Source organism: Aliivibrio sp. EL58, assembly GCF_900312675.1.
Classification (GTDB): domain Bacteria; phylum Pseudomonadota; class Gammaproteobacteria; order Enterobacterales; family Vibrionaceae; genus Aliivibrio.
On record NZ_OMPC01000008.1, the window covers coordinates 57,672 to 115,342 of the forward strand.

At 40.0% G+C, this 57,671-nt stretch carries 51 protein-coding genes, 1 tRNA gene and 1 other RNA gene (2 of these 53 cut by a window edge); 23 read left to right on the forward strand and 30 right to left on the reverse strand.

What is annotated here, in order from left to right; genetic code table 11:
* An RNA gene (gene rnpB, locus ED622_RS09640) (RNase P RNA component class A) lies at positions 1-118 on the reverse strand; it reaches 289 nt to the left of the window's first position.
* A 56-nt stretch (positions 119-174) separates the two neighbouring features.
* Entirely contained in the window at positions 175-1,038 is an 864-nt protein-coding gene (gene rsmI, locus ED622_RS09645) for a 16S rRNA (cytidine(1402)-2'-O)-methyltransferase (RefSeq protein ID WP_162922497.1), read from the reverse strand.
* A gap of 136 nt (positions 1,039-1,174) precedes the next feature.
* Between rsmI and ED622_RS09650 the strand changes: the two genes are divergently transcribed.
* The 4 genes from ED622_RS09650 to ED622_RS09665 are packed head-to-tail and all read left to right on the forward strand — an operon-like array spanning position 1,175 to position 4,524.
* The gene (locus ED622_RS09650) at positions 1,175-2,986 is read left to right on the forward strand and encodes a penicillin-binding protein activator (protein ID WP_122033678.1); all 1,812 of its coding nucleotides are present in this window, start codon (positions 1,175-1,177) and stop codon (positions 2,984-2,986) included.
* Positions 2,967-3,338, forward strand: a complete 372-nt coding sequence (locus tag ED622_RS09655) for a YraN family protein (RefSeq protein ID WP_122033679.1) — start codon at positions 2,967-2,969, stop codon at positions 3,336-3,338. The genes ED622_RS09650 and ED622_RS09655 overlap by 20 nt, the downstream gene beginning before the upstream one ends.
* Positions 3,339-3,341: 3 nt before the next feature.
* Positions 3,342-3,932: a phosphoheptose isomerase gene (locus ED622_RS09660; RefSeq protein ID WP_122033680.1), complete on the forward strand. Its 591-nt coding sequence runs from the start codon at positions 3,342-3,344 to the stop codon at positions 3,930-3,932.
* A 4-nt stretch (positions 3,933-3,936) separates the two neighbouring features.
* Positions 3,937-4,524 carry a BON domain-containing protein gene (locus ED622_RS09665; protein WP_122033681.1) on the forward strand — a complete coding sequence of 196 codons (588 nt, stop codon included), beginning with the start codon at positions 3,937-3,939 and terminating at the stop codon, positions 4,522-4,524.
* A gap of 84 nt (positions 4,525-4,608) precedes the next feature.
* On the opposite strand, the gene sspB is transcribed toward ED622_RS09665, so the two are convergent.
* The 8 genes from sspB to zapE form a co-directional block, all read right to left on the reverse strand.
* Positions 4,609-5,067 (reverse strand): ClpXP protease specificity-enhancing factor, encoded by a 459-nt coding sequence (sspB, locus tag ED622_RS09670; protein WP_122033682.1) that lies wholly within the window; start codon positions 5,065-5,067, stop codon positions 4,609-4,611.
* Positions 5,067-5,702, reverse strand: a complete 636-nt coding sequence (gene sspA / locus ED622_RS09675; RefSeq protein ID WP_122033683.1) for a stringent starvation protein SspA — start codon at positions 5,700-5,702, stop codon at positions 5,067-5,069. The genes sspB and sspA overlap by 1 nt, the downstream gene beginning before the upstream one ends.
* 144 nt (positions 5,703-5,846) lie before the next feature.
* Positions 5,847-6,584 carry a cytochrome c1 gene (locus ED622_RS09680; protein ID WP_122033684.1) on the reverse strand — a complete coding sequence of 246 codons (738 nt, stop codon included), beginning with the start codon at positions 6,582-6,584 and terminating at the stop codon, positions 5,847-5,849.
* Positions 6,581-7,849, reverse strand: a complete 1,269-nt coding sequence (locus tag ED622_RS09685) for a cytochrome bc complex cytochrome b subunit (protein WP_122033685.1) — start codon at positions 7,847-7,849, stop codon at positions 6,581-6,583. The genes ED622_RS09680 and ED622_RS09685 overlap by 4 nt, the downstream gene beginning before the upstream one ends.
* Complete coding sequence (gene petA / locus ED622_RS09690; RefSeq protein WP_122033850.1) at positions 7,849-8,442, reverse strand: ubiquinol-cytochrome c reductase iron-sulfur subunit; 594 nt, start codon at positions 8,440-8,442, stop codon at positions 7,849-7,851. The genes ED622_RS09685 and petA overlap by 1 nt, the downstream gene beginning before the upstream one ends.
* A gap of 396 nt (positions 8,443-8,838) precedes the next feature.
* Positions 8,839-9,231, reverse strand: coding sequence for a 30S ribosomal protein S9 (gene rpsI, locus ED622_RS09695; protein WP_122033686.1), 393 nt, complete (start codon positions 9,229-9,231; stop codon positions 8,839-8,841).
* Positions 9,232-9,246: 15 nt separating this feature from the next.
* A complete protein-coding gene (gene rplM, locus ED622_RS09700; RefSeq protein WP_122033687.1) occupies positions 9,247-9,675 on the reverse strand; it encodes a 50S ribosomal protein L13 in 429 nt (142 codons plus the stop codon).
* A 278-nt stretch (positions 9,676-9,953) separates the two neighbouring features.
* On the reverse strand, positions 9,954-11,060 hold the full coding sequence (gene zapE, locus ED622_RS09705) for a cell division protein ZapE (RefSeq protein ID WP_162922498.1): 1,107 nt from the start codon (positions 11,058-11,060) through the stop codon (positions 9,954-9,956).
* A 125-nt stretch (positions 11,061-11,185) separates the two neighbouring features.
* Between zapE and zapG the strand changes: the two genes are divergently transcribed.
* Positions 11,186-11,641, forward strand: a complete 456-nt coding sequence (gene zapG / locus ED622_RS09710; protein WP_122033689.1) for a Z-ring associated protein ZapG — start codon at positions 11,186-11,188, stop codon at positions 11,639-11,641.
* Between the two features lie 125 nt (positions 11,642-11,766).
* Positions 11,767-12,834: an outer membrane-stress sensor serine endopeptidase DegS gene (gene degS, locus ED622_RS09715; protein ID WP_122033690.1), complete on the forward strand. Its 1,068-nt coding sequence runs from the start codon at positions 11,767-11,769 to the stop codon at positions 12,832-12,834.
* A 110-nt stretch (positions 12,835-12,944) separates the two neighbouring features.
* Here the strand turns inward: degS and parC are convergent, their stop codons facing one another.
* The 6 genes from parC to nudF form a co-directional block, all read right to left on the reverse strand.
* The gene (gene parC / locus ED622_RS09720; protein WP_122033691.1) at positions 12,945-15,224 is read right to left on the reverse strand and encodes a DNA topoisomerase IV subunit A; all 2,280 of its coding nucleotides are present in this window, start codon (positions 15,222-15,224) and stop codon (positions 12,945-12,947) included.
* A gap of 3 nt (positions 15,225-15,227) precedes the next feature.
* Positions 15,228-17,108, reverse strand: coding sequence for a DNA topoisomerase IV subunit B (gene parE, locus ED622_RS09725; protein ID WP_122033692.1), 1,881 nt, complete (start codon positions 17,106-17,108; stop codon positions 15,228-15,230).
* A 143-nt stretch (positions 17,109-17,251) separates the two neighbouring features.
* Entirely contained in the window at positions 17,252-17,836 is a 585-nt protein-coding gene (gene yqiA / locus ED622_RS09730) for an esterase YqiA (protein ID WP_122033693.1), read from the reverse strand.
* Positions 17,837-18,661, reverse strand: coding sequence for a 3',5'-cyclic-AMP phosphodiesterase (cpdA, locus tag ED622_RS09735; RefSeq protein WP_122033694.1), 825 nt, complete (start codon positions 18,659-18,661; stop codon positions 17,837-17,839).
* A 15-nt stretch (positions 18,662-18,676) separates the two neighbouring features.
* Positions 18,677-19,108, reverse strand: coding sequence for a DUF1249 family protein (locus ED622_RS09740; RefSeq protein ID WP_162922499.1), 432 nt, complete (start codon positions 19,106-19,108; stop codon positions 18,677-18,679).
* A gap of 1 nt (position 19,109) precedes the next feature.
* Complete coding sequence (gene nudF / locus ED622_RS09745; protein WP_122033696.1) at positions 19,110-19,748, reverse strand: ADP-ribose diphosphatase; 639 nt, start codon at positions 19,746-19,748, stop codon at positions 19,110-19,112.
* Positions 19,749-19,979: 231 nt separating this feature from the next.
* On the opposite strand from nudF, the gene tolC reads away from it, so the two are divergent.
* Positions 19,980-21,296, forward strand: a complete 1,317-nt coding sequence (gene tolC / locus ED622_RS09750) for an outer membrane channel protein TolC (protein WP_122033697.1) — start codon at positions 19,980-19,982, stop codon at positions 21,294-21,296.
* A gap of 99 nt (positions 21,297-21,395) precedes the next feature.
* Here tolC and hldE read toward each other — a convergent pair whose 3' ends face one another.
* The 3 genes from hldE to ED622_RS09765 all read right to left on the reverse strand — a co-directional run bounded on the left by hldE (position 21,396) and on the right by ED622_RS09765 (position 27,564).
* On the reverse strand, positions 21,396-22,826 hold the full coding sequence (gene hldE / locus ED622_RS09755; RefSeq protein WP_122033698.1) for a bifunctional D-glycero-beta-D-manno-heptose-7-phosphate kinase/D-glycero-beta-D-manno-heptose 1-phosphate adenylyltransferase HldE: 1,431 nt from the start codon (positions 22,824-22,826) through the stop codon (positions 21,396-21,398).
* Between the two features lie 139 nt (positions 22,827-22,965).
* Positions 22,966-25,827 carry a bifunctional [glutamate--ammonia ligase]-adenylyl-L-tyrosine phosphorylase/[glutamate--ammonia-ligase] adenylyltransferase gene (gene glnE, locus ED622_RS09760; RefSeq protein ID WP_122033699.1) on the reverse strand — a complete coding sequence of 954 codons (2,862 nt, stop codon included), beginning with the start codon at positions 25,825-25,827 and terminating at the stop codon, positions 22,966-22,968.
* Between the two features lie 135 nt (positions 25,828-25,962).
* Positions 25,963-27,564, reverse strand: coding sequence for a methyl-accepting chemotaxis protein (locus tag ED622_RS09765; protein ID WP_122033700.1), 1,602 nt, complete (start codon positions 27,562-27,564; stop codon positions 25,963-25,965).
* A 113-nt stretch (positions 27,565-27,677) separates the two neighbouring features.
* Here ED622_RS09765 and ED622_RS09770 point away from each other — a divergent pair, with 113 nt between their 5' ends.
* Positions 27,678-28,439 carry a potassium channel family protein gene (locus tag ED622_RS09770; RefSeq protein WP_122033701.1) on the forward strand — a complete coding sequence of 254 codons (762 nt, stop codon included), beginning with the start codon at positions 27,678-27,680 and terminating at the stop codon, positions 28,437-28,439.
* A 74-nt stretch (positions 28,440-28,513) separates the two neighbouring features.
* Here the strand turns inward: ED622_RS09770 and ED622_RS09775 are convergent, their stop codons facing one another.
* Positions 28,514-30,031, reverse strand: a complete 1,518-nt coding sequence (locus tag ED622_RS09775; RefSeq protein WP_122033702.1) for an inorganic triphosphatase — start codon at positions 30,029-30,031, stop codon at positions 28,514-28,516.
* A gap of 186 nt (positions 30,032-30,217) precedes the next feature.
* On the opposite strand from ED622_RS09775, the gene ED622_RS09780 reads away from it, so the two are divergent.
* From ED622_RS09780 to ED622_RS09790, 3 genes are all read left to right on the forward strand, one after another.
* The gene (locus tag ED622_RS09780) at positions 30,218-30,898 is read left to right on the forward strand and encodes a TIGR00153 family protein (RefSeq protein WP_065594162.1); all 681 of its coding nucleotides are present in this window, start codon (positions 30,218-30,220) and stop codon (positions 30,896-30,898) included.
* A gap of 27 nt (positions 30,899-30,925) precedes the next feature.
* Positions 30,926-32,212 carry an inorganic phosphate transporter gene (locus tag ED622_RS09785; RefSeq protein WP_122033703.1) on the forward strand — a complete coding sequence of 429 codons (1,287 nt, stop codon included), beginning with the start codon at positions 30,926-30,928 and terminating at the stop codon, positions 32,210-32,212.
* Between the two features lie 172 nt (positions 32,213-32,384).
* The gene (locus ED622_RS09790; protein ID WP_122033704.1) at positions 32,385-32,996 is read left to right on the forward strand and encodes a TIGR04211 family SH3 domain-containing protein; all 612 of its coding nucleotides are present in this window, start codon (positions 32,385-32,387) and stop codon (positions 32,994-32,996) included.
* A gap of 138 nt (positions 32,997-33,134) precedes the next feature.
* Here the strand turns inward: ED622_RS09790 and ED622_RS09795 are convergent, their stop codons facing one another.
* Complete coding sequence (locus ED622_RS09795; protein ID WP_122033705.1) at positions 33,135-33,818, reverse strand: general secretion pathway protein GspB; 684 nt, start codon at positions 33,816-33,818, stop codon at positions 33,135-33,137.
* Entirely contained in the window at positions 33,819-35,369 is a 1,551-nt protein-coding gene (locus ED622_RS09800) for an AAA family ATPase (protein WP_122033706.1), read from the reverse strand.
* Positions 35,370-35,508: 139 nt separating this feature from the next.
* Between ED622_RS09800 and ED622_RS09805 the strand changes: the two genes are divergently transcribed.
* Positions 35,509-36,732, forward strand: a complete 1,224-nt coding sequence (locus tag ED622_RS09805) for a multifunctional CCA addition/repair protein (protein WP_122033707.1) — start codon at positions 35,509-35,511, stop codon at positions 36,730-36,732.
* Positions 36,733-36,924: 192 nt separating this feature from the next.
* On the opposite strand, the gene ED622_RS09810 is transcribed toward ED622_RS09805, so the two are convergent.
* From ED622_RS09810 to folB, 3 genes are read right to left on the reverse strand one after another with little or no spacing between them, the layout of a single operon-like run.
* Positions 36,925-37,728 carry an undecaprenyl-diphosphate phosphatase gene (locus ED622_RS09810; protein WP_122033708.1) on the reverse strand — a complete coding sequence of 268 codons (804 nt, stop codon included), beginning with the start codon at positions 37,726-37,728 and terminating at the stop codon, positions 36,925-36,927.
* Between the two features lie 9 nt (positions 37,729-37,737).
* Positions 37,738-38,226, reverse strand: a complete 489-nt coding sequence (folK, locus tag ED622_RS09815; protein ID WP_122033709.1) for a 2-amino-4-hydroxy-6-hydroxymethyldihydropteridine diphosphokinase — start codon at positions 38,224-38,226, stop codon at positions 37,738-37,740.
* Positions 38,223-38,576, reverse strand: coding sequence for a bifunctional dihydroneopterin aldolase/7,8-dihydroneopterin epimerase (gene folB, locus ED622_RS09820; protein ID WP_122033710.1), 354 nt, complete (start codon positions 38,574-38,576; stop codon positions 38,223-38,225). Before folB ends, folK begins: the two co-directional genes overlap by 4 nt.
* A gap of 145 nt (positions 38,577-38,721) precedes the next feature.
* Between folB and plsY the strand changes: the two genes are divergently transcribed.
* Positions 38,722-39,318 carry a glycerol-3-phosphate 1-O-acyltransferase PlsY gene (plsY, locus tag ED622_RS09825; protein ID WP_122033711.1) on the forward strand — a complete coding sequence of 199 codons (597 nt, stop codon included), beginning with the start codon at positions 38,722-38,724 and terminating at the stop codon, positions 39,316-39,318.
* A gap of 60 nt (positions 39,319-39,378) precedes the next feature.
* Here plsY and tsaD read toward each other — a convergent pair whose 3' ends face one another.
* The gene (gene tsaD, locus ED622_RS09830; RefSeq protein WP_045101147.1) at positions 39,379-40,398 is read right to left on the reverse strand and encodes a tRNA (adenosine(37)-N6)-threonylcarbamoyltransferase complex transferase subunit TsaD; all 1,020 of its coding nucleotides are present in this window, start codon (positions 40,396-40,398) and stop codon (positions 39,379-39,381) included.
* 227 nt (positions 40,399-40,625) lie between these two features.
* Between tsaD and rpsU the strand changes: the two genes are divergently transcribed.
* The 10 genes from rpsU to ED622_RS09885 all read left to right on the forward strand — a co-directional run bounded on the left by rpsU (position 40,626) and on the right by ED622_RS09885 (position 51,165).
* A complete protein-coding gene (rpsU, locus tag ED622_RS09835) occupies positions 40,626-40,841 on the forward strand; it encodes a 30S ribosomal protein S21 (RefSeq protein ID WP_005421025.1) in 216 nt (71 codons plus the stop codon).
* Positions 40,842-40,867: 26 nt separating this feature from the next.
* On the forward strand, positions 40,868-41,311 hold the full coding sequence (locus ED622_RS09840; RefSeq protein WP_122033712.1) for a GatB/YqeY domain-containing protein: 444 nt from the start codon (positions 40,868-40,870) through the stop codon (positions 41,309-41,311).
* A gap of 77 nt (positions 41,312-41,388) precedes the next feature.
* Entirely contained in the window at positions 41,389-43,149 is a 1,761-nt protein-coding gene (gene dnaG, locus ED622_RS09845) for a DNA primase (protein WP_122033713.1), read from the forward strand.
* A gap of 98 nt (positions 43,150-43,247) precedes the next feature.
* Entirely contained in the window at positions 43,248-45,089 is a 1,842-nt protein-coding gene (gene rpoD, locus ED622_RS09850; RefSeq protein ID WP_254052620.1) for an RNA polymerase sigma factor RpoD, read from the forward strand.
* Between the two features lie 152 nt (positions 45,090-45,241).
* A tRNA-Ile gene (locus tag ED622_RS09855) sits at positions 45,242-45,317 on the forward strand.
* 382 nt (positions 45,318-45,699) lie between these two features.
* Positions 45,700-46,299, forward strand: coding sequence for a porin family protein (locus ED622_RS09865; RefSeq protein WP_122033716.1), 600 nt, complete (start codon positions 45,700-45,702; stop codon positions 46,297-46,299).
* Positions 46,300-46,445: 146 nt separating this feature from the next.
* Entirely contained in the window at positions 46,446-47,993 is a 1,548-nt protein-coding gene (locus ED622_RS09870) for a long-chain fatty acid--CoA ligase (protein ID WP_122033717.1), read from the forward strand.
* A gap of 89 nt (positions 47,994-48,082) precedes the next feature.
* Positions 48,083-48,484, forward strand: a complete 402-nt coding sequence (locus ED622_RS09875; protein WP_122033718.1) for a hypothetical protein — start codon at positions 48,083-48,085, stop codon at positions 48,482-48,484.
* Positions 48,485-48,872: 388 nt separating this feature from the next.
* A complete protein-coding gene (pykF, locus tag ED622_RS09880) occupies positions 48,873-50,285 on the forward strand; it encodes a pyruvate kinase PykF (RefSeq protein ID WP_122033719.1) in 1,413 nt (470 codons plus the stop codon).
* A 217-nt stretch (positions 50,286-50,502) separates the two neighbouring features.
* Entirely contained in the window at positions 50,503-51,165 is a 663-nt protein-coding gene (locus ED622_RS09885) for a GntR family transcriptional regulator (RefSeq protein WP_122033720.1), read from the forward strand.
* A 347-nt stretch (positions 51,166-51,512) separates the two neighbouring features.
* Here the strand turns inward: ED622_RS09885 and ED622_RS09895 are convergent, their stop codons facing one another.
* The 4 genes from ED622_RS09895 to ED622_RS09910 all read right to left on the reverse strand — a co-directional run.
* The gene (locus ED622_RS09895; RefSeq protein ID WP_122033722.1) at positions 51,513-53,408 is read right to left on the reverse strand and encodes a sensor domain-containing diguanylate cyclase; all 1,896 of its coding nucleotides are present in this window, start codon (positions 53,406-53,408) and stop codon (positions 51,513-51,515) included.
* A 117-nt stretch (positions 53,409-53,525) separates the two neighbouring features.
* On the reverse strand, positions 53,526-54,020 hold the full coding sequence (ilvN, locus tag ED622_RS09900) for an acetolactate synthase small subunit (protein ID WP_122033723.1): 495 nt from the start codon (positions 54,018-54,020) through the stop codon (positions 53,526-53,528).
* Positions 54,020-55,741: an acetolactate synthase 3 large subunit gene (locus tag ED622_RS09905; protein WP_122033724.1), complete on the reverse strand. Its 1,722-nt coding sequence runs from the start codon at positions 55,739-55,741 to the stop codon at positions 54,020-54,022. Before ED622_RS09905 ends, ilvN begins: the two co-directional genes overlap by 1 nt.
* Positions 55,742-56,165: 424 nt before the next feature.
* A protein-coding gene (locus ED622_RS09910; RefSeq protein ID WP_122033725.1) for a long-chain fatty acid--CoA ligase crosses the window boundary here: on the reverse strand, positions 56,166-57,671 show its 3' portion. The gene runs 342 nt beyond the window's last position; only the last 1,506 of its 1,848 coding nucleotides appear in the window; the start codon falls outside the window, past its right edge; the stop codon is at positions 56,166-56,168.

Here is a 57,671-nt window from a genome sequence, read left to right on the forward strand (position 1 = left end):
CGTGGGCTTGCGCCCCCCAGGCGTTACCTGGCACCCTGCTCTATGGAGCCCGGACTTTCCTCCCCTCCATCAGTCTCCCGAAGGACATCAATGAAGCAGCGATTACCGAGTCAGCTCCTGAAGCGAATGATATAAGAGTCAGTAATAAGTTACCACCCCTTTTTCTCAATTCTCTTAATCTAAATGCTCTAAACCCCATTTATATAGGGCATTTTTCTTCACGCCATGAATTTCAGCCGCCATTGCTGCTGCTTTTTTAAGCGGAAGCTCTTTTACAAGGATAGAAACTGAACGAGTTGCTTCAAATGGCAATTCATCTTTCGCTTCACTTCTAAAGCCATGGATCAATAAAACCATCTCTCCACGCTTACGATTTGAGTCCTCTTTTATCCATTCAATCAGCTCACCAAGCGGTGCACCATAAATGGTTTCATAGGTTTTAGTTAATTCACGAGCAAGAACAACTTGTCGCTCAGCACCAAGAACCGTTAGCATGTCGTCTAATGAATCCATAATTCGGTGTGGTGATTCATAAAAAATACACGTACGTTCTGCTTGTGCAATTTCTTCAAATTTATCACGACGCCCTTTGCTTTTTGGCGGCAGAAAACCTTCGAAGCTAAAACGGTCTGAAGGCAGGCCCGCTGCTGATAACGCAGTAATTACCGCACAAGCACCAGGTAATGGCACAACATTGACGTTCGCTTGACGACAACGATTCACTAAATGATACCCTGGATCACTAATTAACGGCGTTCCAGCATCTGAGACAAGCGCAATAGATTTGCCTTGTTGTAATTTACTGATCAACAAGTCTGCTTTATGCTGTTCGTTATGATCATGTAACGCAAATGTTTGACTAGAAATACCAAAGTGAGACAATAACTTGCCTGTATGTCGAGTATCTTCAGCAGCAATTAAGTCAACGGATTTTAACACTTCTAAAGCGCGTTGCGTTATGTCACCTAAATTACCGATTGGGGTAGGTACAATGTACAAAGTTGCAGTCTCTACCACAGATAAATTGTGATCTGTCATTTGTTTACTATCTCTTCTGCGATTAATATAGGGAATATAGATAGACACCACTATAATCAAAATAATATTTTAGCTGTTCGGGTGATTAGCATCCATAGTAAAAACAGCCCTTTTAAGTAGGACCAGTATATTACCCATGGCAAATATGACCCTTAGAAAGAACAGTGTAACACGCCTGATAGCTCCTGTAGCCTTAGCACTAACATTGGCAGCATGTTCGAGCTCACCAAAAGCGCCTGATCATCTTGATATTACACAATCACCATCAGAAACCAGCAGTGCTTATATTTTAAAAGCAGACCAACAACAAGGTACGCTTCAGGCTGATTTTCTGATCATGGCATTAAAAGCTGCCGTGCAAGAACAGAATATAGATTTAGCAAATAAGCTATTAACACGCTTAGCGAGCATGCAACTCTCTCCAGCTCAAACCGCTGAAATGCAGCTAAGCCACGCAAACATGCTAAAAACACAGAGTAAGTATGAAGAAGCTCTTCAAGTACTCAACTTTCAAACATGGTGGAAGCTAGAAGACAGTCAGTGGATTCAATACCATAAACTACGTCATGAGCTTTACTTATTCAGTGGCGACAATCTTAACTCTGCTCGTGAGTTAATAGAATTAGACACCTTCACGCCTAACGATCAAAAAGAACAGCTTTGGGCTCAAGTGTGGACCAATGTCTCATCGCTAAATAGTACCAACCTGCAAGACGTTAAGTTAGATGAGAGTGAAACAAACTTACATGGCTGGGTACAACTGGCGACTTATTTAGATACGTTAAAACACTCTCCTGCTCGTCTTCAAGAGACATTGAATGAGTGGCTACAAGCAAATCCAAGCCATCCTGCAGTGATTTATACACCTCAAGCAATCCTTGATATTCTTGCGCTAGAAATTGTACGCCCTGATAATGTCGCACTGCTACTGCCGCTTACGGGTCGATTTGGGCCGCAAGCAATACGTGTTCGAGATGGCTTTATTAATGCCATGATGGAAGATAAAGAGCGTGGCGAATTTACCAAATTTAAAGTCATTGATACTGAAGCGACACCAATGACTGAAATTATCGCCACATTAAACCAAGAAGATATTCAATTTGTTGTTGGGCCACTTCTACGCAGTAAAATTGAAGAATTTCAATCATTAAATGAATCTGAAATTCCTCAGTTAGCACTGAATATCCCAAGTGTTATTGATACTGACAAGAACAGCTGTTATTTCACTCTTTCACCAGAACAAGAAGCTGAACAAGCGGCTATCCACCTATTTAAACTAGGTCATAAGCACCCACTATTCTTAGCACCGCAAGGCACTATGGGCGAACGTCTTAGCCAAGCATTTAGTGACAAATGGTATCAATTAACAGCCAAGAAACCATCGATCAGCTACTTTGGTAAAAAATCACAATTACAACAGAAAGTGAACAGTGTGTTTGGCCTTGAAAGCAGCCAAGCCCGTATTTATCAAATGAATGCCCTGACGAAAATAGAGCTAGAATCTCAACCTCGTAGCCGTCGTGATATTGATTCTGTTTACATGGTTGCAAGAAGCAGTGAATTAGTACTATTAAAACCTTTCATTGATGTCGCAATTAACCCAGGAATTACCGTACCAAAATTGTACGCAAGTTCACGCAGTAATAGTGGTAGCCAAACTAAATTGGTAGAAATTCATGGCATTGAATTCAGTGATATTCCACTATTAATCAATGAAGATAATAAGTTTAAAGCACAATATGATGAGCTTTGGCCAAAAAGCAGTAATGGCGAAACTCGACTTCACGCATTAGGGATGGATGCTTACCAATTGATTGCCGAATTACCACAAATGAAAGCCTTAGATGATTATCATATGGAAGGTAAGACCGGCGAGTTGAGTATTAACCAAGAATGCGTTATTCAACGACAAATGAGTTGGTCTATTCATGGAGAAAAAGCAGAATAAGCGAGCAAAAGGTGAATATTATGAGTTGATGGCTCAAGGCTATTTAGAGCAACATCAACTCATATTCATTGATCGTAACTTCCATTCAAAGACAGGTGAACTCGATCTCATCATGCGAGATCGAGATAGCTTTGTTTTTGTCGAAGTAAAATATCGCGCCACTTCAAATTACGGTTCCGCGCAAGAAATGGTAACATGGCAGAAACAGCGCAAATTACAGCGAACCGCTCTCTTTTGGCTCATGAAAAATGGGCTCTCTGTTGAACATACATCTTTTAGATTTGATGTAGTTGCTATCCACTCCCAAGGTAAGGAAATCAACTGGATCAAAAATGCAATTGTTGAAGGGTAAACAATGCTAGAACATATTAAAGAAAGCTTTACTGAAAGTATCCAAATCCAGATAGCAGCAGCTGAAGCGCTTCCTGACCACATTATGCACGCCTCTCAAGCGATGGTTTCTACCTTATTAAAAGGAAATAAAATCTTATCCTGCGGTAATGGTGGTTCTGCATCTAACGCTCAACAATTTGCATCTTGCCTATTAAATCGTTTTGAGACAGAACGCCCTAGCTTGCCAGCCATGGCTTTAACGGCTGACACTTCAACTTTGACAGCGATTGCTAATGACTATAATTATGATGAGATTTTCTCTAAACAGGTGAGAGCTCTAGGTCAACCAGGGGATATTCTACTTGCCATCTCCACCAGTGGTAATAGCCAAGATATCTTAAAGGCGATGGAAGCTGCAGTAAGTAGAGACATGACTATCATTGCTTTAACAGGTATGGATGGTGGCGTTATGGCTGGTCTATTAGGTGAGTCTGATGTTGAAATTAGAATTCCATCTCACCGTGTTGCCCGAATTCAAGAGGTTCATCTTTTAACCTTACACTGTATTTGTGATCTTGTTGATCAAGTACTGTTCCCACAACATTCAGAGTAATACGATGAAATTAGTAAAACTAAGTGCTCTTTTACTTTCCGCCGTTTTATTGCAAGGCTGTGCTGGTTTATTCATTGCTGGTGCGGCAACTACCGCTTCTGTTGTGACAGATAACCGTTCAATGAAAGAGCAGCTATCTGATAAGAATCTATCTTTAGAAGCGACAGGCCTAGTCAATAAAGCCCCTTATCAATATAACATGCGCGTAAGTGCTGTTACTTACAATGGTAAAATATTACTAATGGGGCAAGCAAAAGATGCACAACTCAATCAAAAATTTGAGCAACAAATTAAAAACATGAATGGTGTAAATACCGTTTATAATCAAATTCGAGTTCGTCCTTTATTAACCTTTACTCAGATTAATAACGATAGCTGGATCACCACAAAAGTGAAGTCTTCACTACTCGCTAAATCAGAATTGAATGGGATAAAGATCAGTGTATTCACTGAAGCACAAGAAGTCTTCCTTGTTGGTTTTGTCACAGAAGAGCAAGGTAATATTGCCGCAGAAGTCGCACGCAATATTAAAGGCGTTAAAGAAGTGATTAAGGCCTTTGAATACGGCCAAGGTGGCGATGTAGAAAAATAACCTTATTTCTATGATTTCTATTCAAAAAAAAAGCCTGCAATGATATGCAGGCTTTTTTATTATGCTGGATGTAAATAGTATAAACTACTTAACTACTCGTAAACTTGGTCGACCTGTTGGTCGTGGTGGCTCAGGCTTATCATCTGATGATGTTTCATCTTCAGATACAGAAGAAAGTGTCTCTTCAAAAATCCCTTCGTCCGTAGTCAACTCATAAGCCTCTTCTGGTTCAAACATAGTTCCAGCGCCGTTTTCACGCGCATAGATAGCTTGAATCGCATATAGAGGAAGAATAAGCGAATGTGGGCGACCACCAAAACGGGCATTAAATGTTACCGCTTCATTACCCATTTCTAAATTACCAACAGAATGTGGTGCCACGTTTAAAACGATTTGACCATCTTGAACAAAGTCTTCAGGTACTCGAACACCATTCATAGTTGCATCAACAACAAGATGGGGTGTTAGCTCGTTATCAACGATCCATTCATAAAATGCTCGTAATAAATATGGGCGACGCGGCATCATTGAACTAATATCCATTAGTTTGTTAGACGCAGTTCACGTTCAGCTTCTGTTAGCGAAGCTAGGAATGAATCACGTTCAAATACACGAGTCATATAAATTTTAAGTTCTTTAGCACCTGGGCCTGATAATTCAATTCCCATTGATGGCAAACGCCATAGCAGCGGAGCTAAATAACAGTCAACTAGGCTAAACTCATCACTCATGAAGTAAGTGTATTCAGCAAAAATTGGACCTAACATTAGTAAGTCATTACGCAGTTTTGCACGAGCAGCTTCAGATTCTTCAAAAGAACCAGACTCAACAATTTTTGCTAATGAGTACCAGTTAGTTTCAACGCGGTGCATCATTAGACGACTATTACCACGAGCGACTGGGTAAACAGGCATCAATGGAGGATGAGGAAAACGCTCATCTAAATATTCCATAATGATGTTTGAATTGTATAGAGCAAGCTCACGGTCAACTAGCGTTGGTACAGTTTTGTAAGGGTTTAATTCTACAAGTTCTGCAGGCAAGTTAGATGGTTCAACCAATTCAACTTCAACACTTACACCCTTCTCAGCAAGTACAATGCGTACTTGATGACTGTACATGTCAGAAGCGTCTGAAAAAAGCGTCATTACTGAGCGTTTGTTGGCAGCAACAGCCATTGAGCCCTCCGGTATTTATCTAGGAGCAAAAAGCACCATATTGTTGGTGCTTGTCAGCTACCATTCAATCTAGAATAATAGTGACACAAAAACAATGGAGGCTAAGCCTCCATTGCGTACAATTAACGATCTAGAATATCACGATTAGTGGACATCGCGCCAATATTCTTTCTTAAGCAGGTAGCAAACAAAGGCAAATATCACTAAAAAGCCCATCACCCACCAACCTAAACGGTGACGTTCAAGCTGTACAGGGTCACCTGAATACTCTAAAAAGTTAACTAAATCACGAACTGCCACATCGTATTCACCCGTGCTAAGTTCACCAGTACCATCAGACTCAACACCCACTACCACTTTATGCTCAACGCCATCAACTGTGGTCGTTTCATAAATAGGAGTAGTTACGCCTTGTAGCTCTTGAAATACGTGAGGCATACCAACACTTGGGAAAACCATATTATTCACACCAAATGGGCGCGTTGGATCAGCATAGAATGTACGTAAATACGTATATAACCAATCCGTGCCACGAACACGAGCAACAAGAGTTAGATCTGGTGGCGGAGCACCAAACCAGTTCGCCGCTTGTTTTTCAGGAATTGCGTTTTCCATCAAATCGCCAATTTTAGCGTTCGGATCAAAAACAAGGTTATCCATCATTAGATCAACAGGGATGCCTAAATCTTCTGCTACTCGACCATAACGTTGGTACTGAGTTGAGTGACAACCAGCACAATAGTTCATGAATAACTTAGCACCATTTTGAAGCGATGCTTGGTCACGTATATCATTGTTTGCTTTATCTAATGGAACGCCAGCCCCAGCAGCCATTGCCATTGATGGCAACAAAGCAAAAAGTACTAAAATCAACTTTCTCATTTGAATGTCACCCTCTCTGGTAATGGTTTTGTCACTTCGTTTTTGCTGTAAACAAACAAAAGAACAAAAAACATAAAGTAAGTTAAGCTGAATATTTGCGCCAGTAACGTATATAGCGCCGTTGCTGGTAATGCACCTAAAATACCAAGAGCAATAAAGCTAATAGTGAATTGTGCAATATTCAATAAATGTAACTTACTACGGTAGCGATATGAGCGTACTTTACAACGATCTAACCATGGTAGAAGGAACAGAACAACAATCGATGCACCCATTGCAGCAACACCGATTAATTTATCAGGTACCGCACGCAAAATTGCGTAGAATGGTGTGAAATACCAAACAGGGGCAATATGCTCTGGTGTTTTCAGTGGGTTTGCTGCTTCAAAGTTAGGCCCTTCAAGGAAGTAACCGCCCATTTCTGGATTAAAGAACAACACATAACAGAAGAAGAATAAGAAACCAGCCACACCGATCATATCTTTTACCGTTCCATACGGATGGAAAGGAACAGAATCAATAATGTTATATTTCTTAGTGTAGTATTCGTGAAATTTAAATTGGGTTGTATGATCACCTTTGTCATCTTTTGCTTTTGGTATTTTAAGCTCGATACCATCAGGGTTATTTGACCCAACTTCATGTAAAGCCAGTACATGTAGTACAACCAATAGCAGCAATACAATAGGTAAAGCAATAACATGCAGAGCAAAGAAACGGTTCAGCGTTGCACCGGAAATTACATAATCACCACGGATCCACAGTGTTAAGTCATCACCAATAACAGGAATTGCACCAAACAGTGAAATGATTACTTGAGCACCCCAGTAAGACATTTGACCCCATGGTAATAAATACCCCATGAAAGCTTCAGCCATTAACACTAGGAAGATCAACATGCCAAATAGCCATAAAAGCTCACGAGGCTTCTGGTATGAACCATAAATCAAACCGCGATACATATGAAGATAAACGACAACAAAGAACGCTGACGCACCAGTGGAGTGCATATAACGCAATAGCCAGCCGTAATCAACATCACGCATAATGTATTCAACAGAAGCAAACGCACCCTCACCTGAAGGTACGTAGTTCATCGTTAGCCAAATACCAGTAATCAACTGATTAACTAAAACCAGCATTGCTAGTGAGCCAAAGAAATACCAAAAGTTAAAGTTTTTCGGCATTGGATATTCTGATAAATGCTTTTTATAAGCATTCATTGCAGGTAGACGTTTTTCTACCCAATCAAGTAATGGTTGCATTAGGCTTCCCCTCCTTCATCAACCCCAACAAGGATACGAGTATCACTAAGGTACATATGCTTAGGAACAACAAGGTTTAGTGGTGCAGGTACGCCTTGGAATACTCGGCCAGCCATATCAAATTTAGAACCATGACACGGACAAAAGAAACCAGAATTAACCCCTTCAACTTGCTCACTAAAACTGTCAGGTAAATAGGTAGGTGAACAACCAAGGTGGGTACAAATCCCAACGGCTAAAAATATCTCAGGCTTAATTGAACGGTATGCATTTTGAGCATAGTTCGGTTGTTGCTCTTCCCCTGAAGAAGGATCTCGTAGTTGACCATCAATTTCAGTTAACGATTGCAGAAGTGCCTCTGAACGACGTACAACCCATACAGGTTTACCTCGCCACTCAACACGAACCATCTGCCCATCTTCAAGCTTACTGATATCGACTTCAACCGGAGCACCTGCAGCTTTCGCTCTTGCACTCGGGTTCCAAGATTTAATAAAAGGTACGGCCACCGCTGCTGCCCCTAATCCACCAACAACTGCAGTTGTTGCGGTTAAGAAACGACGTCGACCATTACTCACTGGCGCATTGCTCATCCAACTTTCTCCCATGTGCTCTTTATATAGTTTTTATTATGTCCATACATTTTCGAGCTACGGCTAACTTTAAGGTGTGATACAACAGAGTTTTGATACCTCAAACTCTAAATAAAGCTAAAGAATTTGTTCATATTTTTAACGCTGTCGTTTTAACCCATAAATGATAAAGAAAACCTTACTTTTTGACAAGGTAAAGCTACTTTTTTGCAACATTTGTGAAGTAGGTATACTTTTTAAAGCGAGAGGGAAGAAAAGACAAGAAAAGATAAGGAAATTCAAGTGATGAAGAGTATGTGAACTCACAAAAACAAAAAAAGCCCAGCATAAAATGCTGAGCTTTTTCCACAATAACCAAAATGACTTTGAAACCAAAGCCACTTGGCAAGCGTAATATTAACGCTTAGAGAATTGTGGTTTCTTACGAGCTTTACGTAGACCAACTTTCTTACGTTCAACGCAACGAGCGTCACGCGTAACATAGCCAGCAGCACGTAGTGCAGGACGTAATGTTTCATCGAATTGCATAAGAGCACGTGTGATACCGTGACGGATCGCACCAGCTTGACCAGAAATACCACCACCAGAAACAGTGATGAATAGGTCTAGTTTATCAGTCATTTCAACTAGCTCTAGAGGTTGGTTAACAACCATACGTGCTGTTGGACGACCAAAGTAAACGTCAAGGCTGCGCTTGTTGATTACGATGTTGCCAGTACCCGGTTTGATAAAAACACGAGCTGCTGAACTTTTACGGCGACCAGTGCCGTAGTATTGATTCTCTGCCATTGCCATGATCCTCGGTTAAATGTCTAGTACTTGTGGTTGTTGAGCAGTGTGGTTATGCTCAGCGCCAGCGTAAACTTTAAGTTTACGGTACATAGCACGACCAAGAGGACCACGTGGAAGCATACCTTTAACAGCTAATTCAATAACCATTTCAGGTTTACGAACAATCAGTTTCTCGAAAGAAATAGATTTTAGTCCGCCTGGGAACTCTGAGTGGCGGTAGTAGATCTTGCCAGCTGCTTTGTTACCAGTTACGCGTACTTTCTCTGCGTTGATAACGATGATGTAATCACCAGTATCTACGTGAGGAGTGTATTCTGCTTTATGCTTGCCACGTAGGCGAGATGCGATTTCAGTTGCGATACGACCAAGAGTTTTACCTTCAGCGTCTACAACATACCAGTCACGCTTTACAGCGGCTGGTTTAGCAACGAAAGTTTTCATGCTAATGATACCCGTTTTAAAATAAATTCACTGATTAGGAGCTTTCGCTCCCACTGTATATTTTCGAGCCCAGTCATCACCCCTTCGAGTGGTTGGCACTCTTGGCTATTAAGCCAGTACAGTAACGGTGGGTCGGAGGATTATAGTGAAGCGTGAAGAAAAAATCACCTTTTTTTTGAAGATATTTCACATATTAGGGAAAAAAGATAAAAAAAATGAATTTTGAACCTCATCACATCAAATAAACCCCTTAAATTATAAAAACAAGGGGAAAATGATTAGGATAAATGTTCTTTTGCTAGGTATTCATGGCTTTGCATTTCAATCAACCGAGACTGACAACGTTTAAATTCAAACGTTAAACGCCCTTTTTCATAAATACAGGCTAAATCCACCTCTGCAGATATGATTAATTTGACGTTTCGCTCATAAAACTCATCAACCATCGCAATAAAACGACGAGCCGCATCATCATTCAACTCGCCCATCACCTTAACATTAGAAAGTAAGACCGTATGGTACAAACGAGACAACTCTATATAGTCATGTTGACTTCGTGCACTCTCGCATAATGCTGAGAATTCAAAATGAACAACCCCATCACCCTCTGCTTTTACCTGTAATTGACGATGGTTAATTTCAATAACTGTTGGTTTGTATTCACTTTCAGATGTGAGCTTTTCAAAATATGTTTTCATATTCTGCTCTGCTTTATCATCTAATGGAAAATGAAAGATCTCTGCCTGCTCTAATGTCCTTAAGCGATAATCAATACCACTATCCACATTAACAATGTCACAATGTTCTTCTATAAGGGCAATAGCAGGGAGGAAACGCGCACGCTGTAATCCATTGCGATACAAATCTTGAGGTAAAATATTTGATGTTGCCACCAACGCGATCCCTCTTTCAAATAAAGCCTCTAATAAAGTAGCTAAAATCATCGCATCGGTAATGTCAGAGACAAAAAACTCATCAAAACAGATAATGTCCGTTTCTTGTTTAAATTTGTCCGCCACAATTAATAGGGGATCAGCCTGCTGTTGCAATTCCCCCAACTCATCATGAACGCGCTGCATAAAACGATGAAAATGCACTCGCATCTTTCGCTCTGTTGGCAGTGCATCATAAAAAGTATCAACTAAATACGTTTTGCCTCGCCCTACCCCGCCCCAAAAATACAGGCCTTTTTCAGGGATTAGCTTTTCAGGAGTCGTTTTCTTAAAAAAAGTGCGCCATGATTTTTTCACTTCTGGCTGAGGAACTTTTTGAGTAGATAAGCGTCGATATAATGCATCAAGGTGCTCAACCGCATTTAATTGAGCACTGTCTTGATGAAATCCATTCTGTTGTAGGTCGAGCTGATATTTTTCTAATGGTGTCATCAGTTTTAATCTTTTCTTTTGTTGATTGACTCTCTTCATAGTAGCATGATCTCAATATACCCGATGAGTGGGCTGACTCACACTTATGCCGACTCACTCTAAATAAAAATGATAAGGAGCACTTCATGGCTTGGACCTATGCCTTAATTGGCTTAGCTGTTGGGATTATAATTGGTTTTCTAATTTCTCGCGTTACAGTGCCAGGTATAAAACACCAAAAGACACTGAAACAAGACTTAGAAAAATCAAAATACGAGCTAGAGCAATACCGACAAGAGTTGGTCGATCATTTTGCAACCAGTGCTACCATGCTAGAAGCATTAGCAAAAGACTTTAATAAAATGTACGACCATATGGCATCAACTTCAAAAGAACTCATGCCAAATCTACCTGAGCAAGATAACCCTTTCTCTGCTCGTTTAGATGAAATGACTCTTTCACCAGAGCTGAATAAAAAAGTGGCTCACATTAAAGAAGAAATTGATAGCCAGCCAAAAGATTACGCTAATGGCGCTTCAGGTTTGTTAAAGGATGAACCACTAAGTGATATAAGTGCGAATAAAGAAGAAAAAATCGCATAAGCTTACAATCAGCACTCATCGAAGCTTTAATCCTATGAGTGCTGATTTTCAATCTCTACTTTTTATTTACGTTCAATGTTATCCTAACTAATTATTGTTTTATTCATTTAAAGGTTAGGAAGGCAATGCTTTCATTCTTATTGCGCTCAGCTATTATCGGAACAGCAACCGCTGCTGTGCTGTTATTTGCATTCCCTAATCTGCGCTCTTCTATTACTACAGAACAAAATCAAACTGTTCAAGGTTCTCAGCAGATCAATAATCAGATCTCATTTAATTATGCTGTTCGTCGAGCCGCTCCTGCTGTTGTTAATATCTATAGCCGTAAATACAATGATAAAGACCGACTACGATTAGACACAGAAGGCCTTGGTTCTGGCGTTATCGTTAGTGACAAAGGGTATATCATCACAAATTACCATGTCGTTGCCGATGCTGACCAAGTCATTGTCGCTCTTCAAGATGGGCGGTTATTTAATTCTCAATTGGTCGGAAAAGACAAACGCACCGATCTCGCTGTACTACAGATAAAAGACACTAATCTTCCTGTGATCCCTTTAAATCCAAATTATCAAGCAGATATTGGTGATGTGGTATTAGCGATTGGCAATCCTTACAACTTAGGACAAACCACCACTTTTGGTATTATTTCCGCAACAGGCCGTGCGGCTTTAAGTGCTGATGGTACTCAAGGATTAATCCAAACCGATGCAGCAATTAACCGTGGTAATTCTGGAGGTGCTTTAGTTAATACTCGTGGTGAATTAGTGGGTATCAATACCGCCTCTTTCCAACAAGCCACAGAATTAGAAACCTACGGAATTTCTTTTGCAATCCCTTACGATCTCGCCGATAAAATCATGCGTCGTTTAATCGCTGATGGGCAAGTTATCCGTGGTTACATCGGCGTTGATGGCCGAGACATTAACCCTGCAATGGCTCGCCTTATGAATGCAGATAACATCAACGGTATCTTAGTATTAGGCGTTGCACCAAATAGCCCAGCAGAAAAGAGTGGCATTGTTTCACAAGATATCATTACGAGTATAAATGGTGAGAGTGTGATTAACCGCCAGAATGTCACTGACATTGTCACTGAGCTTCGCCCGGGAACTGAGGTCGATGTTGATATTATTCGTAAAGGAATAGCTCAAACAATTAAAGTTACAATAGAAGAAGCTCCAGAAAGTTAATTCTATATTCAATCATTAATAGATAAAAAAATAGCGCATGATGAATGCGCTATTTTTATATGTGTATCAAACTTAAAGAAGATACCGACTAATTCCAATCGAAATTGATATTACTCTTTTTCTTCTACTTCAACTGAAGTACTTTCACCATTAACATCTATACGAGTCACTCGCTGTAAACCTCTAGGTAATAAAGAACCACGACGGCCTCGTTCACCTCTGAAGTTATCTAAGTCACTTGGTTTCAAACCTAACTTACGCTTACCCGCATACAAGGTAATAGTTGCACCTTGTGGCAATGGCAGTAAGTGAGATAAGAACTCTTCACGAGACTTAGAACGTGCTGCTGGAATGTTGATGATCTTGTTCCCTTTGCCTTTACCTAATTGTGGTAAATCTTTAATTGGGAACAGTAGCATTCTACCTTCATTTGTAATCGCTAAAATTTCATCATTCTCTAAATCAGAAACAGACTCAGGATTCATCACTAACGAATTTTCAGGAAGCGTCAATAACGTCTTACCATTCTTATTCTTCGATAGTAAATCACTTCCCTTACAAACAAAGCCATAACCCGCATCAGAACTAATTAACCAGGCTTGATCTTCTTCACCCATAACAACATGAGTAATTTGGCTACCTGCCGTTATATTCAATCGGCCTGTAATTGGCTCACCTTGGCTTCTTGCTGAAGGCAACGTATGTGATTCCAGTGCGTAACTGCGACCGTTACTGCCCATGAAGACGGCAGGAGCATTACTCTTACCACGCGCATGAGCTAGGTATTTATCACCCGACTTATAGTTTAACGTGGTTGGGTCAACTTCATGCCCTTTCGCATGACGGATCCAACCTTTATCAGAAAGAACAACAGTAATCGTTTCGCTTGGAATTAAATCACGCTCTGTTAATGCTTTAGCTTCTTCACGCTCAACCAATGGAGAGCGACGATCATCACCAAACTTCTCTGCATCCGCTAAGATTTCTTTCTTAATTAACGTATTTAGACGACGCTCAGAACCTAATAACTTCTCAATTTGATCTCGTTCTTTCGCTAATTCATCTTGCTCACCACGGATCTTAATCTCTTCCAGTTTTGCTAACTGGCGAAGTTTAATCTCTAAGATGGCTTCCGCTTGAATTTCAGTTAAGTCAAAGCGCGTCATTAGCTCGTGTTTTGGATCATCTTCGGTACGAATGATTTCGATAACTTCATCGATATTCAAATACGCAGCCAGTAGACCATCTAAAATATGCAAACGAGCTAAGATTTTATCAAGACGATGCTGTAAACGCTTACGAACGGTCGTGCGACGAAATTCAATCCACTCATTAAGAATGCTAACTAAGCCCTTAACTTGTGGACGTAAATCCAAACCAATCATATTTAGGTTCACACGGAAGCTTTTTTCAAGATCCGTAGAAGCAAATAGATGATTCATTAACGGCTCAGCTTCAATACGATTTGAGCGCGGAACAATCACGATACGCGTTGGGTTTTCATGATCCGATTCATCACGAAGATCGTCTACCATTGGTAGTTTCTTCGCTCGCATTTGACTTGCAATTTGTTCTAATAACTTACTGCCTGACACTTGGTGTGGTAAAGCAGTAATAACGATATCACTGCCTTCTTTATGCCACACTGCACGCATTTTAATGCTGCCACGGCCAGTACGGTAGATCTTCTTAATATCGGTATGAGATGAAATGATTTCAGCTTCAGTTGGATAATCAGGACCCTGAATGAAATCCATAACCTGATCTAAATCTGCTTTTGGATTATCCAATAAATGCACTGTCGCATTCGCAACTTCACGCACATTATGAGGAGGAATATCCGTAGCCATACCAACCGCGATACCCATGATGCCATTCAGCAATATGTGAGGAAGACGAGCAGGTAAGATCTTAGGCTCTTTCATCGTACCATCAAAGTTTGGCTGCCATTCAACCGTACCTTGGCTTATTTCACCAAGTAATACATCAGCAAACTTCGATAATTTTGATTCGGTATAACGCATTGCTGCGAACGATTTCGGATCATCTGGCGCACCCCAGTTACCCTGACCATCTACCAATGGGTATCGGTAAGAGAAAGGCTGAGCCATTAGTACCATTGCTTCATAACAAGCAGAGTCACCGTGTGGGTGGTATTTACCCAATACATCACCAACCGTACGCGCCGATTTTTTGTATTTTGCATTCGCAGATAAACCAAGCTCTGACATCGCATAAATAATACGACGTTGAACGGGTTTCAAGCCATCACCGATATAAGGCAATGCGCGATCCATGATTACGTACATGGAGTAATTTAGATAAGCGTCTTCTGTAAACTTGCGCAGCGGCAGCTGTTCAACACCTTCCAAGGACATTTCTGAACTCATATCTTATACCTCTGCCTGATCGCCGTTATTTTGTAGCCAAGCACGACGATCGTCTGCACGTTTTTTGCCTAAAAGCATATCCATCATTTCATTTGTCTTTTCATCATCATCAATGGTTAATTGCACCAAGCGACGAGTGTTTGGATCCATGGTTGTTTCACGAAGTTGAAGTGGGTTCATCTCACCCAATCCTTTAAATCGTTGCACGTTAATTTTTGCACGTTTATTACTTAAACGATCTAACACGCCTTCTTTTTCTGCTTCATCAAGGGCATAAAAGACTTCTTTACCACAGTCAATACGATACAGCGGTGGCATTGCCACATAGACGTGTCCAGCACGAACCAGAGAAGAGAAGTGCTTCAGGTATAACGCACATAGAAGAGTCGCAATGTGCAGACCATCTGAATCGGCATCGGCAAGGATACATACTTTACCATAACGTAAGCCTGATAAATCATCCGAATCAGGATCAATGCCTAACGCAACAGAAATATTGTGAACTTCTTGAGAGGCTAATACTTGGTCAGCGGATACTTCCCACGTATTTAGAATTTTACCACGCAGTGGCATTACTGCTTGGAATTCACGATCACGCGCTTGTTTTGCAGAACCACCCGCCGAGTCCCCTTCCACTAAGAAAAGTTCGGTACGAGCTAAATCTTGAATTGAACAGTCTGTCAATTTACCAGGCAATGTAGGACCTGATGCAATCTTCTTACGAACGACTTTCTTAGCCGCTCGCATACGACGGTGTGCATTGGCAATACACGCTTCAGCAATCAGTTCTGCGATTTGTGGTTTTTCGTTCAACCATAAACTAAAGGCATCTTTTACAACACCAGAAACAAATGCAGCACATTGACGTGAAGATAAACGCTCTTTGGTTTGGCCTGCAAACTGAGGATCTTGCATTTTAACCGACAAAACGTAAGCACAGCGATCCCAAATATCATCCGCCGTTAATTTCACACCACGTGGTAATAAGTTTCGAAACTCACAGAATTCACGCATTGCATCTAAAAGACCTTGGCGCATGCCATTGACGTGCGTACCACCTTGAGCGGTAGGGATAAGGTTTACATAGCTTTCAGAAACAAGCTCTCCGCCTTCAGGCAACCAAGTTACGGCCCAATCTGCAGCTTCACCTTTACCTAAGAATGCGCCCGTAAATGGGTCTTCAGGTAATAATGTATAACCACTAACGCCCTCTAATAGATAATCTTTAAGACCATCTTCATAGCACCATCTATGCTCTTTATCGTTTACTTTGTCTTTAAAAACAATCTCTAAACCTGGGCATAATACGGCTTTAGCTTTTAGATTATTAATAAGACGAGTCACTGAGAACTTCGGTGAATCAAAATAGCTTGTATCAGGCCAGAAATGTACGCTAGTACCACGATTACGACGGCCACAAGTGCCTACAACCGTTAAATCAGAAACCTTATCGCCATGTTCAAACGCAATTTCGTAGATCTCACCATCACGGCGAACCGTCACTTCTACACGCTTTGACAAGGCATTTACTACCGAGATACCAACCCCGTGCAAACCACCTGAGAATTCGTAGTTTTTACCTGAGAATTTACCACCAGCATGTAACTTACAAAGGATCAGTTCAACACCTGATACTTTCTCTACCGGATGGATATCAACAGGCATACCACGTCCATCATCAATCACTTCTAAAGATTGATCGGCGTGTAAAATTACTTCAACTTTTTTCGCATGTCCGGCTAAGGCTTCATCGACACTGTTATCTATAACTTCTTGCCCTAAATGGTTTGGGCGAGTTGTGTCGGTATACATACCAGGACGGCGACGAACGGGCTCAAGGCCATTTAGAACCTCTATGGCTCCTGCATTATATTGTTCAGTCATATCTCGGAAGGCTTCTTAAAATTTGTCACATAGTCTGAAAGGGAAGGAGGAAAGTCAAGTAAACGACCCTATTCCACTCTAAATATGTGGCTTTGTATTAAAGATTGTATAGATACTGTGTCTCTAGCGTAGAGAAAGCGTAACTATAAATTTAGAAATTGAATAATTTGTTCGGGGTAACGCTCAAAATCAACAAAACTGTGGTCACCCTCTTTTTCTATTGTTTGTTTACAGGCTGAATATTTGTCTACTGCTTGTCGATAATCAAGCACTTCATCGCCTTCTTGCTGTAATAACCATAAAGAACTCGGGGTATCGATCGTATCGACACGTAATGAAGATAGCTCTTTCATGTGCTTTTCTTCAAGGAAATATTCTTCTTTTGTATACGGGTTTACTTGAGTTCCTAAATAGCCCGCAAGTAATTCATAAGGTTTTACGGCAGGGTTAACTAACACCGCTTTAAATCCATAACGATGATTTAACCACGTTGATAAATACCCTCCAAGCGAACTGCCAACTAAGCCTATTTGATATTCAGTTTGATATATTTCAACAAGTTGAATTAAATATTGAGCGGCTTCTTCTGGATAAGAAGGCAATCGAGGTGTTATCACTTTAATGTCTGGACGTTGCGCTTCACAATAACGAGTCATGACTTGCGCTTTATGAGATAACGGAGAGCTGTTAAACCCATGAATATATAAGAGTAGGCTTGGTTTTTTCACTTAATAACCTCCAGCATCACTGTCAGCAGAAAAATCACAATTCTCTAAACGGTATACTTGCGTCTCAATTTTCCCATCAGGCAATAAGTCCAATGTTCTCCAACCTGGAGCTTGTGAGTCTAGAGCAAAATCGTCTGAATCAGGAAGAAATTGAACACAAGTTGAAGGGGTAGCAAGTAATCTGACACCATTAACAATACGATCAAGTTCTTGATGAATATGACCACAAACAATACCACTTACATTGTTATGCTGACCAACAACAGTCCAAAAGTCATCATTGTCTTTTAGCTGATGCTGATCAAGCCACGCGCTACCAGCAGGTAGTGGATGATGATGCAGTAGTATTAATGAGTAACGATCTGGATTTTGAGATAATGCGCTATCAAGTAAGTCTAATTGCTGTTGTGACAAGGCACCATGAGGCACGCCTACCACTTGACTGTCCAAGATGATTAATTGCCAATGCTGACCAATAAATAAATGTTCACAAGCTTGGATTTGAGAGGATGGCAGTACCCCACCCATACTAGGTTTATAGTCATGATTACCAGGCAACCAATAACATGGTTTAACCAATGGTTTAATTCCATCAACGAAATGCTGATATGACGGCACAGTATGATCTTGAGATATGTCGCCCGTTGCGATAATCGCATCAAAATTTGGCGTGCGTTGCTGTACCTGTTCAACAACAGTTTGAAAACTTTTTAATGTAGGTACACCAAGAAGCGCCCCATTTTCAGGCGCAAACAAATGCGTATCTGTTATCTGTAACAACCGAACTGGGCCGTTTTCGTTATTTAATAATGTTTCCGAGAGCAAAATAGCTACAACCTTTTAATTCTTTTCTAAAAAAATGGGCTCTTGGCTAATCCCATTTTTCAAACAAAACGTTAGCCAGTCACTTAAGAACTGGTTTAATTGATGCTTTTCATCTTTTTGAAGCATCTTCCCATTCGGGTAATCATATTTCGCTTTAATATACGCAAGCTGCTGGCTTGCACACACTTCTGCTACTCTGGCATCGTGATAAAGTCGAACCGTTAACTTTGGAAGTGGGTATATTGGCTGTTCATCTATTTGATAAACTTCAACTAATGTTGTATATACCGTCACCTCGAGTACCTTAATCTGATACTGCTGCTTACATACTTTATAACTTGCAAGTTCGCCAATTATTTCATTTCTTGGCAAAAGTGAAACTAATTTCGCGTAATTAGTTTCATATATACGCATCAAGCTCGATAAATCGACGTGATATTTACGCATGTTATAGTGAATTCCACTGTGATCGTAAGCGTGAAACATTCAATTCTAACCATTGAAGCGCAATAATTGAGGCCGCATTCTCAATTATGCCACGAGTGACTAGCTCATAGGCTTTCTCTCTTGTCACAACGTGTACTTTAATGTCTTCGCCTTCTTCTTCTAAACCATGAATACCTGTTGCTTTAGAAGCGTCAATACAACCAACAAATACATCTAACTGTTCTGAACACCCGCCAGATGAAGGATAAAAATGCGAGATTTTTTCTAAACAAGACACGCTAATACCGGCCTCTTCATTCGCCTCTCGAATCGCAACTTGCTCGGCAGTTTGGTCTTTATCTATCATTCCTGCCACGATTTCATATTGCCAAGGAGAATTAGAGCCTAAGGCACCAACGCGAACCTGTTCAATCAGAACGACTTGGTCTGTGATAGGGTCATAAGGCAATAAAGCCACAGCATGGCCTCGTTCAAAAAGCTCTCGCTCTATCACTTCGCTCCAGCCACCACGAAACAGTCGATGACGAAAAGCGATATTAGTCATTTTAAAAAAACCATTATACAAAGATTCTTTCGACAAAACGTCAACATCATCAGCGGTAAATTGATTTGATAGTGCGATATTCGATGATGTTTTCATTCTTATTCCCTAAATCTTCTGTTCCGTTTTATCACTCATCATACAGAGCAACAATTTTTTAACTCGTTTTTTTTGATAATGCTTACATTTTTTTTAGAGGCTTTCCACAATATTTAGATGATACTAATCGTACAAACGTAAAAAAACGTAATCTTTACAGCCAGAGTCTAGAGAGATAAGGTACACTCTATAGACTATATTATATAAAACAATTTTGCGGGACAAACCACCATGAGAAAACTGCTTCCACTCTTTATTGGAATGGCACTAGGTAGTTTCAGCTCTTTAGCTGCTGCCGATGACCTTGCGCAAGTATACAATCAAGCTAAAGAAAACGATCCTCAATTACTAAGAGCTGCTGCAACTAAAGATGCGGCTTTTGAAGCGGTAAATTCTTCGCAAAGTTCTCTATTGCCACAGATTGATTTAACTGCGGGTTATAATATCGTTCGTAGCGATTTAGATAGCCGTGAAAACGATCGTCTAACTGCAGGTATTAACCTTTCTCAAGAGCTATACCAACAATCAAGCTGGGTTAGTTTAGACATTGCAGAAAAAAGTGCTCGCCAAGCCGATTCTGCTTATGCTGCAGAACAACAAGGTGTGATTTTACGTGTTGCTCAAGCCTACTTTGATGTATTACGCGCTAACGATAGCCTTGAATTTGTTCGTGCAGAAAAAGCAGCGGTTGGTCGTCAACTAGAACAAACTAAACAACGTTTTGATGTGGGTTTGTCTGCAATTACCGATGTTCATGATGCACAAGCACAATACGACAGCGTATTAGCCAATGAAGTATTAACTGAAAACCAATTGGTAAACAGTTATGAAGACCTTCGCGTTATCACAGGCCAAGGCCACACAGAACTAAGCGTACTAGATACTGAGCGTTTCTCAGCAAGCCCATCTGACCAATCATCAGATAGCTTAATTGATGAAGCCCAACAGAAGAACCTAAGCTTACTTGCTTCTCGTATCAATGCTGATATTGCAAAAGATAATATTTCATTAGCAAGCTCTGGTCATATGCCATCTTTAACCTTTGATGCTGGATATAACTACACAGATCAAGGTAATAGCGCTAACGACTTTGATTCAAGTGATATCAATGCCGGTATTAACTTGTATATCCCACTGTACTCTGGTGGTAACACAAGTTCATTAACTAGCCAAGCTGAATTCCAATACGTTGCAGCAAGCCAAGATTTAGAAGCAACTTACCGTGATGTAACTAAAAACGTTCGTGCATTTAACAACAACATCAATGCCTCTATTGGCGCATTGAAAGCGTACGAGCAAACAGTTATCTCTGCAAAATCAGCATTAGAAGCAACAGAAGCTGGCTTTGATGTTGGTACACGTACTATTGTTGATGTATTAGATTCAACACGTCGTTTATATGATGCAAACCGTAACCTAGCAAACGCTCGTTACGACTACATCATTAGTGTCCTTCAACTAAAACAAGCGGTTGGTACACTAAGTGAGCAAGATATCATTGATATTAATGCTGGCTTAAAAGCGAATAAAACAACTCAAGCACAATAATCTTATGTCATCTACCTTCTTAGTAAGATAGATGATAGTAGACGTAAAAAAGCCACATTAATCACTTAATGTGGCTTTTCTTTTAAGGCTTAGTTGAGGTTAACCTCTACCACCTTTAATCGCTTCAATAATACCTGTGGTTGAGCAGCCATCTTCAAAGTTCAATACTTTTACTTCACCACCTGCAGCAATCACCTCTGCACCACCTGCGATATCTTCAATCGCATAATCGCCACCTTTCACCAACATCGTTGGTAATACTGCCGCGATTAAGCGTTGTGGGGTATCTTCTGAGAAAGGAACAACCCAATCAACCGCACCTAAACCAGCCAATACCGCCATACGACGATCCGTTGGGTTGATAGGGCGACCAGGGCCTTTCAAGCGCTGTACTGATTCATTCGTATTAACCGCAACAATTAAGCGATCACCTAATTCTGCTGCATGGTTCAAATAAGAAACATGACCGGCATGTAAGATATCAAAACAACCGTTTGTCATGACAACTCGCTCACCACGCTCACGCGCTTGTTTTACCGCATTGATTAATTGGTCTTCACCAATAATGCCAAAACCAGAATCTTGACTACCGTGAATCGCTTCTGCTAATTCAATCGTTGATAATGTTGATGTACCCAGTTTACCAACCACAACACCAGCAGCAGCATTGGCTAATGCACACGCTTCATCAAGTGGTTTGCCAGTAGATACAGAAGCGGCTAATACCGAAATAACCGTATCACCCGCACCAGTAACATCAAATACTTCACGCGCTTGCGTAGGTAAATGTAACGGAGCCATATCACGGCGAAGCAAAGTCATACCGTGCTCACTACGTGTTACTAATAGCGCTTCAAAATCAAATTCTTCAATAATTTGCTGGCCTTTAGCTACTAAATCATCTTCGTCTTTTACTTTGCCAACAACCGTTTCAAACTCCAGCATGTTTGGTGTTAATAATGTAGCACCACGGTAGCGTTCAAAATCAGCCCCTTTTGGATCGATAAATACAGGAACATTGACTTTACGTGCTTCTTGGATCATTAACTGAACGTGCTCTAATGCCCCTTTTGCATAATCAGACAATACAACCGCTTTTACTTTTGATAGTGTTGCTTGCATACGGCTGATTAACGGTTCCGCAGGTACGTCATGGAAGCTTTCTTCAAAATCCAAACGAATCAGCTGTTGACCACGGCTCATTACTCGTAATTTTGTAATTGTTGGAAACTCAGGAAGCGCCACAAAATCACAATGCACTTTTAATGATGCTAATGTCGCTGTTAATGCTTTGGCTGGTTCATCATCACCAACAAGACCAACAAGGTGAGCATCGCCGCCTAACGCTGCAATATTCATCGCTACGTTCGCTGCGCCACCTGGACGCTCTTCAATATTATTAACTTTAACCACAGGTACTGGAGCTTCTGGTGAAATACGAGTTGTTGGTCCGCCCCAATAGCGGTCAAGCATTACATCACCAACAATCAATACACCGGATTGATCGTAATTAGGAAGTGTTGGTTTCATTCTTTTCTCCGGGTAATAAACAGCAAATCATCTACCATTATTGGTTTGTGCTATCTATCAAAATCATCTGTTATAAATGGTAGCATTTACGCAAGTTCTGCGCCAACTTAGAAATAATAAACTCAAGGTTAAGTAATATTTACTCACCAAACCATTGATTCCAAGCGGTAACGACTGCTTGTCGCTCTTCGATAAAACTGGCATCAGCAACATCGGCATCGAAACCCAATAAGTTACGATGATGGATCTCATTTCTCATAACACAATAAGCATGGATCAAAGATAAAGATAACTCCTCACTCATCACATCCTGCTCAGCAAAACTTTCAAAAATACGAACATTGTCAGACCATCGGGTTAGTTTTGGCGCTTGGTGAGCGTGATTTAACACTAAGTATTGGGCTAAAAACTCAATATCAGTAATCCCCCCCGCATCTTGCTTCAACATAAAGCGTCCCGTTTTCTTTCCGCCTAAATGATCTCGCATTTTTTCACGCATTTCGACAACATCTTTCTGTAGTTTCTTCTCATCTCGCTCTAAACAGAGGATCTCATGTCGCGTTGTATTAAACGCCGATTGTAACGCCGTATCACCATAGATCATACGAGCACGAACTAAAGCTTGATGTTCCCATGTCCACGCATCTTCTCGTTGGTACTCATCAAAGGCTTCGCTAGTACTGACTAACAGACCTGATGCCCCTGATGGACGTAAACGAGTATCGACTTCATACAAAATACCAGAAGAGGTACGTACAGAGAAAATATGAATAATACGTTGCGCTAATCGTAAGTAGAACTGACGGCCATCGATCTCTTTTTTACCATTGGTGTACGTATTCACATCGCAATCGTGCATAAATACGATATCAAGATCGGAGTTATACCCTAGCTCCCAGCCTCCCACTTTACCATAGCCAATCACCGCAAAACCTTTGCTGTCTCGTCCCTCAAGATGAGTTGGCTCACCAAATTTTTCAGTCACTTGTAACCAAGCTTGATTAACCACCGCTTCAACAATCGCTTCTGATAAGTAAGTTAAGTGGTCACTTACTTTCATTAAAGAGAGTCCACCAGCAATATCTGATGCGGCTATTCTTAATAAACAGACTTGCTTAAATTGACGTAAAGCCTCCATCTGCTGTTCCATATCATCTTCTGGAATACGAGCAAGAAACTCATTTAATTCAATTTTATATTGGCTCAACTCAATTGGGTTATAGAGTTGATTTATATCCAATAATTCATCCAAGAGTATAGGATAACGAGTCAGTTGTTCTGCCACCATAGGACTTGCAGCACACAAACGAACTAGGTGTTGTAATGCCCCATTATGCTCATCAAGCAATTCTAAATAGGTGGTTCTAGTCGCAATCGCTTGGATAAGCTTAGTTAAACGCGGTAAGGTATCACTTGCATCTTCTCGGCCAATCACAATACTGAACAATTTAGGCATTAAATGAGTGATCGCTTCACGCCCTCTTGGTCCTAATGTTTTCTTCTTCAAGTCCCCTTTGAATTCAATAATATGGCAAGTTAGTTGTTCTGCTTGGTCAGCGTTCAATTCTTGTAAAATATTCTCAAGCACTTCAGGGTTATGCGCCATGTCCCACAGCTCTACATACGACTTATCAATGCTGTTTTCGGACTCTTCTTCATCATGGCCAATTAAATTTTCAAACACAGCATGTATGGTATTCATGTGCTTTTCAATCGCACTATATAGCTCATCCCAATTAGCCATTCCCATAGCAAAAGCAAGGCGAGATTGATCTCTCTCGTCCATTGGTAATGTCTGAGTTTGCTTATCTCCAATCGCTTGTAGCAAGTTCTCTAAACGACGTAAGAAGCAATAACCCGTGGTTAAATCATCGACCTCTTGAACTGATAGCTGCCCTAACTCTTTAATTGCTACTAGTGTTTCTAATAAGCCACGCCCACGTAAAGATGGCTCTCTGCCACCACGAATAAGTTGGAATACTTGAGCGATAAATTCAACTTCTCGAATTCCACCTGAGCCAAGTTTAATATTATCGTTCAATCCACGACGACGAACTTCAGTGGTGATCATCGACTTCATACGACGCAACGCTTGAATTGCACCAAAATCAATGTAACGGCGAAAAACAAATGGGCGCAACATTTGACGAAGTTCTTGGTAATGACTGTAAGTCTCTTTGCCCATTACGCGTGCTTTGATCATTGCGTAACGTTCCCAGTCTCGACCTTGCTCTTGGTAATAATCCTCTAACGCAGCGTAACTCATGACTAACGGCCCACTCTCACCAAATGGGCGTAAACGTAAATCAACGCGATAACAGAAGCCATCCAATGTCATTTGGTCTAATGCTTTAATGATCTTTTGACCTAAACGAGTAAAAAATTGAGCATTAGCAAGGCTTCGACGAGCGCCCTCAGTCTCACCATTTTCTGGATAAGTGAAAATCAAATCAATATCAGACGAAAAGTTTAACTCTCCACCACCTAGTTTACCCATACCAATAATAAGCATAGGTTGCTCTTCACCTTGAGCATTCTTAGGTGTACCCCAATCAATACACGCTTGCTTATAAAGCCATTGATACGACTCTACAATCAAGGCTTCAGCTAATAAAGAAAGATGAGACAAACTGGTTTCTAAAGACCAATCACTTGCTGGGATATGAGAAAAGGTAAAATCACGCCATGCAATGTAAGCCATTTCATGTCGTCGAAAATAGCGAAGCTCTCGCATCAACGCATTTTCATCATTGCATTGCGATAAGTGATCTTGTAATCGAGAGCGATATTCTTCACTGCGATCAATGATTTCAAACATTGACGGGAAGCTTTGGCATAACACTTCATCTTGCTGAAATGCCTCATGCAAAAAATCACTACAACCTAAAGCGATTGATAGCTGATCCTGCAATGAATTAGGCCACTGCTCAATATGAGAAAGATGAGTTAACTCTTGTTGACGACGTTCTGCTAATGACGCTAGTGAGGATGGCAAAGACATGATATTCCTTATCGAAAATTCCTTATGATCGCCAAGTACGATCAGACTCTTGATACTGTGCCAAAAATTGTTTTTCGCCGCAAACAAAAACGCCTACAACTGAGTGTAGGCGTCAATTAAAATCAAGCGAGTGATTTAAATTTTGAAGACTTTCATCTTCGCTTCTAACTCTTCTGCATTTTTTTGCATCTCTTCAGACGTTTCTGTCAATTCAGTCATAACAACCACAGAAGCCTCAACCAATTCTCTAACATTAGTTAAGTTTTGATCCATCTCTTCTGCCACTGCACTTTGTTGATCAGCAGCGCTTGCGATTTGGAAGTTCATTTCATTAATATGGTTCACTTGATTCACAATGCTGTCTAACTCAGTGCCTGCATTAGTTACAAGCTCTACGCCTTCTGCCGCCTCAACAACACTTTTTTCCATTAACTCAACAGCCTGATTCGCACTGTTTTGCAACTGAGTGATCATCTCTTGAATTTCAACCGTTGCACCTTGTGTACTCTGCGCTAAGTTTCTCACCTCATCGGCAACAACCGCAAAACCTCGCCCTGCATCACCGGCACGAGCTGCTTCAATCGCCGCATTCAACGCAAGTAAATTTGTTTGCTCAGAAATACCGCGAATCGTTTCAACAACTGAACTAATCGACATTACTCTTTCTTCAACTTGATTTACCACTTCAGCAGACGCGGCAATATCACCTGATAGCGCTTGAATTTTAACGATAGTACCTTCAACAAACTCTTGACCAACTTTCGCTTGTACTTGAGCTTGCTCTGTTCCTGTTGATGCATTACGAGCATTATCCGCTACATTTTGTACGGTTGAATTCATTTCGCTCATCGCTGTTGCTAATTGATCAATTTCAGCAAATTCTTCTTGAGCGGCTTCTTTTGTTCCTTCCATACTAATCGTCATCACTTCAGTTAAACTAGCCAACTCTTGAGACGCTGATAATTGAGTTTCCACGACTGATTTAAGCTGAAGGCGAGTTTTATTTAGCTCTCTTGCTAAATCACCAAATTCATCTTTACAGCTCATCTCTACTGGTTCAGAAAGATTTTGAGCGGCAATCTGTTTCATTGAAGTGTTTAAATACTTCATTTGACGCAACATAATGCTTGAGGCACCTAATAAAATAACCATGAAAGCAACAATCATGACTATCGTCTGCCAAATCACTTGGTATAAGTAATCTTGATAATACTGTTCTGCACCGTCTGAGCTTTGAGAGGCAACCACCACCCAGTTATGATTAGGCACTTTAACTGCAAATTCATAACGAGAATAATCATTCATCGAATACGCTTGCTGAGAAGATAAGCTACCAATAAGCTGCTTTAATGAAGCGCCATTATCTAGAGAGTCAGACAGTGAAGAGAGAGATTGAATTGATTTATGACCAAAAACGGTGCCGCTATCACGATCAATCACATAGATATAATTGCCCTGAGACCATGCTTTTGCTTGAACACTGATCGCTTCACCAGCCAATTCTTTACCATTAGGCTTATGATTTAAAATTCCATTAATCAATTCAGCGTTAGCAATGGCGGATTCTTGAGCTTTTTCTTTCTGAATAGCAATTACTGATTGGTAAAAGGTATTTGCATCCCACAGCTGCTTGGTTACTAACAGTGCAGTACTAAATACCATTAAAATGACCAATTTTGGCACTAATTTAATATCAGTGACCAGCCTTTCCCATGGCCTAAACGTTATTGCAGACATAGTCTTTCCCCACTACCTTTCAGAATCGATTTTTTTAGTGCATGATTAATAGCTTCAATCATCATTTAAACACTCTTTAATATTATATCGATGGATACCCATAAATAATTAGTATGAATCATAACAAAATTGACCTTAACCCCATGAGCTTAATGTCGCTGATACTCTCCTTTTTATCCTTAATTGTGATCTCAAGCCTGCTGTTTGTACCGCTAGATCACGCCAGTCGTACTATGTTAATCACACTCGACACCATTATCTGTGCCCTCTTTCTCTTTCAGCTCAGCCTTGATTTGTTTCGCAGTAAGCACCGTCTCCAATATTTAAAAGAACATTGGATCGATTTCGTAGCAAGTATTCCAATCATTGAACCCATTCGTTATGCACGCATTTTTCATATCTTACGTATTTTTCGCTTACTTCGTTCTAGCCAGTCTGTATTAAAGCAGATCCAATCCAATCGAAAAGAAGCCACTATTGCCTCTATTTTAGTTTTAATGGTTACTCTGATTTCTTTAGGCTCTGTTTTTATGCTGATGTTTGAAAGGTCAAATCCTGATGCCAATATACATACCGCAGGAGATGCCATATGGTGGGCCTTTGTCACTATATCAACCGTTGGTTATGGTGATCACTATCCTGTCACTGTTGCGGGAAAAGTTTTAGCGGTGTTGATTATTTTATCTGGTGTGGGGATTTTCGGTATGATCTCAGGCTTAATAACCTCAATTATTACCGAGCCGGCAAAAAATGAAGAACGCAAGAATAGAGAAAAAGAAAAGCAGTGTCGAGATGAGAAATTAAACTTACTTTTACAGCAGCAGAATGAGATCCTAAAAAGATTAGCATCCATTGAGAATAAAAAAGAGAAGTAATTACATCAGAATAATTTAATCACTTCTCTTTGTATTTAGGGTATCAACCTAAAAATGTAGGTTGGAATAAACCATTATTGCCAATAAGGGGGGTACTCTAAGCCTGCTTGGCGAGTTTGTTCCATAGCATGTAAAATAGAGCGTTCTTGTCTTAGTAACCAGCGCTCTAACTGCTCTCGCTCTTCAGCATCATCTAATAACTGAACACGAGTCCGTAAAGGCTCTAAACTCATTAAATCATCAATACCTTGTAAAAGATCAAGCCAAGGTAAGCGGAAACCTTTTCTTCGGTCATCATCATAAATAAGCGCAAAACAAGTGCCCGTCATTAAGTTACGACGTAAACGCATTTTTAATTTGAAGTAATCGGTCGGTAATAGCTGATTGGATACAGAGAAAGCCTCATCTAACGCTTCCCAAGTTCGATCCAGTAACACCCCAGAATGACTGTCTATTGATTCTTGTAATTGCTGACGCTTTTTATCATCTAAGAAAGGCTGCCAATCTCGCGTTAATATCCAACGACTCAAATCAAGCAATAACCCACAGTAACGAGATGAGACTAATAACATCAGCATCTCTTCTGTATTCGGCAGTGATTTCTCACTCTCTTTCAGGCTGGCTACCAAGAATTTACGTGCATCTAGCTTTCGTAATACATGCCCTTTTTCTTCAATTAAATAAGCTAAGTGGTCTGATTCATCAAGCCAATGCAACTCTTCTTCTAACCATTTAAGCTCTTGGCGTAATCGCTCACTAGCACGCTTTGGTACCATTTCGCCAAAAACTAGAAAAATTTGACGTAAAAATGCGATCGCAATACGAATTTCTTGTAGCGCTAATTGGTTTTGAGTATCGATGTAAATTTGTTCATGATAATGCCAATGAGAAAGTGCATACTCCAACGAATTAACAAAGCACGTCTCCACACTATCTGTTGATTCTGTTTTGACCAATGAAAGTGGTTTGACTTTATCCGCAGGTGCGTTCATTGCTAAACGGTAACCTTTTGCAGCTTTACTTTGATTGCCTAAACGCATCCCACCAGAACTGCATAAGTCTCTAGCCAGAGTAAATAACGCATCGGTCTGGCCTGATTTTAATTCTAATTCTACTTCGCAGATAGGAGTCGTTCGATCGCCTGCAATTACTTCACCTTGATCAAACGCCAGTTCAATCTCACTACCATCAGGCATTTCAATTAACCACTGCTTACGAACAAAGTTCGTTGAAAACAAAGGAGAAAGTTGTGATTGAAGATCTGCCAAAGCGATATCACTAGGCCAAGCATCTTGAGGATGTAAATACACATTAGGGACATCACAGTCATGTTCAGCATTGTATTCTGGACGCTGGTGCAACCCTGCTACCACACGACCTGCCGTTTTTAATGTTTGTGTTCGTTCATCATTAAATCGACGAATACGTAACCCAGTATCGTGTTTACGAAGATGCTGCTCTGGGGTGTCAAAATAGATGTTTCCTAAATTTAAGCAACTATGCTCAATGACTTTTGCTCCTGATATTTTGTCTATAATTGTGTCGACAAACTCAGGAAAAACAAAAAATTTTAGTTCGATTTCAGTTTCCATAATGACCTCATAACCGTTGTCTTTCCAAGGATATGGCTTAAACTGTTCGGTATCAAGCTAGAAATAACGCCCAAACCATGATCTAAAGTAGTTTTATTGATAGTGGGATTGGGTTAACATTCGCGCCTTTGTGGCCATCGTCTAACAATTCACCATTAGGTGTTTGTTTTATTAGGTTAAGAAACCATGCCAGTAAATACTATTATGGGGTTATTCGCCAAGTCCCCAATGAAACCTTTGCAGCGTCACGTTGTTTGTGTCAATGAATGCTGCTCACTTCTTGTTCCGTTTTTCGAAACGTGTGCAAAAGGTGACTGGGAAAAAGCGAGTGAACTTCGTGCGCAAATTTCTCATCTAGAGAAAGAAGCGGATGTTCTAAAACGTGAAATTCGTTTAAAACTTCCTCGTGGGTTGTTTATGCCAGTTGATCGTACCGACATGCTCGGTCTGTTAACTCAGCAAGATAAACTCGCAAACCTGGCTAAAGACATCGCAGGTCGCGTTGTTGGTCGTCAACTTGAAATTCCAAGCTCTATGCAGGATGCATTTTTAGCTTATGTTCAACGCTGTTTAGATGCGGCTAATCAAGCGCAAGAAGTAATCAGTGAATTGGATGAGCTATTGGAAACAGGCTTTAAGGGACGAGAAGTCACTTTGGTTGCTGAGATGATCAATAAGTTAGACATCATTGAAGATGATACTGACGAATTGCAAATTCAACTGCGCCAGCAACTCATGAGCATCGAGCACAAATACAACCCAATCGATGTTATGTTCCTTTATAAAATTCTTGAGTGGGTTGGTGGCATTGCTGACCAAGCACAGCGTGTAGGTTCTCGTTTAGAACTCATGCTATCTCGCTCATAAGTTTCTGATTCAGTAACAGGTAATACAATGGATATTCTTGCTAACTACGGCACGACCCTTATTTTAGTTGCGGCCTTCTTCGGCTTCCTTATGGCGATTGGTATTGGTGCAAATGATGTTGCCAATGCGATGGGCACCTCAGTTGGGTCTAAAGCACTAACAGTAAAACAAGCGATCATCATTGCAATGATCTTCGAATTTGCAGGGGCATACCTTGCAGGTGGTGAAGTTACAGATACAATTCGTAAAGGGGTAATTGATACCTCTCTTTTCGCCCATCAGCCTGAAGTATTAGTTTACGGCATGATGTCAGCGCTTCTTGCTGCAGGTACTTGGTTATTGCTTGCGTCTTACATGGGCTGGCCGGTATCAACAACTCACTCTATTATCGGTGCAATCATCGGTTTTGCGTGTGTTGCAGTAGGTACTGAAGCGGTTGATTGGAACTCAGTTCAAGGTATCGTAGGGAGCTGGTTAATCACTCCTCTCATATCCGGTATTTTTGCTTACATGATCTTTATCAGTGCTCAGCGACTGATATTTGATACTGATAAGCCATTAATGAATGCTAAGCGTTTTGTTCCGGTATACATGTTCATCACCACTATGGTTATTACACTTGTTACTATCAAGAAAGGTCTAAAACACGTTGGTCTACATTTAAGTAATGGCGAAGCATGGGTTGCATCTGCAGGCGTATCAGCATTAGTAATGGTTGGTGGTTATCTGTATATCTCTCGTAAATTTGCAAATACGGTAAATGATGAGAAAGACAGCCGTGGCTTTACTGGCGTAGAAAGTATCTTCAGTACATTAATGGTTATTACCGCGTGTGCTATGGCATTTGCTCATGGCTCTAACGATGTTGCTAATGCGATTGGTCCACTATCTGCTGTTGTTTCAACCGTTGAGCACATGGGTGAAATCACAACGAAAAGCACAATTGCTTGGTGGATTCTTCCTCTAGGTGGTATTGGTATCGTTGTTGGTCTTGCAACATTAGGCCACAAAGTAATGGCAACCGTTGGTACAGGTATTACTGAACTAACACCAAGCCGTGGCTTTGCTGCACAGTTAGCAACTGCTTCTACTGTGGTATTAGCATCAGGTACTGGTCTTCCAATCTCAACGACACAAACGTTGGTTGGTGCTGTACTAGGTGTAGGTTTTGCTCGTGGTATTGGTGCCCTAAACTTAGGTGTTGTACGTAATATCGTAGCGTCTTGGGTTGTTACCCTACCAGCAGGTGCATTGCTAGCCGTAGTTTTCTACTACGCAATGCAAGCAATCTTCGGTATCGGCGTTAGCGCATAAGCTTAATCAATTTTGAAACAATTGCACAAAGAGGAGAGTAAAATCTCCTCTTTTCTTGCATCTGGGCCCAAATATTTTTAGTATCTATACCTTCGTTTGAATCGATGATAATGCATGAATTAATAAATTGGTGTGTAACGGTTCAGGATCCATTTTTCAAAGGAATATTATTGTGAAGCATTTTATTAGCCTAATTTTACTCGCTTGGGCTATTGCTACGCCAGCGCAAGCTCAAACTCGTTATATTTCTGATAACCTGTTTACGTACATGCACTCAGGTCCAAGTAATCAATACAAGATCATTGGTAGCGTAAATGCGGGTGAACGCATTACTCTATTAAGCAGTAATAAAAACTCTGGTTTCACACAAATCGTGGATACCAAAGGCCGTAAAGGTTGGGTTGAAACTAAGTTTGTTTCTCGTCAAGCAGGTCTTGGTGAGCGTTTACCTAAAGTTGAAGCCGAACTGACGTCAGTTAAAACACAACTGGCCAATGCTCGTAAAGCGGCAAATGATGAGAAAGCAGGTTTAGCTGATAGCCTGACTCAACGTAACCAACAAATGCAAGATTTAGAGCAAAGCTACAGCGATGTTAATAACCAATTGGTTAGCTCTCAATCTGAAATTCGTGAATTACGCGCTAAGCTAGATACACAAAAAGAAGACTTATTACTTAAGTACTTCATGTACGGCGGTGGTGTTGCTGGTATTGGTCTATTATTTGGCCTTTTACTTCCTCACATGATCCCAAGCCGTAAGAAGAAACAAAACGGTTGGTCTTAATCACTCTTGATAACTAACAACTATTGATAACTAACAACTATTGATAACTAACAACTATTGATAACTAATCAATAAATGATAGATACAAAAAAGCTCAGATAATTCTGAGCTTTTTTATGCCTGCTAAACAATAATCCCTTATCCCTTCCATTCATACAATGCGGGAATCTCTATTTTCTGACCTTTAAACTCAATCACTACATTTCTAGGATTAATTTCTAATAGAGAAATAGACGGTGTAATGCTGCCTCCAACATTCACTTCTTTGCCATTCACCTTGATCCAGCGGCGACTTGGTTTTGAAGTATAGTTATGAGTTTGAAAATTTAACGCAGGTAAACGACCCACAAGCTGAGAACCGCTTTTCTCTAATTGAAGATAACCATCACTTTGTATTGGTTCTGGGTTTTCTTCCATTTCGTATTCTGCTGACTCACTTAAAATAGATTCAAATCGTGCCGCTAATTCTGGTGACAATCCTGACAAATCTAGATCATCAATATCCAATAATTGCTCCTGTTCTGACGCTGTATTTTCAGTAATCTCTTTACTTTTTGACGCAGAAACTCCTCTAAACGACTCAATTGAATTTACTTTTTTCGACGATTCTTTCAAACCAGTTAATGATAGCTCTTGAGCTCGTAGTGGTAACTTCACAGTTTCTAATATTGGTAATGACAATACCGTATAGGTCGGCTTATAAGGCTCTAATTCCTGTTGAGACGCTTTATAATGAGGCAATGACAGGTAGCTAGATATCATCAACGGAGGAAGCACCGCAATTGAGCCTAATACCCATAAAGGAAAGCGAGAAGACGACATTTACTTATCTCCTTGAAGCAAAGGCGCATCAATATTAACAACACTGTCTAACCACATTAAGGTACTTGATCCTACAACTCCATCGGTAGCTAACCCAAATATTTCTTGGAATTCTTTCACTTGTTGCTCTGTCTCTTGATTAAATTTGTCTGAATCACTAAACGGTTGTTCCAATGCAAAAGACAGTAAACGATTCAACTCTAGGATCGCTTTTCCTTTATCACCACGCTTCATCGCTCGTTCAGTAATGATTGGTTTTTTCCACAACTGGATATAAGCGCCATTCCAATGTTGTTCAAACCATTGATGAGAAACTTCAACATGTTTAGACGGTAAAAGTAACTCCACCCCTTTAGAGTGAACACGATAAACGAGTGCTAGTAAGTCCTCACCCGTTTGTTGTTGTAACCAAACCACCGCAGGTCTATTAATCGCTAATAAATCACTCAAACTGCCATTGCTATCTAAACAATATAGTTGCGCCCTTTTTGCATTAGTACAATTCGCTTGGAACTCATTTACTGAATAACCCCATACCGACAATAACGATTGAAAAGCCTCTGATTGCGAGGAGAACCCCTCTAATGGCACCTCAATAGCAGGCTCTATAATTGGATAATGAGCATCTAAATATCGAGGTAAAAAATGATAACTTCCCACACTCAACACTAAAGATAACCCTACCGCGATCATCGTTGGTGCCCATGATGCAGGATTTTTATGTCTTACCCCTTCACTTTCAACCTGCCAATCTAGCACTAATTCACAAGCTCGAATAACAGCTTGGTTATCTACACTCTGCTTGCCCTTTTGGTAGCTAACCCACAATGCTTTATCACACAGTAGGTTGATCACTCGAGGGATGCCATTAGAGTGACGAGCAATTTTCTTTATGGCAGAAGATGGAAACAGTGACAGCTCTCCGCCTGCAATCGTCAAACGGTGCTGTATATAAGATTCAATCTCTTGAGGTGTTAAAGGCAATAAATGATATCGTGCCGTAATACGTTGTGCGAGCTGACGTAAATTCGTTTGCTGTAACTTCTGTTGTAACTCAGGTTGGCCAATCAATAACACTTTTAATAACTTATCACGGTCTGTTTCAAAGTTAGTGAGTAAACGTAATTGCTCCAATACATCTGGGCCTAAATGCTGCGCTTCATCAATAGCAACGATAGTCTGAAAACCTTTCTCTCGCTCTGCTTTAAGAAAATAAACAATATTGTCGGTTAACTGTTTTAACGACGCCTTTTCAGAATAAGAAATCTCAAGCTCATCACAGATCGCCTCTAATAACTCTTGAGCGCTGAACATAGGGTTCAAAATTAAAGCAAGATGCACATTACTGTCTAATTGAGAGAATAGTGCGCGTGATACGGTCGTCTTACCCGTACCGACTTCTCCGGTTAATAACGCAAACCCACCGCCTTCTCCTAATCCCGACAATAAATAATTCAGCGCCTCTTTATGACGTTCACTCAAATAGAGAAAACGTGCATTAGGTGTCATTGAGAACGGAAGCTCATTAAAGCCAAAAAAATCTTGGTACATAAGAATGGTGTTTGTCCTATCAGGAAAATTCCAAGAATAAATATGGAATAAAAAGTCGAAAAGCTATGATTGCACGGTATCATTGGAACTAAGAAAGTAAAGAAAGTTCTCTTTATCTTGGCAACGAGTAGGGCAAAACGTGAATATTTATTTAGTTGGTGGTGCAGTTCGAGATTCACTTCTCAATATTGATGTAAAAGATAAAGATTGGGTTGTCGTTGGATCTAGCCCTAACGAGATGGGTTCACTTGGCTATCAAGCCGTTGGGCAAGATTTTCCTGTATTTCTACACCCGAAAACTAAAGAAGAATATGCACTAGCGAGAACTGAGCGAAAAAGTGGCCAAGGTTATAAAGGCTTTACTTGTTATGCCGAACCAGATGTCACTCTAGAAGAAGACTTGCTGCGCCGTGACCTTACCATTAATGCTATCGCTCAATCCGATAGTGGTGAATTGATTGACCCTTATAATGGGCAAGATGATGTAAATAATCGTCTACTACGCCACGTATCTGATGCCTTTATCGAAGACCCATTGCGTGTACTACGCGTCGCTCGATTTGCCGCCCGTTTTCATTATCTTGGTTTTACTATTGCACCAGAAACAATGGCATTAATGAAAACCTTAGTAGACAGCGGTGAGTTGTCTCACTTAACACCAGAGCGTGTATGGCAAGAATGGGAGAAGTCTCTTTCGAGTCAGCACCCTGAGATCTTTCTTTCGGTATTAAAAGAGTGTGGTGCTCTCGCCGTTGTATTACCAGAACTGGATGCATTGTTTGGTGTACCTCAACCAGAAAAATGGCACCCTGAAATTGATACGGGGATTCATACTTTGATGGTAACGCAACAAGCTGCCCTATTAAGCCAAGATTTACCGACTCGCTTCGCAGCTCAAGTTCATGATTTAGGAAAAGGCGTCACGCCAGAATCAGAATGGCCAAGTCATAAAATGCATTGCCATACTGGTATTAAACTGATTAAAACGCTCTGTGCACGAATTAAAGTTCCTAATGAGTACCGAGATTTAGCACTACTGGTTTGCGAACACCACACCAATATTCATCGAGCACCTGAATTACGAGCGCAAACCTTCATTAAGATATTCGATAAAATGGACGTATGGCGTAAACCAGAGCGCTTAGAGCCTATCTTACTCTGCTGCCAAGCCGATCATACGGGCCGATTAGGATTAGAGTCTGAGCCATACCCACAAAAAGCACGTTTTGAAATGGCGTTTGATGCTGCAAAAAGTGTGGAAGTGAAAGAAGTGGTTGCTGCTGGATTTAAAGGCGCTGAGATTAGAGAAGAGTTGAATAAAAGACGAGTTGAAGCAGTGAAGAGTAAGTTAGATATCAAATAAACTATACGCTACGCTAACTAGAACGCTTCGCTCTAGAAACTATAAAAGCAAAAGCTAAGGTTTCAGGTTTCAGGTTTCAGGAAGATCAAAACCGAGTACACCTGAAACCTGTAAGCGTAGCGTCCTGAAGCCTAGAAAATTGCCACTCTAGCCATACTGCTCTTATCGTTTCTAGTTTCTAGTTTCTAGTTTCTAAGCAAAGCTTAACCACATAAGTAAACTCGTACCTAATAGTAAGCGATAGATAACAAACGGCGTCATTCCCATACTTGAAATCAGCTTCAAGAAAAAGTGAATACAGATATAAGCACTAATAAAAGAAACCACCACACCGGTACTTAATAAACCAAAATTAATTGAAATATCACTCAGAGCCAATTTTAAACCAAGGTAAGAGCCCGCTAAGGTAATGATTGGGATAGACATTAAAAACGAAAAACGTGCAGCAGCTTCACGGGTAAAACCAAGGTAAAGTGCAGCGGTAATCGTAATACCAGAACGAGAAGTGCCCGGGATCATCGCCATTGCTTGAGCAACACCTAAAAATAACGCTTTTTTCCACGTCATCTCATATTCACCTTTGGCTAGTTCTGAGTTTTTATCAACCCACCAAAGCAATAAGCCAAATACGATCGTTGTCGTTGCAATAACCCATGCGCTGCGCAAATAGATCTCAATAAAATCTTTAAGTAACAGACCACAAAGTGCCGCTGGAATGGTTGCTAATATAATCAACCAAGCCAGTTTAGACTCTTTATTGTGTTCCTTTTTAGTAATCGAGCCTACCCACGCTGTTAATAACGTCACGACTTCTTTTCTAAAATAGATAATAACCGCCGCTAATGTTCCAACATGAACAGCGACATCAAAGGCTAAGCCTTGATCAGACCATCCAAGAACTGCAGAAGGGAGTATAAGGTGGGCAGAACTTGAAATAGGTAAAAACTCAGTAAACCCTTGCAACAAAGCAAGAAAAAAAGCTTCAAAGTACGTCATGATAGTCCATTAGAATGTTAAATTTAATAAAGCAGGTTTTAACGATTGAGAATAAGGGAACTCTGCCCATATTTCACTGATTGTACGTTCTGTACTTGGAATAATAAGATCTGGATTCAATTCCACCATAGGTAAAATAGCAAACGCGAACTTAAAAAGATCCTCTCTCGGTAACTTAGGATCTGATTCAGACACCAAATCACCATACAAAAGAATATCCAGATCTAATGTTCGATCTTGATTCTTCTGCGCATTAAGCTCTCGACCCCATTTAATTTCGATTGCACGTAATAGTGAACCTAATTCAGTCAATGAATGAGCAACGTTTAATTCCACCACTAAATTAAAAAAATTATGGCTTGAGAATCCAACAGGCTCAGCTTCATAAACCGTCGAAATCTTAGTTATGTCACCTAACGCTTTTAATTCATCAATCGCTGCTTTTACGTGTTTTTCAGGGGAAATATTGGAACCAACGCCAATATAGGTGGTGATCATTTGCTTCCTCGCTCAATCACAACCCCAACACTGTGTGCATTTACCACTGCTCCTGGTTTAGATAAATGAATGCGGATCCAAGGCACTGAAAAACGAGTCATAATAAGATCTGCGATCTCCTCTGCAACACGCTCAACTAATAAGAAGCGACCGTTTTGAATATGAGCCGTCACCGCCTCACTCACTTCTGCGTAATTTAAACAATGTTGAACATCATCAGATGCTGCTGCGGGTTTATTGTCGTGAGCCATATCAATATCTAATACGAGCTTTTGTTTAATGCCCTGTTCCCACTCATAAACGCCAATGGTTGTAATAACTTCAAGCTGTTTTATAAATACTAAATCCATCTTTGATCACACTTTTTATTAAGAGGTCGGATACCCATCAAAAGAAAAACAACGTAATATTGATATTACCTTGCTCAATATGCTGAGCAATATACTATAAAAATGATTTTTGATCGCTCCTGATCACCTAAATAAAGGCTCATTCATGACCCCTCTTGCACTAATTATGATCATCATCGCCTATCTTCTAGGATCGATCTCTAGTGCGGTTTTAATTTGTCGATTAAAAGGCTTACCCGACCCAAGAAATTCAGGCTCTCATAATCCAGGGGCAACTAATGTCTTTCGTCTTGGTGGTAAAGGAGCGGCAGGGTTAGTTCTACTTTGTGATATTTTAAAAGGCATGTTACCGGTATGGGGAGGCTACTTTCTTGAAATCAACCCTCTACTATTAGGCATCATTGCAATTTCAGCCTGCTTAGGTCACATGTACCCACTATTTTTTCACTTTAAAGGTGGCAAAGGGGTCGCAACCGCTCTTGGCGCATTAGCTCCGATAGGATTAGATCTAACGGGAATGTTATTTGGCAGTTGGGTTATCACGGTATTAGTGACTGGCTACTCTTCTTTAGCGTCAATGATCACCGCTTTACTTGCACCTTTATTTACTTGGTTAGTCAAACCTCAGTACACCCTTCCTGTTGCTATGCTTTCTTGTTTAATCGTTCTAAAACATCACGAGAATATTCGTCGATTTTTTGCAGGCGAAGAAAAGAAAATTTGGCAAAGAAAAAGGGACTAATTTAGTCCCTTCTATTATAAATCAGAAATAAAGATCATTTACGATCTTTGCTGATCACTACTATTTTGCAATTGGTTTAAGCTGATCGATAGGCCAACGTGGCTTAGCTTGAACCGCTAAATCTGTTGTCTCACCATTCTTCAAACGCTGCATACCTGCATAAGCAATCATGGCGCCGTTGTCGGTACAAAATTCAGTTCGAGGATAAAACACCTCACCACCAATTTTCTTCATCATCGCTTCTAGTTCTTGACGAAGGTAAGTATTCGCACTTACCCCACCCGCCATCACTAAACGTTTCATACCAGTTTGCTTTAATGCACGACGACATTTAATTGCTAAGGTATCCGCCACGGCTTCTTGGAAAGCAAACGCAATATCTGCACGAGTCTGCAAATCATCATCATTAGCACGAATGGTGTTTGCGGCAAATGTTTTTAGACCAGAGAAGCTAAAATCTAAACCAGGACGATCAGTCATTGGACGAGGGAATTTAAAACGACCTTTAGTGCCGCTCTCTGCTAATTTTGATAGCAAAGGACCACCAGGGTAATCTAGACCCATTAATTTAGCTGTTTTATCAAACGCTTCACCGGCGGCATCATCCACAGATTCACCAAGAATTTGATATTCACCAATGCCTTTTACTTCAACCATCATGGTGTGGCCGCCAGAAACAAGCAGCGCGACAAATGGAAATTCAGGTGGCTCATCTTCAAGCATTGGCGCAAGTAAATGGCCTTCCATGTGATGAACAGGAATCGCAGGAACATCCCATGCATACGCAATACTACGGCCAATAGTCGAACCAACTAATAATGCACCGACTAAACCTGGACCTGCCGTATAAGCAATACCGTCGATATCGTCTTTGGTCATGCCCGCATCATTTAATGCCGCTTGGATTAATGGAATTGTCTTTTTAACATGGTCACGAGAGGCCAATTCAGGGACAACACCACCGTAATCTGCGTGCAGTTTTACTTGGCTATAAAGTTGATGAGCTAATAGCCCTTTTTCATCATCATAAATCGCAACACCCGTTTCATCACACGAGGTTTCAATGCCTAAAATTCGCATATTTTTCTCAGTTACCTGTTAATTTAACGCCATATTACCTACATCACTAAGCTACCTCAAGCGACGTGATGACTAGAGAAGGTAAAATAAACAAAGAAATTACTCAATTCTTAATCAAGAATGCTTTACAAAACGCCTCGATCGGATTAAAATTCGGCACCAATTTGAATAATAGCTGGTTAATTATAACTACCAGCGAATTGACTAACACCTGAGGTGAAAGGCATATGCCAGTAGTTAAAGTACGTGAAAACGAACCGTTCGACGTTGCACTACGTCGTTTCAAGCGCTCTTGCGAAAAAGCAGGTATTCTTTCTGAAGTTCGCCGTCGTGAGCATTACGAAAAACCTACTACAGTACGTAAACGCGCTAAAGCAGCAGCTCAAAAGCGTCACGCTAAGAAGTTGTCTCGCGAAAACGCACGTCGCGTTCGCCTGTACTAATAACTTACCTAATTTAGGACTAAGTTATGGCTCTAATTGAAAAACTCAAAGACGAGCAAAAGTTAGCGATGAAAGCCAAGGATAAATTACGCCTTGGCACAATTCGTTTAGCTTTATCTGAAATTAAACAACGTGAAATCGATGGTCATACTACCTTGTCTGACGATGATATCATTGCTGTTTTAACGAAGATGGTTAAACAACGTCGTGATTCAGTATCGCAGTTCACTGCTGCTGGTCGTGATGATCTTGCTGAGAAAGAGAGTGCTGAAATTTTAGTACTTGATGACTTTATGCCGCAAGCACTAACTGATGAAGAAGTTGCTAAGTTATTAGACGAAGCAATTATCGAATCTGGTGCTGCAGGAATGCAAGATATGGGCAAGGTGATGGGCGTATTAAAACCTCAAATCCAAGGCCGCGCTGACATGGGTAAAGTAAGTCAATTAGTTAAATCTAAACTGGCTTAATAATACTCTATTTATAAAGCAAGCCGTGCTATCTTTGATATGCACGGCTTGTTTGTATCTACAGGAAAAGAAAAAAGATGTCTGGACATATCCCTCGCAGTTTTATTGATGAGCTTTTAAATCGACACGATATTGTCGATATCATTGACACAAGAGTAAAGCTGAAGAAACAAGGGAAGAACTACGGTGCTTGCTGTCCATTCCATAATGAAAAATCCCCTTCTTTTTCTGTTAGCCAAGAAAAACAGTTTTATCACTGCTTTGGCTGTGGTGTTCATGGTAATGCCATTGACTTCCTCATGGAGTTCGACCGTTTAGAATTCGTCGAAGCCATTGAAGAACTCGCCTCTATGCTTGGTCTTGATGTTCCTCGCGAACAACGTAGTGGCTTTAACGCCCCTTCAGGTCCAACGGCCAATTCAGAACAGAAACGAAGCCTATATGATTTAATGGGCGGTATCAGTCAATTTTATTTCTCCCAATTAAAATCTGCCACCAATATCCATGCTATCAACTACCTTAAAGATCGTGGCCTTTCTGGCGAAATAGTTCAGAAATTTGGTATCGGTTATGTGGCTGATGAGTGGGAATTAGTCAAAAATAACTTTGGCCGAGACAAAACATCACAAGATGCTTTAGTCAGCGGTGGGATGTTAATTGAAAGCGATAATGGCCGTCGTTATGACCGTTTTCGTGGTCGAGTCATGTTCCCAATTAGAGATCGTCGAGGTCGCGTTATTGGCTTTGGTGGTCGCGTAATTGGTGAAGGCACTCCCAAATATTTAAATTCACCTGAAACACCTATTTTCCATAAAGGCAAAGAGCTTTATGGTTTATATGAAGCGCTGCAAGCTTATAAAGATTTACCCCAAGCTCTCGTTGTTGAAGGCTATATGGATGTCGTAGCTTTAGCGCAGTTTGGCGTAGATTACGCTGTCGCCTCTCTAGGTACAGCAACGACAGGCGATCATATGCAACTTCTCTTTCGCCAAACAAGCACTGTCGTGTGTTGTTATGATGGTGACCGAGCAGGTCGAGAGGCTGCATGGCGAGCAATGGAACAAGCACTGCCATACTTAAATGATGGCCGCCAATTAAAGTTCATGTTTTTACCTGACGGTGAAGACCCTGACACCTATATTCGCCAACACGGTAAAGTTGCCTTTGAACAAGCCGTAACTCAAGCTGAATCATTAATTGATTTTATGTTTAGAACGCTGGTCGATCAGATAGATACGAGTAGTCGAGAAGGAAAAGCGAAGTTAACAACACTTGCCGTTCCTTTAATCGATAAAGTGCCCGGTGGGACTCTGCGTCTTTATTTACGTGAGCAACTTGGCAAAACGCTCGGAATTATGGATGAAAGCCAATTACAGCAACTAATATCTAAGCAAGGTGCTCCAGAAACAAAGCGCCAAGCTCAACCAGAGATGAAACGCACAGCCATGCGTGAAGTGATCACGCTGCTGTTACAAAATCCAAATTTGGCGCAATTAGTCCCAGATTTAAGCAGTGTTCAAGACATTCCACTGCCTGGCTTAAGTTTATTTCTACAATTACTTGAAAATTGCAGACATAATCCCCATATCTCTACAGGCCAATTATTAGAACATTGGCGTGGGGATAAAAGTGAAAAACTATTATCGCGCTTGGCAGTATGGGAATTACCCATAGATCAAGACAACACCCAAGATGTATTTATGGATTCACTGGACAATGTTTTGGCCCAGTGCATCAATCAACAAATTGAAAGTTTACAGACGAAAGAAAGAACGCTTGGCTTATCAGTCGAAGAAAAGCGGGAGCTGCTAGCCTTAATGCTAGAATTAAAAGCATAGAATCCCTGCATCGTCATCAACACATAAATTTGTTATTATTAATGGTTTGCATTTCGCATACTAATTCCTTCACACAGACCAGAAGTAGGATACCGTCTATGGATCAAAATCCGCAGTCACAGCTAAAATTACTTGTAATCAAAGGCAAGGAACAAGGCTATCTGACCTACGCAGAAGTTAACGATCACCTACCAGAAGAAATTGTAGATTCTGAGCAGGTTGAAGATATTATTCAAATGATCAATGACATGGGCATCAAAGTGGTAGAAACCGCACCTGATGCCGATGATATGTCATTGAATGATGATGATGCCGTAACTGATGAAGATGCAGCAGAAGCAGCTGCAGCCGCACTATCAAGTGTAGAAAGTGAAATTGGCCGTACAACGGATCCTGTTCGCATGTACATGCGTGAAATGGGTACTGTTGAACTTCTTACTCGTGAAGGCGAAATCGACATCGCTAAACGTATTGAAGAAGGCATTAATGAAGTTCAGTGTTCAGTTGCTGAATTCCCTGGCGCAATTTCATACTTATTAGAACAGTTTGATAAAGTTCAAGCCGAAGAGATTCGACTTACTGACATCATTTCTGGTTTTGTTGATCCTAATGATGATGGTTCAGCAGCACCAACAGCAACTCACATCGGTTCTGAACTGAGTGAATCTGATCTTGAAGACGAAGATAAAGAAGCTGAAGATGATGAAGACGAGGAAGAAGAAGATGTAGGTATTGACCCAGAGCTTGCTTTGGAGAAGTTCACAGAACTTCGTACGTCTTACCACAACATGCAACTTGCTTTTGAAGAACATGGTCGTGATAACGCAAAAGCACGCGTAGCGATTGGCGAGTTAACGGATGTATTCCGTGAATTTAAACTGATCCCTAAACAGTTTGATTACCTAGTTCGTGAAATGCGCGGCAGCATGGATCGTGTTCGTACACAAGAACGTTTAATTATGCGTATGTGTGTTGAATACGGAAAAATGCCTAAGAAATCATTCATTTCTCTTTTCTCTGGTAATGAATCTTCTGACGAATGGTTCAACGAAATCATCGCATCTGACAAACCATACGTGGAGCGTCTAAAGCGTTACGAAGAAGATATTCGCCGTTCAATTAAGAAAATTGACAGCATTGAGAAAGAAACTGGATTACCAGTTCTAAATATCAAAGACATCAGCCGTCGCATGTCTATCGGTGAAGCAAAAGCTCGTCGTGCGAAGAAAGAAATGGTTGAAGCAAACTTACGTCTTGTTATCTCTATTGCTAAAAAATACACAAACCGTGGTCTACAATTCTTGGATCTTATTCAAGAAGGTAACATCGGTCTAATGAAGGCTGTAGATAAATTTGAATACCGTCGTGGTTACAAATTCTCTACTTATGCGACATGGTGGATCCGTCAAGCGATCACTCGTTCAATTGCCGACCAAGCGCGTACAATCCGTATTCCAGTTCACATGATCGAAACGATCAACAAACTGAATCGTATTTCGCGTCAAATGCTACAAGAAATGGGCCGTGAGCCATTACCAGAAGAACTTGCTGAGCGCATGCAAATGCCTGAAGACAAGATCCGTAAGGTTCTGAAAATCGCTAAAGAGCCTATTTCAATGGAAACACCAATCGGTGATGATGAAGATTCGCACCTAGGTGATTTCATCGAGGATAATACCCTTGAACTTCCTGTTGATTCTGCAACTTCAACAAGCTTGAAATTTGCAACTAACGACGTTCTTGCAGGACTAACTCCTCGTGAAGCAAAAGTACTTCGTATGCGTTTTGGTATCGATATGAATACCGATCATACTCTTGAAGAAGTAGGTAAGCAGTTTGATGTAACGCGTGAGCGTATTCGTCAAATCGAAGCGAAAGCACTTCGTAAATTGCGTCACCCAAGTCGTTCAGAAGTATTACGTAGCTTCTTAGACGAATAATTAAACATAATTATTTGTTAATAGAATCAAAAAGGTGAGCTTAGGCTCACCTTTTTTCGATCTAGATGCATATTTTCAATCAAGTGATTAAAAAGCAAACGCCTTATGGCTAGACACTGTTTTCATCTTCCCCTATAATCACCACCTACAACGGCCCCTTAGCTCAGTGGTTAGAGCGCACGACTCATAATCGTTCGGTCCCCAGTTCAAATCTGGGAGGGGCCACCAAATTAGAAAAGGCTGATAAGTATTTTTACTTATCAGCCTTTTTGCTTTTTAATTTATCTTTTTTTTCTTGATGATTAGTAAGTACCCAATCAGAAGTAAAAATATAGATAGCTCTATTGCCGCCCTCATCAACCCTGAAGTACATACGGCAGCAATAATTAATGCAATAACAATCGCTAACAGTCCTTTTTTATTCATATACTCCATCCTAGAAATTATTCGAATACTATTATTGAAGATCTATCGCGCAATGAAAAATAGCGAATAGCACTATCAAAGAACCAATTGCACTATCAATGGATCACAAAAAAGCATTAATAATTGGGATATTAAATAAAGCTACCTATACTAATTGATAATTATTTTGATCATGGAGCTATCAATGAAACGACTACTTTTACCCCTTCTTATCTCTAGCACCTCTTTCTATGCTCTTGCTAACGATCAACCTAAGGTTAGCGGCTTTTATGTTGGGGCAGGTTTCGGAACATTTGGTTACTCAGAGGAAGACTCTTGGAATGACAATAATAATAACCTTCTCTCAGCAGAAGCTGATGGCAACTCAACAAAAATTTATCTCGGCTATCAATTCAATAAAATTGTTGGTATTGAAGGAACATATACCGACTATGGCACAGCCAAAGCAAAAGTGGGTAGTTATTCAATGAAACCTACCTCTATTTCCTTAGCTGCCAATTTAGGTTACACCTTTGGAAATGGCCTTAGACCTTTTGGCTTAGTTGGTATGTCGAGTTTAGATTTAAATCAAAATGAAGAACAGTTAACCGACGATAACGGAGCCGCTTTTAAGGTTGGGTTCGGTGTTGAATACACACCAAAAGCATTAAGCGGGGTTCAAATTCGAGCAGCCTATGAAGTGGATATGTATGCAGTTGAATATGAGTCAACGAATGGGTTTTACTCAGAAACCAATCTCTACGCCTTAGACTCTTTATACCTTGGTGCTTCTTATAAATTTTAATGACTAAACAGAGCATTGGTACCCCAACCTTTGCTCTTATTCTTAATAAATGAGTAAAATCTTTTTTTCCTCTCAGCTTTTATATCTTTCTTGATATACACTCCCCTTGTATCCAACACTAACTAATAAAAAAATAAAGGTTATCTATGTATAATTTAGCCAATAATCTTGAGCGTAACGCAACTTTTCGTCCTAATAATATTGCCCTCATCTTTCAAGATCAGAAAATTACTTACCAAGAATTAAATCAAAAAGTAAACGCCATTGCTGATCACTTGAGTCAACTCAATATAAAACCTGATGAGAAAATTGCTCTATCTTGTCCTAACACGCCTGAATTTGTTATTGCTTATTATGCCATTCAAAAAATTGGAGCTATCGTTGTTCCTCTGAATGTAATGCTAAAAGGTGAAGAAGTTGCTTATCACCTAAAAGATTCTGATGCGGTAGCCCTGATTTCATACCAAGGTTCGGATGCAATGCCTATCGGTCAGTTTGGCTATGAGGGCTACAGTAAAGCGGACTTTTGTGAACACTTCATCCTAATTGAAACAACACCAAACTCTCAAGAAGCAGCCGTCGCTCACTCATTTAACCAATGGTTAGAAAGCGGAAGAAAGTCTTTTGAAACAGTCTATCGTTCAGCAGAAGATAGTTGTGTCATTCTATATACCTCAGGGACTACTGGTGCAGCCAAAGGGGCTGAATTAAGTCAAAGTAACATGCTGTGTAACGCACAAGCATGTCAGTCATTGACGAATCAAAAAGGGACTGACGTGAGTATTGCGATACTTCCGCTATTTCATACCTTCGGTCAATCTCTGATCATGAACACTTCGATTCTTGCTGGTAGTGCGCTCGTTCTTATTTCTCGATTCGTACCAAAAACCGTTCTTCAACAAGTTTATGAACACAAAGTGACTCATCTTGCGGGTGTTCCAACCATGTTCATTGGTTTACTGGCTTATGCTGAAAAGCATCCAGGAGAGCACCTAAAAGAGATCGCAAAAAATCTTAAAGTCGCTATTTCAGGTGGTGCATCAATGCCAGTTGAAGTGCTAAAACAATTCGAAGAAAAACTTCAAGTACCGGTTATTGAGGGCTATGGATTATCTGAATCATCCCCTGTCGCCGCATTCAACCATTTAGAGTTTGAAAGAAAGCCAGGAAGCATTGGGCAGCCTTTACCAGGTGTCACCATGAAAGTGGTAGACAAAAATGGGCATGAACTACCAACAGGACAAGAAGGTGAGCTTGTAATTCGTGGCCATAACGTAATGAAAGGCTATTACAAAAAACCACAAGAGACCGCAAAAACAATTGTAGATGGTTGGCTTCATACGGGCGATATTGTTCGCTTCGACGAGGAGGGTTATATCTATGTCGTTGATCGCTTAAAAGAACTGATCATTAGTGGCGGCTATAATGTCTATCCACGTGAAGTAGAAGAAGTATATATGAAACACCCTTCAGTACATTTAGTTGCTGTCATTGGTGTTGAGCATCCGCGTTTTGGTGAAGAAGTAAAAGCCTTTATTATTCTTAAAGAAGGCCATTCTATTTCAGAAAAAGAACTGATTAAATGGAGTAAACAACACCTCGCTGATTATAAGTGCCCTAAACATCTCGATATTGTAGAAGCATTACCAATGACAGCAACAGGCAAAATTTTAAAGCGAATGCTAAAAGCATAAAGGTAGAGTCTACCTTCTATAATTGCAGGTATATTCCCATATAAAAAATAGGTATATACTTGCGTATCACTCCCTGATGGATACCTACTATGTCAAACAAAACAAATAAAGGCATTTGGTTTGCCTATATTGCTAGCCTACTTACCCCCTTAACTTTAATGCTATCAGGCATCATAGCCATTATTTTTGCAGGCTATCAGATGAATAAAGGCACAAATGATGAAGTTGTCGATAGCCACTACTATGCGATCATCAAAAGTTTCTTTCTATTTCTTACTTTTTTCGTCGTCCTTAGTGTTACAGCCGCAACGATGAGCGGCATGGTTGCAGGTTTAGAGTATTGGGTCCACAGCTCTATTCTTGATAAAATCTATTCAGCTATACCGGTTATCGGCGCTGTCATTTCATTACTTGCTATTGGTACTTGGTTTATAAAACTGGCCAAAGGAATGCAAAAACTTAAAGCATATCAAGCAATTGAAAATCAATAATATAAAGGCACTTTAAGTGCCTTTTTTATTTCGAGTAACAAAATAAACATTTAGCAAATATCATCACAACAAGAAAGTGATCTTCATCAGTTTTACTGTTAGAATTTGCCACCAAAAGCGATAGAAACTTACAAAAAAGATCCGACTGAAACGATGTTGAGTAATGTAAATTTGTTTTTAATATTGTGATTAAAGTGCAAATTGTTTACCTGAATCAATAATCCATTACTCTTTTCAGTCTAAACTACAGGTAATTATTAAATTTATATGCTTAGCCATAAAGATTTTGAAGATAAAACTGTTGTTATATTTCAACACTTCATCCCATTTAGGCTGAGCATTACTGCGTTTATCATTTTAAATATACTCATCTGGAGAGATTTCTCACATGAAAAAGACCAAAATCGTTTGTACGATTGGCCCAAAAACTGAGTCAGTAGAAAAACTAACTGAACTTGCAAATGCTGGCATGAACGTAATGCGCCTTAACTTCTCACACGGCGATTTCGCAGAGCACGGCAACCGTATCGATAATCTTCGTCAAGTAATGAAGAACACAGATAAGCAACTTGCTATCCTTCTTGATACTAAGGGTCCTGAAATCCGTACTATCAAACTAGAAAACGGCGATGACGTTGCTCTAGTTGCTGGTCAAGACTTCACATTTACAACTGATATTTCAGTTATTGGTAACAAAGACGTTGTTGCTGTTACTTACCCAGGTTTTGCTAAAGACCTTGAAGTTGGTAACACTATCCTTGTTGATGATGGCCTAATCGAAATGGAAGTTGTTGCAACAACTGAAACTGAAGTTAAGTGTAAAGTTCTTAACAACGGTGACCTAGGCGAAAACAAAGGTGTTAACCTTCCTGGCGTTTCAGTTAAGCTTCCAGCTCTTTCTGAAAAAGATAAAGCTGACCTTAAGTTTGGTTGTGAGCAAGGCGTTGATTTCGTTGCAGCTTCTTTCATCCGTAAAGAAGAAGATGTTAAAGAAATCCGTGAACTACTTGTTGCTAATGGCGGCGAGAACATTCAAATCATCTCTAAGATTGAAAACCAAGAAGGTGTTGATAACTTCGATTCAATCCTAGAAGCTTCTGACGGTATCATGGTTGCTCGTGGCGATCTTGGTGTTGAAATCCCAGTTGAAGAAGTAATCTTCGCTCAGAAGATGATGATCGAGAAATGTAACCGCGCACGTAAAGTTGTAATCACTGCAACTCAAATGCTTGATTCTATGATCAAAAACCCACGTCCAACACGCGCAGAAGCGGGTGATGTTGCTAACGCAATCATGGATGGTACAGATGCAGTAATGCTTTCTGGTGAATCGGCTAAAGGTAAATACCCTGTTGAAGCAGTAACTATCATGGCTCAAATCTGTGCTCGTACAGATAGAGCTCTTAAAGCAGAGCTAGGTTCTCGTCTAGACAGCCCACGTCTACGTATCACTGAAGCGGTATGTAAAGGCGCTGTTGATACAGCTGAGAAACTAAACGCTCCTGTAATCGTTGTAGCAACTGAAGCTGGTAAATCTGCTCGTTCTATTCGTAAGTACTTCCCAACAGCTAAAATCATCGCTGTAACTACTAATACTAAGACAGCTGCACAGCTTTGTCTTTCTAAAGGTGTTACTCCAATGGTTGTTGATGCTATCGATAGCACTGACGCATTCTACCTACGCGGTAAAGAGCTAGCTCTTGAGTCTGGTATTGGCGCTAAAGGCGACATCGTTGTTATGGTTTCTGGTGCTCTAGTACCATCAGGCACAACAAACACAGCATCGGTACACGTATTATAATTCATCTGAATTTATAATCGGTTATACGACATTCAATAAAAGAGGGCTTAGGCCCTCTTTTTTTATGAAATTTTATTGGCAGTAAAGATACGATACGTTATACTCGAAATCATTAACAGAACTGCAGATGGTATATATCATTCTTGGTATCTAATATATTTATAAGCCAAGTTGACATCATTCATTGCAATCAAGATTTATTAAAGAGAGTAGCGAAGTGTCTAGCCCAACCCTTACAGATAAAGTATCAAAAATGATTCACCAAGATATTCTTAATGGTGATCTGCACCCAGGTCAAAAATTGGTTGTTGCCGAACTAAAAGAACGTTACAGCGTTGGCGCATCTCCAATTCGCGAAGCACTTGTTCAGTTATCTTGGAATAAATATGTAAAACTTCAACCTCAAAAAGGCTGCTGGGTTGCTGCTATTTCATCAGAAGAACTAAAAGAATTATTCGAAGGTTTATCTGTTATTGGTAAGGTTTTACTGTCAAAAGCCATCAAAAATGGCAATGAAGCATGGGAGCTAAGTGTTCTGACTACCTTCCATAAATTAAGCAAAGTAAATCTAACTGAACCGTCATTAGAAGTTATGCTTGAATGGGAAGAACGATATTCAGCATTTCATAGTACCCTTCTTGAAGGGGCTAATGCGCCAATTATGCACCAATTCCACCAAGAGTTAACAAACCAAATTAAACGCTATCACCATCTTCAAAGTAATTATAATGAAGCGTGTAAAGAATATACTGATTTCCTAAAAGAACATGAAAGCATTATGAAACTGGCATTAGCTCGCAATGAAGAGCAAGCGATTGAATTACTAGAAAAGCACTATGTCACTACAATGGATTTACTATCGGGCTCATTTGAAGCCTAACATTCATTTATGACTAAAATAGAAAACCAGACACTATCGTCTGGTTTTTTGTTTTATGCTATATCTATTTACGACTCGGCGATTACCAACCAAAAAACTCTTTATTATGAGTACCTATCAGTAATACCATTAATAAAAAATAAATCGCACTCAGTTGAAATCCTAAAATAGCCAGGCTACCTACTGTTAGTCTTACTAAAAAATCAGTAAACATAAAGACCTCGTACTATCCTCAGCCCATTCGCTTACTCCCTACTAACGTATAGCATCCTACTATAGGCTTATTTATCAATAAGAGTAAGTATAGCTAAGCTTCTACTTTAGTCTAATGAGAAGCCAATAACTAATTAGGCTAAATCTTCCAAACTGGTGCATATTGAGATCGTATTACGACCATTAGCTTTTGATTCATACAAAGCAAGATCCGCACATTTATACGCATGATCGGTAGAAATACCGATATCCGTTAAGCCGCCGCTAACCGTCACTTGATATTTTTCTATTTGAGATACCGCAACACGAAGTCTATTGACTACCATTTCTGCATCTTTCAACTCAGTATGAGGCATAATAATAGCAAACTCCTCACCACCAATACGAGCAACAAAATCGGTATCTCTGCTCCCTCCTTTCAAAACAGATGCAACTAATTTAATAACTTCATCACCAACGTCATGGCCTTTGCTGTCATTAATTCGTTTAAAAAAATCAATATCAAAAATAACTAAACAGCATTGATGTACAGGGTAATAACGCTTAGTCAGTAACGTTTGGTTCTCTAATTCAAACTCAAATTTTCGTCTATTCCAGCAATCTGACAGCGAATCTTTTTCACTTAAATAGCGCAACTCTTTTTCTAATAATTTTCGCTGAGTAATATCGATATAAGAGATAATATAATATTGAATATCTTTACGCTTATTCTTAACCGATTGAATTCTAACTAGTAAACTTAATTCTTCTTGAGCCTTACTTAATACATCGATTTCACCTTGCCAAGCACCTAACTCTTCAACTTGTTTCCAATTATTCAATCTTTTTTGCGATTGTTCACAATTTGATGCTAATACATCAAACGTACTTTTCCCTATTGCATCGGCTGATGTATAACCACAAATTGAAGTGAATGCGGTATTTACTTTAATAATTCGCTGGTGTTTATCTGTAATAACAACGGCTGACATTCCTTCCAATGCCGATTTCGCAAGTTGGCTCTCTAAGTTTGATCGATCCCATAGCGTTAATAATATTCCAAAAGGAATAACGATTAGCCCTAGCAAAAGAAAAATAATCATCGCCTCTTCAACAACCTCTATTTGCAGGTTATAAAAGAACACATCAAGTTCTGAAGCCGGATAACATAATAAAAAATAAGCATCTTTATTCGGTTCACTTTTATCAATTGAGAAACGATAAAAAGAGTAAATATTGCCATTTAGATAAGTACTTCCTACCTGCATTTCAGACATAATACTCCACAGTTCAGGCTCTTCTGCCTTGAGTGTTTTATCCGCTCGACCATTAACTAAATGACCAAATACTTCTTCTGATTTATCAGTTAGAAGATAGTATCCATCTTGGTTAATCATCGAAGGTGAAATACTAAGCGTTGGTGAAAACTTCACAACATTAACAATACTAGCGTCACTCAACTCTGCTAATACATAGCCTTTTCTTAAACCAACAACATCAATAGGAATAAAGATCTGCATCATTGGCTTATAAACACCTGAATTAGCCAATTTACGATTAAGCACAACACCTTCCGAAAAAATGTGACCTTCTGGTAATGTTGCCAACCTCTCTAGAAGTAGATCGTTAATTGAGCTCTCATTCGTAATTCGTTTTGTCGCTTTCCCTGTTTTAGCGTCATAAGTAAACAGAAATAAACTCTCCCCACTCTCATCAACTAATTCCAATTTCGAAAAGAATTTTTCTGCTTGCATAAGGCGCAGCCAAGAAAATTCAACAGCTAGCTGAACTCGCACAGAGGGGTATAAAAAGTAGTCATATAAAGGGCGGCTTTTAGAGACAAGATCTAATGTATTCGCAATACGATTTGAAAGCTCATTAAATTCATTATGGGTATAAGCTAATTGTTGAGTCGATTCATTTTGAATTTTCTCTACAACAACTGCTTTTCTTTTTTGAAAGTCATTATAAAAATACAGTGAGGCTATGATAGAAAAAAATAGATATACGCATATTGAATAAACAACTATTTTAAGTTTTTTATGGCGCATATATTCCCTCTTCAATTTGCGGATAGTCATTCTATATTTAATTTATATAACAAACAATAAAGCCCTCTTTATAAAAAGAAGGCTTTATTAAATAAATAGCTTAGACAATATGATGCTCTACACTCTTAAGGATTTTTCTCCTCGAGCGATACCAACAACACCACTTCTCGCCACTTCCACGACTTCAGTCACTTCTGCTACCGCTGTAATAAACGCGTCAAGTTTTTCAGAAGTACCTGCTAGCTGAATCGTATATAGTGAGCTTGTTACATCAACTATCTGGCCTCGGAAAATATCAGCCGTCCGTTTTACTTCTGCTCTTGCAAAGCCACTTGCTTTCACTTTAATCAATAGCAATTCACGTTCAACATGCTCTGTCTCAGTAACTTCTTGAACTTTAATGACATCAATTAATTTATGCAACTGCTTCTGGATCTGCTCAAGTTCCATCGCATCACTCGCCGTTGTAATATTTAAACGAGAAAGCGTTGGATCTTCTGTTGGTGATACCGTTAGCGATTCAATATTGTAACCACGTTGAGAGAACAAGCCAACCACACGAGATAATGAACCTGATTCATTCTCTATTAATAGTGAAATAATATGTCTCATTAGGTTCTCTCCGTTTTACTTAGCCACATTTTATCCATTGCTTCCCCTTTGATCTGCATAGGGTAAACGTGCTCTGTTTCATCAACATTAATATCAACAAAAACCAAACGGTCTGTTAATGATAGTGCTTTTTCTAATCCAGCCTCTAATTCGTCAGGATGATTGATTCGAATACCTACATGCCCATAAGCTTCTGCAATCGCGGCAAAATCAGGCACTGACGTCATATAGGAATTAGAGTGGCGGCCTTGATAAATAATATCTTGCCACTGCTTAACCATTCCTAAAAAACGGTTATTCAGGTTGATAATTTTAACTGGGATATCATATTGTAGAGCAGTTGATAGCTCTTGAATATTCATTTGAATACTGCCATCACCAGTAACACAAATAACAACCTCATCAGGGTGAGTAAACTTCACACCAAGTGCTGCTGGTAAACCAAAGCCCATGGTGCCAAGGCCACCAGAGTTAATCCAACGTCGCGGTTTATTAAACGGATAATACAATGCCGCAAACATTTGGTGCTGACCTACATCAGAGGCAACATAAGCATCACCATTGGTTAGTCGATGAAGAGTTTCAATGACTTGCTGAGGCTTAATTCGATCAGGAGATGTTTCATAAGATAGACACTTACGATCCTGCCACACTGAAATATCTTTCCACCATGCATCTAAAGCCGCTTCATCATTGCAATCATCTTGCTCAGAAAGCAACTTAAGCATTGATTCCAAAACAACTTCCGCAGAACCTACAATAGGCACATCAACTCGTACATTTTTAGATATTGATGATGGGTCAATATCAATATGCATGATGGTCGCATCTGGGCAGTATTTATCTAGGTTGTTGGTGGTACGATCATCAAAACGAACACCAACACCAAAAATAAGATCGGCATTATGCATCGCCATATTAGCTTCATAAGTACCATGCATCCCTAACATACCTAATGCATTTTTATGGGTACCAGGAAAAGCACCTAAGCCCATAAGCGTACTGACTACAGGTAAATTAAGTGATTCAGCTAATTTAATAACGTGTTGCTCGGCTGATGAGATAACAGCTCCACCACCAATATAAAGAACTGGTTTTTTTGCAGCTAAAAGAGTTTTAAGGCCTTTTTTAATCTGACCTTTATGCCCTGTTGTCGTTGGATTATACGACCGCAATGACATCGACGTAGGATATTGATAAGGGAATTTAAACGCAGGACTCATGACATCCTTTGGGATATCAATAACAACAGGTCCAGGACGACCTGTGGATGCGATATAAAATGCTTTTTTTATAATTTCAGGAATGTCTTCGGCTTTTCTAACTAAAAAGCTATGTTTAACTATCGGGCGAGAAACACCTACCATGTCACACTCTTGAAAAGCATCAGTGCCTATCATGCTGTTTGGTACATTTCCAGAAAGCACAATCATAGGGATAGAATCCATATAGGCGGTTGCTATTCCAGTAATTGTATTTGTTGCTCCAGGGCCTGAACAAACAAGAACCACACCCGGTTTACCTGTTGCTCGAGCAAATCCATCAGCCATATGTGTTGCCGCTTGTTCATGCCTTACTAGCACATGCTGAATATCATCAGCTTTCATGTGTAGTGCATCATAAATATCCAACACAGAGCCACCAGGGTAGCCAAATATGTGTTCAACACCTTCATCAATCAGAGATTGTACAATCATCTCTGCGCCAGATAACATTTCCATATTTATCTCCAGACATAAAACCTTTAAATTAACGAAATGAATTATCGCTAAGTTAGTGGTTTACATAGTTAGGGCTTATTTTTAGCCTAAACCGACATTAATCAGATTAAAATCCTATGTAGATGCTCGTCATTAGTAACAAGAACCAACATCACGAAACAACTTTAACCTTTTATTAGCACTTTGGTCTAGAGGCTATTTATTGAAACCGATAATATGTTCAACCTTAAAAGATGAAGTAGTGATTTACTCTCATTTCGAATAACAAATAAAGAATTAAAAGCTAACATTAGGCAAATAATGAAAGATAATAAATTGTTAGACAGAACCTAATTAGGTGCTTTAGATCTCACTTTAAAGGCATAAAAAAACCAGCCTATAAAAGACTGGTTTTCTGCTTATTTAAAAAGATAGAAACGTATGATTATTTATCTTTTTTCTCTTTTGTTTCTTTTTTATCGTCATACATCTCTTCAATCTCGTCTTGGTAACGCTCATTGATCACTTTACGACGTAATTTTTGTGTTGGTGTTAATTCGCCTTTATCCATCGAAAACTCTTTAGACAATAAAGTGAATTTTTTAACTTGTTCAAAACGAGCGAGTTCTTTTTGCAGATTAGCGACACGCTTCTCAAGCATCTCAACGATTTCGCTGTTTTTCACCAACTCCATACGGTCATGATAAGCAATGTTCAACTCTTTCGCATACTCTTCTAGCGCATCGTAACAAGGTACGATAAGTGCTGATACGAATTTACGAGTATCTGCAATGACAGCAATCTGCTCAATAAAATGGTCTTTACCGATAGCGCCTTCAATGACTTGTGGAGCGATGTATTTACCACCAGAGGTTTTCATTAACTCTTTAATGCGATCGGTAATATATAGATTACCTTCGGCATCAAACTCACCAGCATCACCTGTTTTTAAGAAACCATCTTCTGTAAAGTTCAATGCCGTTTCTTCTGGTTTATTGTAGTAGCCTTTCATAACCATTGGACCACGTACAAGGATTTCGCTGCTTTCACCAATCTTAACTTCAGCACCTGGCATTAATGTGCCAATAGAGTCAGGGTGAAACTTACCATCTTCCCAGCATGAGATCGTTGCTGTCGTTTCTGTCATGCCATAACCTAATTTTACATTAACACCTAAGGCATGGAAAAAACGTCCAATAGTCGCATCAAGCTTTGCGCCACCACATGGCATGAAATTAATATTTCCACCAAGGATCATTCTAAGCTTTGACAGCACTAATTTATCAGCCACTTTGTGTGACTGTTTAAGTAACCATGATGGTTCACGCTGCTCTTGGTGACATGCTGACATTTTTGCCCCCATGTTTACCGCCCAAGTAAACATCACTTTACGATGCGCAGGAGCACGAGATACTTTTTCATGTACGGTAGAGAAAATCTTTTCATAGAAACGAGGAACGGCACACATCACCGTTGGTTTCACTTCGGTTAGCGCTTCTTTAATTAGGTTTGTATTTGGTAAGTAGCAGTTTGTCGCCCCTTTATACAAGACATAAAAGGTCCATGCGCGTTCAAATACGTGCGATAACGGTAAGAAACACAGTGACACGTCTTTTTCTGTTAATGCCAAATTAGTGTTGTGTCCCTCTAGTTGTGAACCAACATTAACATAATCTAGCATCACACCTTTTGGCTCTCCCGTTGTACCTGAGGTATAAATCAACGTGAGTAGGTCATCCATTTGTGCACTATCTAGACGAGCTTGCAACTCATCTTTGTGCATGTCATCGGCTTTAGTAATGAAATCATTCCAAGAAATACCCGCTTGGTGATCATTTAAGTCAATATCATCACTTAATGCCACAATATGAGTCAGTTGAGGGCATTGATCAAAAATAACCACAGCAGCATTGTATTGCGCCTGCTCACCAACAAATAAAATACGGATATC

Coding starts and splice junctions, on each gene's coding strand:
- rsmI (WP_162922497.1), bottom strand. CDS start 1,038: ATGACAGATCACAATTTATCTGTGGTAGAGACTGCAACTTTGTACATT.
- ED622_RS09650 (WP_122033678.1), top strand. CDS start 1,175: ATGGCAAATATGACCCTTAGAAAGAACAGTGTAACACGCCTGATAGCT.
- ED622_RS09655 (WP_122033679.1), top strand. CDS start 2,967: ATGGAGAAAAAGCAGAATAAGCGAGCAAAAGGTGAATATTATGAGTTG.
- ED622_RS09660 (WP_122033680.1), top strand. CDS start 3,342: ATGCTAGAACATATTAAAGAAAGCTTTACTGAAAGTATCCAAATCCAG.
- ED622_RS09665 (WP_122033681.1), top strand. CDS start 3,937: ATGAAATTAGTAAAACTAAGTGCTCTTTTACTTTCCGCCGTTTTATTG.
- sspB (WP_122033682.1), bottom strand. CDS start 5,067: ATGGATATTAGTTCAATGATGCCGCGTCGCCCATATTTATTACGAGCA.
- sspA (WP_122033683.1), bottom strand. CDS start 5,702: ATGGCTGTTGCTGCCAACAAACGCTCAGTAATGACGCTTTTTTCAGAC.
- ED622_RS09680 (WP_122033684.1), bottom strand. CDS start 6,584: ATGAGAAAGTTGATTTTAGTACTTTTTGCTTTGTTGCCATCAATGGCA.
- ED622_RS09685 (WP_122033685.1), bottom strand. CDS start 7,849: ATGCAACCATTACTTGATTGGGTAGAAAAACGTCTACCTGCAATGAAT.
- petA (WP_122033850.1), bottom strand. CDS start 8,442: ATGAGCAATGCGCCAGTGAGTAATGGTCGACGTCGTTTCTTAACCGCA.
- rpsI (WP_122033686.1), bottom strand. CDS start 9,231: ATGGCAGAGAATCAATACTACGGCACTGGTCGCCGTAAAAGTTCAGCA.
- rplM (WP_122033687.1), bottom strand. CDS start 9,675: ATGAAAACTTTCGTTGCTAAACCAGCCGCTGTAAAGCGTGACTGGTAT.
- zapE (WP_162922498.1), bottom strand. CDS start 11,060: ATGACACCATTAGAAAAATATCAGCTCGACCTACAACAGAATGGATTT.
- zapG (WP_122033689.1), top strand. CDS start 11,186: ATGGCTTGGACCTATGCCTTAATTGGCTTAGCTGTTGGGATTATAATT.
- degS (WP_122033690.1), top strand. CDS start 11,767: ATGCTTTCATTCTTATTGCGCTCAGCTATTATCGGAACAGCAACCGCT.
- parC (WP_122033691.1), bottom strand. CDS start 15,224: ATGAGTTCAGAAATGTCCTTGGAAGGTGTTGAACAGCTGCCGCTGCGC.
- parE (WP_122033692.1), bottom strand. CDS start 17,108: ATGACTGAACAATATAATGCAGGAGCCATAGAGGTTCTAAATGGCCTT.
- ED622_RS09740 (WP_162922499.1), bottom strand. CDS start 19,108: ATGCGTAAATATCACGTCGATTTATCGAGCTTGATGCGTATATATGAA.
- nudF (WP_122033696.1), bottom strand. CDS start 19,748: ATGAAAACATCATCGAATATCGCACTATCAAATCAATTTACCGCTGAT.
- tolC (WP_122033697.1), top strand. CDS start 19,980: ATGAGAAAACTGCTTCCACTCTTTATTGGAATGGCACTAGGTAGTTTC.
- hldE (WP_122033698.1), bottom strand. CDS start 22,826: ATGAAACCAACACTTCCTAATTACGATCAATCCGGTGTATTGATTGTT.
- glnE (WP_122033699.1), bottom strand. CDS start 25,827: ATGTCTTTGCCATCCTCACTAGCGTCATTAGCAGAACGTCGTCAACAA.
- ED622_RS09765 (WP_122033700.1), bottom strand. CDS start 27,564: ATGTCTGCAATAACGTTTAGGCCATGGGAAAGGCTGGTCACTGATATT.
- ED622_RS09770 (WP_122033701.1), top strand. CDS start 27,678: ATGAATCATAACAAAATTGACCTTAACCCCATGAGCTTAATGTCGCTG.
- ED622_RS09775 (WP_122033702.1), bottom strand. CDS start 30,031: ATGGAAACTGAAATCGAACTAAAATTTTTTGTTTTTCCTGAGTTTGTC.
- ED622_RS09780 (WP_065594162.1), top strand. CDS start 30,218: ATGCCAGTAAATACTATTATGGGGTTATTCGCCAAGTCCCCAATGAAA.
- ED622_RS09785 (WP_122033703.1), top strand. CDS start 30,926: ATGGATATTCTTGCTAACTACGGCACGACCCTTATTTTAGTTGCGGCC.
- ED622_RS09795 (WP_122033705.1), bottom strand. CDS start 33,818: ATGTCGTCTTCTCGCTTTCCTTTATGGGTATTAGGCTCAATTGCGGTG.
- ED622_RS09800 (WP_122033706.1), bottom strand. CDS start 35,369: ATGTACCAAGATTTTTTTGGCTTTAATGAGCTTCCGTTCTCAATGACA.
- ED622_RS09810 (WP_122033708.1), bottom strand. CDS start 37,728: ATGACGTACTTTGAAGCTTTTTTTCTTGCTTTGTTGCAAGGGTTTACT.
- folK (WP_122033709.1), bottom strand. CDS start 38,226: ATGATCACCACCTATATTGGCGTTGGTTCCAATATTTCCCCTGAAAAA.
- folB (WP_122033710.1), bottom strand. CDS start 38,576: ATGGATTTAGTATTTATAAAACAGCTTGAAGTTATTACAACCATTGGC.
- plsY (WP_122033711.1), top strand. CDS start 38,722: ATGACCCCTCTTGCACTAATTATGATCATCATCGCCTATCTTCTAGGA.
- tsaD (WP_045101147.1), bottom strand. CDS start 40,398: ATGCGAATTTTAGGCATTGAAACCTCGTGTGATGAAACGGGTGTTGCG.
- rpsU (WP_005421025.1), top strand. CDS start 40,626: ATGCCAGTAGTTAAAGTACGTGAAAACGAACCGTTCGACGTTGCACTA.
- ED622_RS09840 (WP_122033712.1), top strand. CDS start 40,868: ATGGCTCTAATTGAAAAACTCAAAGACGAGCAAAAGTTAGCGATGAAA.
- dnaG (WP_122033713.1), top strand. CDS start 41,389: ATGTCTGGACATATCCCTCGCAGTTTTATTGATGAGCTTTTAAATCGA.
- rpoD (WP_254052620.1), top strand. CDS start 43,248: ATGGATCAAAATCCGCAGTCACAGCTAAAATTACTTGTAATCAAAGGC.
- ED622_RS09865 (WP_122033716.1), top strand. CDS start 45,700: ATGAAACGACTACTTTTACCCCTTCTTATCTCTAGCACCTCTTTCTAT.
- ED622_RS09870 (WP_122033717.1), top strand. CDS start 46,446: ATGTATAATTTAGCCAATAATCTTGAGCGTAACGCAACTTTTCGTCCT.
- ED622_RS09875 (WP_122033718.1), top strand. CDS start 48,083: ATGTCAAACAAAACAAATAAAGGCATTTGGTTTGCCTATATTGCTAGC.
- pykF (WP_122033719.1), top strand. CDS start 48,873: ATGAAAAAGACCAAAATCGTTTGTACGATTGGCCCAAAAACTGAGTCA.
- ED622_RS09895 (WP_122033722.1), bottom strand. CDS start 53,408: ATGCGCCATAAAAAACTTAAAATAGTTGTTTATTCAATATGCGTATAT.
- ilvN (WP_122033723.1), bottom strand. CDS start 54,020: ATGAGACATATTATTTCACTATTAATAGAGAATGAATCAGGTTCATTA.
- ED622_RS09905 (WP_122033724.1), bottom strand. CDS start 55,741: ATGGAAATGTTATCTGGCGCAGAGATGATTGTACAATCTCTGATTGAT.